This window comes from uncultured Lutibacter sp., assembly GCF_947493565.1.
In the GTDB taxonomy this organism is placed as follows: domain Bacteria; phylum Bacteroidota; class Bacteroidia; order Flavobacteriales; family Flavobacteriaceae; genus Lutibacter; species Lutibacter aestuarii.
The window spans coordinates 115,344-172,395 of sequence record NZ_CANLRG010000006.1 but is presented as its reverse complement, the minus strand read 5'-3'; the positions used below and the strand labels follow the sequence as shown (position 1 = coordinate 172,395).

Annotated in this window: 68 protein-coding genes (2 of these 68 only partly in view); 23 read left to right on the top strand and 45 right to left on the bottom strand. The window is 31.0% G+C overall.

Annotated features, from left to right (window positions below):
* Together Q0714_RS09295 and Q0714_RS09290 are read right to left on the bottom strand one after the other, a co-directional pair.
* A protein-coding gene (locus tag Q0714_RS09295) for a PNGase F N-terminal domain-containing protein (protein WP_298264440.1) crosses the window boundary here: on the bottom strand, positions 1-1,265 show its 5' portion. The gene continues 424 nt to the left of window position 1, outside the view; only the first 1,265 of its 1,689 coding nucleotides appear in the window; its start codon is at positions 1,263-1,265; its stop codon lies off the left edge, out of view.
* A 14-nt stretch (positions 1,266-1,279) separates the two neighbouring features.
* Positions 1,280-2,071: a S1/P1 nuclease gene (locus Q0714_RS09290; protein WP_298264439.1), complete on the bottom strand. Its 792-nt coding sequence runs from the start codon at positions 2,069-2,071 to the stop codon at positions 1,280-1,282.
* 111 nt (positions 2,072-2,182) lie between these two features.
* Here Q0714_RS09290 and Q0714_RS09285 point away from each other — a divergent pair, with 111 nt between their 5' ends.
* The 7 genes from Q0714_RS09285 (at position 2,183) to Q0714_RS09255 (ending at position 5,982) form a co-directional block, all read left to right on the top strand.
* Entirely contained in the window at positions 2,183-3,043 is an 861-nt protein-coding gene (locus Q0714_RS09285; RefSeq protein ID WP_298264438.1) for an SPFH domain-containing protein, read from the top strand.
* 80 nt (positions 3,044-3,123) lie between these two features.
* On the top strand, positions 3,124-3,294 hold the full coding sequence (locus Q0714_RS09280) for a DUF4177 domain-containing protein (RefSeq protein WP_298264437.1): 171 nt from the start codon (positions 3,124-3,126) through the stop codon (positions 3,292-3,294).
* Positions 3,294-3,437, top strand: coding sequence for a hypothetical protein (locus tag Q0714_RS09275; protein WP_298264436.1), 144 nt, complete (start codon positions 3,294-3,296; stop codon positions 3,435-3,437). Before Q0714_RS09280 ends, Q0714_RS09275 begins: the two co-directional genes overlap by 1 nt.
* Before the next feature lie 3 nt (positions 3,438-3,440).
* Positions 3,441-3,938, top strand: a complete 498-nt coding sequence (locus tag Q0714_RS09270; protein ID WP_298264435.1) for a hypothetical protein — start codon at positions 3,441-3,443, stop codon at positions 3,936-3,938.
* On the top strand, positions 3,931-4,875 hold the full coding sequence (locus Q0714_RS09265; protein WP_298264434.1) for an alpha/beta hydrolase: 945 nt from the start codon (positions 3,931-3,933) through the stop codon (positions 4,873-4,875). The genes Q0714_RS09270 and Q0714_RS09265 overlap by 8 nt, the downstream gene beginning before the upstream one ends.
* Positions 4,876-4,886: 11 nt before the next feature.
* Positions 4,887-5,072, top strand: coding sequence for an Arc family DNA binding domain-containing protein (locus Q0714_RS09260; protein WP_298264433.1), 186 nt, complete (start codon positions 4,887-4,889; stop codon positions 5,070-5,072).
* Positions 5,056-5,982: an aldose 1-epimerase gene (locus Q0714_RS09255; RefSeq protein ID WP_298264431.1), complete on the top strand. Its 927-nt coding sequence runs from the start codon at positions 5,056-5,058 to the stop codon at positions 5,980-5,982. Before Q0714_RS09260 ends, Q0714_RS09255 begins: the two co-directional genes overlap by 17 nt.
* A gap of 73 nt (positions 5,983-6,055) precedes the next feature.
* Here Q0714_RS09255 and Q0714_RS09250 read toward each other — a convergent pair whose 3' ends face one another.
* Positions 6,056-8,233: a S46 family peptidase gene (locus Q0714_RS09250; protein ID WP_298264430.1), complete on the bottom strand. Its 2,178-nt coding sequence runs from the start codon at positions 8,231-8,233 to the stop codon at positions 6,056-6,058.
* Between the two features lie 17 nt (positions 8,234-8,250).
* A complete protein-coding gene (locus tag Q0714_RS09245; RefSeq protein ID WP_298264429.1) occupies positions 8,251-10,455 on the bottom strand; it encodes a S46 family peptidase in 2,205 nt (734 codons plus the stop codon).
* A gap of 153 nt (positions 10,456-10,608) precedes the next feature.
* Between Q0714_RS09245 and Q0714_RS09240 the strand changes: the two genes are divergently transcribed.
* The 4 genes from Q0714_RS09240 to Q0714_RS09225 all read left to right on the top strand — a co-directional run bounded on the left by Q0714_RS09240 (position 10,609) and on the right by Q0714_RS09225 (position 13,911).
* Entirely contained in the window at positions 10,609-11,919 is a 1,311-nt protein-coding gene (locus Q0714_RS09240) for a DUF819 family protein (protein ID WP_298264428.1), read from the top strand.
* A gap of 42 nt (positions 11,920-11,961) precedes the next feature.
* Positions 11,962-12,660, top strand: coding sequence for a DUF4369 domain-containing protein (locus Q0714_RS09235; protein ID WP_298264426.1), 699 nt, complete (start codon positions 11,962-11,964; stop codon positions 12,658-12,660).
* A 115-nt stretch (positions 12,661-12,775) separates the two neighbouring features.
* Complete coding sequence (locus tag Q0714_RS09230) at positions 12,776-13,270, top strand: sigma-70 family RNA polymerase sigma factor (RefSeq protein WP_298264424.1); 495 nt, start codon at positions 12,776-12,778, stop codon at positions 13,268-13,270.
* Between the two features lie 2 nt (positions 13,271-13,272).
* Complete coding sequence (locus Q0714_RS09225) at positions 13,273-13,911, top strand: hypothetical protein (RefSeq protein ID WP_298264423.1); 639 nt, start codon at positions 13,273-13,275, stop codon at positions 13,909-13,911.
* Between the two features lie 33 nt (positions 13,912-13,944).
* Here Q0714_RS09225 and Q0714_RS09220 read toward each other — a convergent pair whose 3' ends face one another.
* Positions 13,945-14,745 (bottom strand): TIGR00266 family protein, encoded by an 801-nt coding sequence (locus tag Q0714_RS09220; protein ID WP_298264422.1) that lies wholly within the window; start codon positions 14,743-14,745, stop codon positions 13,945-13,947.
* 34 nt (positions 14,746-14,779) lie between these two features.
* On the bottom strand, positions 14,780-15,250 hold the full coding sequence (locus Q0714_RS09215) for a DUF4442 domain-containing protein (protein ID WP_298264421.1): 471 nt from the start codon (positions 15,248-15,250) through the stop codon (positions 14,780-14,782).
* A 156-nt stretch (positions 15,251-15,406) separates the two neighbouring features.
* Between Q0714_RS09215 and Q0714_RS09210 the strand changes: the two genes are divergently transcribed.
* From Q0714_RS09210 to Q0714_RS09185, 6 genes are all read left to right on the top strand, one after another.
* Complete coding sequence (locus Q0714_RS09210; RefSeq protein WP_298264420.1) at positions 15,407-15,784, top strand: DUF4870 domain-containing protein; 378 nt, start codon at positions 15,407-15,409, stop codon at positions 15,782-15,784.
* A 33-nt stretch (positions 15,785-15,817) separates the two neighbouring features.
* The gene (locus tag Q0714_RS09205; RefSeq protein ID WP_298264419.1) at positions 15,818-16,159 is read left to right on the top strand and encodes a PadR family transcriptional regulator; all 342 of its coding nucleotides are present in this window, start codon (positions 15,818-15,820) and stop codon (positions 16,157-16,159) included.
* Entirely contained in the window at positions 16,156-17,904 is a 1,749-nt protein-coding gene (locus Q0714_RS09200; protein ID WP_298264418.1) for a PspC domain-containing protein, read from the top strand. The genes Q0714_RS09205 and Q0714_RS09200 overlap by 4 nt, the downstream gene beginning before the upstream one ends.
* 95 nt (positions 17,905-17,999) lie before the next feature.
* A complete protein-coding gene (locus Q0714_RS09195) occupies positions 18,000-18,722 on the top strand; it encodes a head GIN domain-containing protein (RefSeq protein WP_298264416.1) in 723 nt (240 codons plus the stop codon).
* 179 nt (positions 18,723-18,901) lie between these two features.
* Positions 18,902-20,698 carry a hypothetical protein gene (locus Q0714_RS09190; protein WP_298264415.1) on the top strand — a complete coding sequence of 599 codons (1,797 nt, stop codon included), beginning with the start codon at positions 18,902-18,904 and terminating at the stop codon, positions 20,696-20,698.
* A 390-nt stretch (positions 20,699-21,088) separates the two neighbouring features.
* Positions 21,089-21,280: a hypothetical protein gene (locus Q0714_RS09185; RefSeq protein WP_298264414.1), complete on the top strand. Its 192-nt coding sequence runs from the start codon at positions 21,089-21,091 to the stop codon at positions 21,278-21,280.
* A gap of 83 nt (positions 21,281-21,363) precedes the next feature.
* On the opposite strand, the gene Q0714_RS09180 is transcribed toward Q0714_RS09185, so the two are convergent.
* The 38 genes from Q0714_RS09180 to rpsL all read right to left on the bottom strand — a co-directional run bounded on the left by Q0714_RS09180 (position 21,364) and on the right by rpsL (position 44,899).
* The gene (locus tag Q0714_RS09180; protein WP_298264413.1) at positions 21,364-21,780 is read right to left on the bottom strand and encodes an Rrf2 family transcriptional regulator; all 417 of its coding nucleotides are present in this window, start codon (positions 21,778-21,780) and stop codon (positions 21,364-21,366) included.
* A 26-nt stretch (positions 21,781-21,806) separates the two neighbouring features.
* On the bottom strand, positions 21,807-22,745 hold the full coding sequence (gene ctlX / locus Q0714_RS09175) for a citrulline utilization hydrolase CtlX (RefSeq protein WP_298264412.1): 939 nt from the start codon (positions 22,743-22,745) through the stop codon (positions 21,807-21,809).
* Between the two features lie 3 nt (positions 22,746-22,748).
* On the bottom strand, positions 22,749-23,663 hold the full coding sequence (locus Q0714_RS09170) for a dimethylarginine dimethylaminohydrolase family protein (RefSeq protein ID WP_298264411.1): 915 nt from the start codon (positions 23,661-23,663) through the stop codon (positions 22,749-22,751).
* 89 nt (positions 23,664-23,752) lie between these two features.
* Positions 23,753-25,039, bottom strand: a complete 1,287-nt coding sequence (locus Q0714_RS09165) for a citrate synthase (RefSeq protein WP_298264410.1) — start codon at positions 25,037-25,039, stop codon at positions 23,753-23,755.
* Positions 25,040-25,220: 181 nt separating this feature from the next.
* The gene (gene eno, locus Q0714_RS09160) at positions 25,221-26,507 is read right to left on the bottom strand and encodes a phosphopyruvate hydratase (protein ID WP_298264408.1); all 1,287 of its coding nucleotides are present in this window, start codon (positions 26,505-26,507) and stop codon (positions 25,221-25,223) included.
* Positions 26,508-26,655: 148 nt separating this feature from the next.
* Positions 26,656-27,762 carry a glutamine-hydrolyzing carbamoyl-phosphate synthase small subunit gene (carA, locus tag Q0714_RS09155; RefSeq protein ID WP_298264407.1) on the bottom strand — a complete coding sequence of 369 codons (1,107 nt, stop codon included), beginning with the start codon at positions 27,760-27,762 and terminating at the stop codon, positions 26,656-26,658.
* A 155-nt stretch (positions 27,763-27,917) separates the two neighbouring features.
* A complete protein-coding gene (rplQ, locus tag Q0714_RS09150; protein ID WP_298264405.1) occupies positions 27,918-28,394 on the bottom strand; it encodes a 50S ribosomal protein L17 in 477 nt (158 codons plus the stop codon).
* A 36-nt stretch (positions 28,395-28,430) separates the two neighbouring features.
* The gene (locus Q0714_RS09145) at positions 28,431-29,423 is read right to left on the bottom strand and encodes a DNA-directed RNA polymerase subunit alpha (RefSeq protein ID WP_298264404.1); all 993 of its coding nucleotides are present in this window, start codon (positions 29,421-29,423) and stop codon (positions 28,431-28,433) included.
* 22 nt (positions 29,424-29,445) lie between these two features.
* Positions 29,446-30,051 (bottom strand): 30S ribosomal protein S4, encoded by a 606-nt coding sequence (rpsD, locus tag Q0714_RS09140; RefSeq protein ID WP_298264402.1) that lies wholly within the window; start codon positions 30,049-30,051, stop codon positions 29,446-29,448.
* Positions 30,052-30,132: 81 nt separating this feature from the next.
* Positions 30,133-30,516, bottom strand: coding sequence for a 30S ribosomal protein S11 (gene rpsK / locus Q0714_RS09135; protein WP_298264400.1), 384 nt, complete (start codon positions 30,514-30,516; stop codon positions 30,133-30,135).
* Between the two features lie 12 nt (positions 30,517-30,528).
* Positions 30,529-30,903, bottom strand: a complete 375-nt coding sequence (rpsM, locus tag Q0714_RS09130) for a 30S ribosomal protein S13 (RefSeq protein ID WP_298264398.1) — start codon at positions 30,901-30,903, stop codon at positions 30,529-30,531.
* 2 nt (positions 30,904-30,905) lie between these two features.
* Positions 30,906-31,022: a type B 50S ribosomal protein L36 gene (gene ykgO, locus Q0714_RS09125; RefSeq protein ID WP_073370549.1), complete on the bottom strand. Its 117-nt coding sequence runs from the start codon at positions 31,020-31,022 to the stop codon at positions 30,906-30,908.
* A 12-nt stretch (positions 31,023-31,034) separates the two neighbouring features.
* A complete protein-coding gene (gene infA, locus Q0714_RS09120; protein ID WP_068206835.1) occupies positions 31,035-31,250 on the bottom strand; it encodes a translation initiation factor IF-1 in 216 nt (71 codons plus the stop codon).
* A complete protein-coding gene (secY, locus tag Q0714_RS09115; RefSeq protein ID WP_298264396.1) occupies positions 31,250-32,587 on the bottom strand; it encodes a preprotein translocase subunit SecY in 1,338 nt (445 codons plus the stop codon). Before secY ends, infA begins: the two co-directional genes overlap by 1 nt.
* 11 nt (positions 32,588-32,598) lie before the next feature.
* Positions 32,599-33,051 (bottom strand): 50S ribosomal protein L15, encoded by a 453-nt coding sequence (gene rplO / locus Q0714_RS09110; protein WP_298264394.1) that lies wholly within the window; start codon positions 33,049-33,051, stop codon positions 32,599-32,601.
* Positions 33,052-33,065: 14 nt separating this feature from the next.
* Positions 33,066-33,248 (bottom strand): 50S ribosomal protein L30, encoded by a 183-nt coding sequence (gene rpmD / locus Q0714_RS09105; RefSeq protein ID WP_298264393.1) that lies wholly within the window; start codon positions 33,246-33,248, stop codon positions 33,066-33,068.
* A gap of 14 nt (positions 33,249-33,262) precedes the next feature.
* Positions 33,263-33,787 carry a 30S ribosomal protein S5 gene (rpsE, locus tag Q0714_RS09100; protein WP_298264391.1) on the bottom strand — a complete coding sequence of 175 codons (525 nt, stop codon included), beginning with the start codon at positions 33,785-33,787 and terminating at the stop codon, positions 33,263-33,265.
* 6 nt (positions 33,788-33,793) lie between these two features.
* Positions 33,794-34,147, bottom strand: a complete 354-nt coding sequence (gene rplR, locus Q0714_RS09095; protein WP_298264389.1) for a 50S ribosomal protein L18 — start codon at positions 34,145-34,147, stop codon at positions 33,794-33,796.
* 13 nt (positions 34,148-34,160) lie between these two features.
* A complete protein-coding gene (rplF, locus tag Q0714_RS09090) occupies positions 34,161-34,706 on the bottom strand; it encodes a 50S ribosomal protein L6 (RefSeq protein ID WP_298264388.1) in 546 nt (181 codons plus the stop codon).
* Positions 34,707-34,723: 17 nt separating this feature from the next.
* On the bottom strand, positions 34,724-35,122 hold the full coding sequence (gene rpsH, locus Q0714_RS09085; RefSeq protein WP_298264386.1) for a 30S ribosomal protein S8: 399 nt from the start codon (positions 35,120-35,122) through the stop codon (positions 34,724-34,726).
* A 61-nt stretch (positions 35,123-35,183) separates the two neighbouring features.
* Positions 35,184-35,453: a 30S ribosomal protein S14 gene (gene rpsN / locus Q0714_RS09080; protein ID WP_090122290.1), complete on the bottom strand. Its 270-nt coding sequence runs from the start codon at positions 35,451-35,453 to the stop codon at positions 35,184-35,186.
* A gap of 3 nt (positions 35,454-35,456) precedes the next feature.
* Positions 35,457-36,008 carry a 50S ribosomal protein L5 gene (gene rplE / locus Q0714_RS09075; protein ID WP_298264384.1) on the bottom strand — a complete coding sequence of 184 codons (552 nt, stop codon included), beginning with the start codon at positions 36,006-36,008 and terminating at the stop codon, positions 35,457-35,459.
* A gap of 2 nt (positions 36,009-36,010) precedes the next feature.
* Positions 36,011-36,319, bottom strand: a complete 309-nt coding sequence (gene rplX, locus Q0714_RS09070) for a 50S ribosomal protein L24 (RefSeq protein WP_298264577.1) — start codon at positions 36,317-36,319, stop codon at positions 36,011-36,013.
* Between the two features lie 12 nt (positions 36,320-36,331).
* On the bottom strand, positions 36,332-36,700 hold the full coding sequence (gene rplN / locus Q0714_RS09065) for a 50S ribosomal protein L14 (RefSeq protein ID WP_298264382.1): 369 nt from the start codon (positions 36,698-36,700) through the stop codon (positions 36,332-36,334).
* Between the two features lies 1 nt (position 36,701).
* Entirely contained in the window at positions 36,702-36,959 is a 258-nt protein-coding gene (rpsQ, locus tag Q0714_RS09060; protein WP_298264381.1) for a 30S ribosomal protein S17, read from the bottom strand.
* A 13-nt stretch (positions 36,960-36,972) separates the two neighbouring features.
* Complete coding sequence (gene rpmC, locus Q0714_RS09055) at positions 36,973-37,164, bottom strand: 50S ribosomal protein L29 (protein ID WP_298264380.1); 192 nt, start codon at positions 37,162-37,164, stop codon at positions 36,973-36,975.
* Positions 37,165-37,179: 15 nt separating this feature from the next.
* Complete coding sequence (gene rplP / locus Q0714_RS09050) at positions 37,180-37,608, bottom strand: 50S ribosomal protein L16 (RefSeq protein WP_298264379.1); 429 nt, start codon at positions 37,606-37,608, stop codon at positions 37,180-37,182.
* Between the two features lie 24 nt (positions 37,609-37,632).
* Positions 37,633-38,352 carry a 30S ribosomal protein S3 gene (gene rpsC, locus Q0714_RS09045; RefSeq protein ID WP_298264378.1) on the bottom strand — a complete coding sequence of 240 codons (720 nt, stop codon included), beginning with the start codon at positions 38,350-38,352 and terminating at the stop codon, positions 37,633-37,635.
* A 12-nt stretch (positions 38,353-38,364) separates the two neighbouring features.
* The gene (gene rplV / locus Q0714_RS09040) at positions 38,365-38,769 is read right to left on the bottom strand and encodes a 50S ribosomal protein L22 (RefSeq protein WP_298264376.1); all 405 of its coding nucleotides are present in this window, start codon (positions 38,767-38,769) and stop codon (positions 38,365-38,367) included.
* 10 nt (positions 38,770-38,779) lie between these two features.
* Entirely contained in the window at positions 38,780-39,058 is a 279-nt protein-coding gene (rpsS, locus tag Q0714_RS09035) for a 30S ribosomal protein S19 (protein ID WP_298264374.1), read from the bottom strand.
* Between the two features lie 7 nt (positions 39,059-39,065).
* Positions 39,066-39,890, bottom strand: coding sequence for a 50S ribosomal protein L2 (gene rplB / locus Q0714_RS09030; RefSeq protein WP_298264373.1), 825 nt, complete (start codon positions 39,888-39,890; stop codon positions 39,066-39,068).
* Positions 39,891-39,902: 12 nt separating this feature from the next.
* A complete protein-coding gene (rplW, locus tag Q0714_RS09025) occupies positions 39,903-40,193 on the bottom strand; it encodes a 50S ribosomal protein L23 (protein WP_298264371.1) in 291 nt (96 codons plus the stop codon).
* A 10-nt stretch (positions 40,194-40,203) separates the two neighbouring features.
* A complete protein-coding gene (gene rplD, locus Q0714_RS09020) occupies positions 40,204-40,833 on the bottom strand; it encodes a 50S ribosomal protein L4 (protein WP_298264370.1) in 630 nt (209 codons plus the stop codon).
* Positions 40,833-41,450, bottom strand: a complete 618-nt coding sequence (gene rplC, locus Q0714_RS09015; RefSeq protein WP_298264368.1) for a 50S ribosomal protein L3 — start codon at positions 41,448-41,450, stop codon at positions 40,833-40,835. The genes rplD and rplC overlap by 1 nt, the downstream gene beginning before the upstream one ends.
* Positions 41,451-41,591: 141 nt before the next feature.
* Complete coding sequence (gene rpsJ, locus Q0714_RS09010; protein ID WP_070237956.1) at positions 41,592-41,897, bottom strand: 30S ribosomal protein S10; 306 nt, start codon at positions 41,895-41,897, stop codon at positions 41,592-41,594.
* Between the two features lie 17 nt (positions 41,898-41,914).
* A complete protein-coding gene (fusA, locus tag Q0714_RS09005; protein ID WP_298264366.1) occupies positions 41,915-44,008 on the bottom strand; it encodes an elongation factor G in 2,094 nt (697 codons plus the stop codon).
* Between the two features lie 14 nt (positions 44,009-44,022).
* On the bottom strand, positions 44,023-44,499 hold the full coding sequence (gene rpsG, locus Q0714_RS09000) for a 30S ribosomal protein S7 (RefSeq protein ID WP_298264364.1): 477 nt from the start codon (positions 44,497-44,499) through the stop codon (positions 44,023-44,025).
* Positions 44,500-44,524: 25 nt separating this feature from the next.
* Positions 44,525-44,899, bottom strand: a complete 375-nt coding sequence (rpsL, locus tag Q0714_RS08995; RefSeq protein ID WP_068206887.1) for a 30S ribosomal protein S12 — start codon at positions 44,897-44,899, stop codon at positions 44,525-44,527.
* Between the two features lie 518 nt (positions 44,900-45,417).
* Here rpsL and Q0714_RS08990 point away from each other — a divergent pair.
* From Q0714_RS08990 to rlmB, 5 genes are all read left to right on the top strand, one after another.
* Entirely contained in the window at positions 45,418-48,627 is a 3,210-nt protein-coding gene (locus tag Q0714_RS08990) for a SusC/RagA family TonB-linked outer membrane protein (protein ID WP_298264359.1), read from the top strand.
* 11 nt (positions 48,628-48,638) lie between these two features.
* Positions 48,639-50,075: a SusD/RagB family nutrient-binding outer membrane lipoprotein gene (locus Q0714_RS08985; protein WP_298264358.1), complete on the top strand. Its 1,437-nt coding sequence runs from the start codon at positions 48,639-48,641 to the stop codon at positions 50,073-50,075.
* Positions 50,076-50,344: 269 nt separating this feature from the next.
* A complete protein-coding gene (locus Q0714_RS08980) occupies positions 50,345-53,458 on the top strand; it encodes a TonB-dependent receptor (protein ID WP_298264357.1) in 3,114 nt (1,037 codons plus the stop codon).
* A 15-nt stretch (positions 53,459-53,473) separates the two neighbouring features.
* Positions 53,474-54,898, top strand: coding sequence for a RagB/SusD family nutrient uptake outer membrane protein (locus Q0714_RS08975; RefSeq protein WP_298264355.1), 1,425 nt, complete (start codon positions 53,474-53,476; stop codon positions 54,896-54,898).
* A gap of 68 nt (positions 54,899-54,966) precedes the next feature.
* Positions 54,967-55,713: a 23S rRNA (guanosine(2251)-2'-O)-methyltransferase RlmB gene (gene rlmB / locus Q0714_RS08970; RefSeq protein ID WP_298264354.1), complete on the top strand. Its 747-nt coding sequence runs from the start codon at positions 54,967-54,969 to the stop codon at positions 55,711-55,713.
* A gap of 21 nt (positions 55,714-55,734) precedes the next feature.
* Here the strand turns inward: rlmB and Q0714_RS08965 are convergent, their stop codons facing one another.
* Complete coding sequence (locus tag Q0714_RS08965) at positions 55,735-56,400, bottom strand: rhomboid family intramembrane serine protease (protein WP_298264352.1); 666 nt, start codon at positions 56,398-56,400, stop codon at positions 55,735-55,737.
* 125 nt (positions 56,401-56,525) lie between these two features.
* Between Q0714_RS08965 and Q0714_RS08960 the strand changes: the two genes are divergently transcribed.
* Positions 56,526-57,052 carry the 5' end (the start) of a replication-associated recombination protein A gene (locus tag Q0714_RS08960; RefSeq protein ID WP_298264350.1) on the top strand. The gene runs 748 nt beyond the window's last position, so only the first 527 of its 1,275 coding nucleotides appear in the window; it begins with the start codon at positions 56,526-56,528; its stop codon lies off the right edge, out of view.

Below are 57,052 nucleotides of genomic sequence, written 5' to 3'. Positions count from 1 at the left end.
AACAAACGTCCATAATTTTGACCAGACATTTCCATAACATTTAAGGTGCTAAATGCTGGTTGAATCCATCTTTTAATTTCTTTATTTTCTTCCCAAGAAGGATAATAATTAAATTCTAAGCTAACCTTATGGCCTCCTTTATCATAATTACCAATAAAAACTCCCACCCAAATTTCTTCTTGATCTGTTGGAATTAAAGTGGTGATATCTTGTTTGTAAGTTACAGAATTTTTCCAAGGGTAATTATTAATAACTCTTAAATTATTAAAGTGTCCTACTCCAAAAGAAGTAAAAAATCTCATAATTTCAATAGGTGTGTCATAAGCTTCATCACTAACTATTCCTTGATACTCTTTTTTGTCATTATCAAAATATTTTGGCAATTTATCAATACCTGAGACTAAGCCATCTAATAATGTTTTTTTTATTTGTTTTACTGGAAGAATAAAAACGGTTCCTGTTCTGTCATAAGCATCTCCATTAGAAATATTTGTTAGCTTAGCATACACCTGTGCATTTTTTTTAACCTCTTTTGGAAACTTAATTTTTTTTAAAATTACTGTCCCATTTGAAAATCGCAACGTTTTACCATCATCAGCTCCATCAACTGAAGTTGTTTTAATTGAAGGGTCAAAATTTATCGTTTCATTCTCAAATATTGGAAAGGTTACATATCGAGATTTTATTTTGTATTCTTCAAATTCAGCCTGTGTAATTTCCTTAGCATCATTTATTGGAAAATTAAGTTTCTGTTGCTCCTTTAATTCTTTAATTTCATTTACTCTTAGCTCTCTATTTCCATTTATTACTATTTTTAAAACAAAAGCATTTTTACTAGGTAAATAGTTTTTATATGGAGATCCTTTTATTGGACTTTCTTCTGTATACCAAACTTCAATTTTATTTGAAAAAGCTGAAAATAGCGCTTTTTTACATTTATATCCTTCAATAGTTTCTTCTTCATTTAAAAATTTTGGTTTACCAAGTTTATCAAAAGAAGTTATTGTTTTATATAATGATTCATTATATTTCATTATATCAACATTTTGCCCATTTTCAAAATCGATATAACTACGTACCTTATCATTTGAAGCTGATAAATAAACTACATTATCCATATAAATAAACGAAACACTAGATTTTTCATTTATTTTACCATTATTGTACTGTTTATAACTAACTTTAGTTGCATGATTTTTATTCTTAATTTGTGTAAAACTTATTTGAAAGACTAAAAAAAATCCAATCAATAAAAAAATTCTCATACTTCAATCCTCTTTTATTTAAATAAATCATTTAACACTTTAGCCAATCTAATTCCTCCTTTTTGTAATTGACTTCTTGTTAATTCAAAGTGATCATACATATATCTATAGCCTAACTTTTCTCCAACTTCAGTAGAATTATAAACCTCAACAGCATATTTTTGAGTTTCATTTACCCAATCTACAATAGTTCCTTTTTGTAAAAATTTCACCTGCTCTTTTGAAATTTTTGGGGAATTTTTAGCCAATTCCGTATAAGTCATATTAAAATGATTGATCATTTTCGAATCCCAAACCGAATGTAAATTTGTACCATCATTAAACCAACGAACTTGTAAAGTATTTCCTCCTTTATCTTCTTTTCTTCCAACATGCATAGGTTGATGAAGATCGCCTATTAAATGCACTAACATTTTTAAATAAAAAACTTTATCATCTTTAGTAGTATTTTTATCTAAAATATTTTTTTTACAAGTAGTAATTCCCACCACTAAATCTCCATAAGGATTTTTTTCTGAGTCTTCATAATTAACCCCAATAGGCTTGTTTACATAATGCCAAGAAGAAAATTTTCTATAACGCTCATCGGATTTAATATCATCACCAAAAGTTGATATCAAAGCTAAACTTTGACCATTTAACAAATCGGCAATTTTTCTCTTGGTTTTACTTGTTAAATAATCTTCTGCAATTTTTCCTACTGTTCTATGACCTGTTGCTCCCCAATCAGGATAATTAGTTGCATTTAGTGTGAAAAATGTAATTGTAAATGCTAAGAAAATATAGAGTTGTCTTAATGTTTTCATTATAAATTATTTTTGGCTAAGATAAAAAATAAAGTTGGTGAAATATTTGCAAATACTAAAAATAATTTTATATCTTTATGATATCATTTTAACATCAAATAAAATTACATCATGACACAAGAAAAAATAATAAAAGTTTCAAATGGCTATTTTATGTTATTCCTTTTTTTGGCTTTCATCGCAGGAATTATCACAGGTATTATTAATGGAAATATATGGATAATATTACCCTCTATTTTTTTAACAATACTTACATTACCCGGATTCTTTTTAGTAAATCCAAATACTTCAAAAGTCATACTCCTTTTTGGTAAATATATAGGTACTGTAAAAGAAAATGGATTTTATTGGGCAAATCCATTGTACAAAAAAAGAAGCGTTTCTTTAAGAGCTAGTAATTTTGATAGCGAACGTGTAAAAGTGAACGACAAGCTAGGAAATCCAATAATGATAAGTACCATACTTGTTTGGAAAGTAAAAGACACTTTTAAAGCTGCATTTGATGTAGATAATTATGAAAACTTTGTTAGAGTTCAATCTGATGCAGCTGTAAGAAAGCTAGCAAGTTTATATCCTTATGATAATTTTGAAGATGATGGAAAAGATGAAGAAATTACTTTAAGAGCTAGTGTTAATGAAGTGAGTGAAGCCCTAGAAGAAGAACTTGCCGAACGTTTAGATATGGCTGGAATTGAAGTTTTAGAAGCTCGCATTGGATATTTAGCTTATGCACAAGAAATTGCAAACGCAATGTTAAAACGTCAACAAGCAACTGCAATAATTGCGGCAAGACATAAAATTGTTGAAGGTGCAGTTGGTATGGTAGAAATGGCTATTGAAAAATTAAGTGAACATGAAATTGTGGATTTAGATGAAGAACGCAAAGCAGCAATGGTTAGTAATTTAATGGTGGTATTATGTTCTGATAAAGACACTACTCCAATTGTTAATACAGGGACTTTAAACCATTAAAACCATGATTATTTTATTAATTCAACTTTTAATTTATATTACAAGCTCCTTAGCTTTATTATTGAACTAAACAAAAACTTATGAAAGAATATAAAATAATTAAACCCAAAAGTATTTGGTCCTACAAAGATAAAACCTTTGAAGATTTATTTAACAAATATGCGTCTCAAGGCTGGCATGTTATTAGTGTAGGGTATGGACAAACTGGAAATATTGCTAAGGCAGTATTAGAACGAGATAAAAATAGGTAATGAAAAAAATTACAAAATCCTCTAAAGGAATTGCTATTGGAGTTGCCATTGGAACAGCTTTAGGAATTGCTTTAAATAATATTGCATTAGGTATTGGTGTTGGAATTGTTTTTGCGGCAGCTTATATTACAAAGAACAAATAAGGCATGAAAGTTTTCATTGAAGAACAAAAATTTACACAACCTCTAGTTATTATAGGTTTAGCTATTGCTGTAATTGGAGCTATTGTTTCAGTTATTGTTAGGCTAGAAACTATATCACAAAGTAACCTAACAGAAAAATTAACAGCTCTAAGCGGGGTAATTATAGTGCTTTTAGTAATACTGCTTTTTCTAAATTTAAAATTAAAAACAAGAATTGATGAACATGGAATCTTTTATCCATTTCATAGATCATTTAAAGTGATTCCTTGGAATACAATTTCCAATTTATACATTAGACGTTATGATGCTATTTTTGAATTTGGAGGTTGGGGAATGAAATCAATTTTACGTAAAAATAAAGGGAAATCTTATACAACAAAAGGGAATATTGGACTTCAATTAGAGTTAAATAATGGTGATAAAATTTTAATTGGCACTCAAAAAAAAGAGGAACTTCAACGAGTTTTAAATACTTATAATAAAAAAGCAGCTTATGATTAAAAATAATGTGATACTACTATTTCTAATTTTAATTTCATCTTTAAGCTTTGCTCAAGATAAAAATTACACTGAAACTGAATTGAATATTTTAACAAATTCAGCAACCATCAATGGAACATTATTACTTCCAAATTCAAAAAATAAGAAAGTATTAATTATTTTAATTCCTGGATCTGGACCTACTGATAGAAATGGCAATAATTCAGTGATGAAAAATAATTCTTTAAAGTTTTTAGCGGAGGAATTGACTAAAGAAAATATTGCAACTTATAGATATGATAAAAGTGTACTATCTTTTACCAAAGGCGACAAAGAAAAAATTGATTCATTATCCTTTGAAACTTTTATTGAAGAAGCAAAAAGTGTTATCGACTACTTTAAAAATTCCAATACTTATGCTAAAATAATAGTTGCTGGACATAGTCAAGGCAGCCTCGTAGGAATGGTAGCTTCTAAAAATAAAGCCGATGCTTTTATTTCTTTAGAAGGAGCTGGAAGGCCTTTAGATGAAATTTTGGTTGAACAAATTGAGCTACAAGCTCCTTATTTAAAAGAAGAAACTCAAAAAATTGTAACTGAATTAAAAAAAGGAAATACTGTAGAAAAATTCAATCCTATGTTAACTTCGCTTTTCAACAAGCAAGTACAGCCTTTTTTAATTTCCTGGTTACAATACCACCCACAAAAAGAAATTGAAAAGCTAACAATTCCTACATTAATTATTAATGGTTCAAAAGATATTCAAGTTAAAAATATAGATGCTGAATTATTACACAAAGCTGCTAAAAATTCTGAGTTACATTTAATTGATAATATGAATCATCTCTTTAAAGAAATTAAAGGAGATATTAATGAAAATATGCTTTCATACTCGAATCCAGAACTCCCTGTTATGAAAAAACTAATTGATACAATTTTAATATTTATAAAAAAATAGAAAAGTAAATAATGTCAAAGAAAAAAGCATTTGCATTAAGAATAAATGAAGATATGTTAAAAGCCATTGAAAAGTGGGCTGCTGATGAGTTTAGGTCTACTAACGGACAGTTAGAGTGGATGCTAAACAAATGTCTTAAAGATGCTAAACGCTTACCAAAATCCTCTAACAAAAAAAACAATGTATCAGATAACTAATATTAAACATAAAAATCCTCTATTAAATCAACTAATAATTACCAATACCGCATTAAAATTTAAAGCTATCATTTATCCTAATTTAGGAGCTTCACTGCAAAAATTATCCAGTAATGAAATAGATTTAATTGACGGTATTTCAAACAGTGAGAAAGGGTTAAACGATTACAAATCTACATACAAATCATCTATCTTATTTCCATTTCCAAATAGAATCCATAATGGAATCTATGAATTTAAAGGGAAAAAGCACAAATTAAACATTAATGAAACTTCACTAAATAACAGCTTACATGGTTGCATTTATAACACACATTTTACGCTAAAAAATGATAACGTTAGCAATGATAAAGCTTCCGTTACTTTACACTATTCTAATAAAGGTACCACTTTAGGCTTTCCATTTTCCTATAATTTTGAAATAAACTACATTTTCACTCGTTATAAAATGAGTTTGAATTTTGCTGTGTTAAATAGCGGCAATGAAGCCTTTCCTTTTGGTATAGGTTGGCATCCTTATTTTAAAACCAATAATATTACTGAAAGCGTGTTAGATTTTAATGCAACACATCAATATCTCTTTAATGAACAAATGATTCCTAGTTCTAAAACTCCTTTAAAACATCAAACTCCATTAAAGATAGGAACAACTTTTTTAGATGATTGCTTTATTATTAATAAACCTGCAACAAATTTTAAAACTTTAGAGTATGATTTCAATTTAGAATTTTCTTCAAAAGAAAAGGAAAGTTACTTACAAGTATATACACCGCCACATAGAAAAAGTATAGCTATAGAACCTATGACTTGTGCCCCAAATAGCTTTAACAATAAAGATGGACTGTTAACTTTACAACCTAATGAAAAATTTGATTGGGAAATTCAATTAAGTTATCAACCAAAATATTAGACTAAAGTTTAATTTTAAACAAAAAAAACTCCAAGCAAAAGTTTGGAGTTTTTTATTAAAATCTAGTTTGACTTTATTTTTTTGGATGAACTAAAGTCATTTCTTCAATTAGGTTTTTAGCCCCTGCATACTTATCAACAATAAATAATACATAACGAATATCAACCATGATACTTCTTACTATATCAGCATCAAAATAAAGATCACTCATCGTTCCTTCCCAAGTAGTATCAAAAGCCAAACCTATTAAATTACCATGAGCATCTACAATTGGACTTCCAGAATTTCCACCTGTCATATGATTTGTAGATAAAATATTTACAGGTATTTTACCATTTTCAGCATATGGTCCATAATCTTTTGTTTTATATAAATCTTGTAATTTTTGAGGTACATCAAACTCATAATCTCCTGGTACATATTTCTCCATCACACCTTCTAAATAGGTTTTAGCAGTATAATAAACTCCATCTTTAGGCTCATAACCTTGTACCATTCCATAATTAACTCTTAACGTACTGTTAGCATCAGGAAAAAATCTTTTATTTGGAAACACTTCCATTAAAGCTTTCATATATTCTTTTTGAACTGCTTCAATTTGAAGATTTAATTGTTGAAACTTAGGCTCTAATTTGGTGTAAAAAATAGTGTGTAATTCTTTTCCAAAAGTATAAGCTTTGTCTGCATTTAGTTTTTTAATTACCTCATCTGAGCTTCCAGATAATAATTCTGTAGCCCCTTCTAACGAAGTTAATTTAGTACTTGCATAAATTTCATTTGTAATTTCTGAAAAGTTAACCCCAACCATATTTGATGGCAAGTATTCTTTTGGTGACTTTTCGGCATATAAAGCCGTTAATTTTTCAAAAACTGGTTTATCTACAACCGGACTATAATTTTTGTAGGTACCTTCTAGTCTACTTAAAATACTTTTTCTTGCATTTTCAAAACCTTGTTCACCTCCTCTTAAATAGGCCTGTTCAATTTGAAATGCTCTAAAGGTAATTCCTAAAAGTTCTACATTTCTATAAGCTATTTCTATCCAATAATCACGTGCTAAAGAAACATTTTCTATTTCTTTATAAAGCTTTTCAAAATCTGATAGTAAAGTTTGGTAACCATTTAAATCTTTTTCTGCTACTATTTTAGAAAACTCCTTTTCTAAATCAAGCTTATGCTGAATCGCCTTTGTTTGATGAATTCCTTGATTTTCACCTATCCATTTTTTCCAATAATTAGCTGTTGAAGCATATTTTGATGCATATTTAATTTTAATATCAGCATCTTTACGCATAAATGTATTTACTATTTTTAAAGCATTGTCTCTTACTTCAATTTTAGCAGGATTTAGCACATTTACAATTTGATCTACAGCTACTGCAGGTAAATACTCATTTGTTCTTCCAGGAAAACCAAACACCAAGGTAAAATCATTTTCTTCTACACCATCTAAAGAAATTGGTAAATAGTGATTTGGTTTATAAGGAACATTATCTTTAGAGTATGTAGCAGGGCGATTGTTAGCATCAGCATACACTCTAAACATTGAAAAATCTCCTGTATGACGTGGCCACATCCAGTTATCGGTATCTGCTCCAAACTTACCAATTGATGATGGAGGAGCTCCAACTAAACGAACATCTTTAAAAACTTCTGTAACAAATAGTAAATATTGATTTCCTTTATAAAAAGATCTCACATAAGAATCTTGCCACTCTTCTTTTTCTACTTCTTTATTAACTTTTAAAATATTTTGATTGATGATCTTCATTTTTGCAGCTTCGTCCATATCATCAGTTACGCCAGCAAAAACAGCTTCGGTAACATCGTCAATTCTTTTAATAAAAGTAGCCGTTAGACTTTCGTTTGGTAATTCTTCTTCATAACTCATTGCCCAAAAACCATCTTTTAGATAGTCATGTTCAACAGATGAATGTGACTGAATTACTCCATAACCACAATGGTGATTGGTAAGTAACAACCCATTAGGCGAAATAATTTCTGAGGTACAACCTCCTCCAAAATGTGCAATAGCGTCTTTTAAGCTAGAATTATTTACATCGTAAATATCTTTGGCAGTCATTTTACTACCTAACAATTTCATTTCTTGTTCATTCATTCCTTCTAATAAGGAAGGAATCCACATACCTCCTTGAATTTTACGCGTATCTACTTTTTGTGATACTTGTGCAATTGAATTTAACGATATAAACGCTATCGCTAATAAAACATAAAATTTAATATTTCTCATTATTTAATTGATTGAATTTATTTTTTTGGATGAACTAAAGTCATCTCATCTATTAGATTTTTTGCACCTGCATATTTATCAACAATAAATAACACATAACGAATGTCTACCATTATATTTCTACAAATATCAGGATCGTAATTCATATCACTCATAGTTCCTTCCCAAACACGGTCAAAGTTTAAACCAATTAAATTTCCATGTGCATCAATTGCAGGGCTACCTGAGTTTCCACCAGTAGTATGATTGGTTCCAATAAAACAAACTGGCATTTTACCATTTTCACCATATGGACCATAATCTTTTGTTTTATATAATTCTTGTAACTTTTGAGGAACATCAAATTCATAATCTCCAGGCACATATTTCTCCATCACTCCTTTTAAATATGTTGTGGTATTATAATAAACCCCATCTTTTGGTTTATAACCACTTACCTGACCATAAGTTACACGCAATGTACTATTGGCATCTGGAAAAAATCTTTTATTTGGAAACACTTCCATTAAAGCTTTCATATATTTTTTTTGAACTGCTTCAATTTGAAGGTTTAATTGTTGAAACTTAGGCTCTAATTTGGTGTAAAAAATAGTGTGCAATTCTTTTCCAAACAAATATCCTTTATCTGCATTTAACTTTTTAATAACCTCTTCACCTGTTCCCTCTAATAATTCTTTGGCACCTTCTAACGAAGTTAATTTACTAGTTGCATAAATTTCTTTTGCAATTTCTGAAAAGTCAACGTCAACCATTGTTGATGGCAAATACTCTTTTGGAGATTTTTCTGCATATAATTGCGTTAATTTTTCAAAAACTAGCTTATCTACAACTGGACTATAATTTTTATAAGTACCTTCCAATCTATTTATACCTGAAGCTCTTAAATTTTCAAATGCTTGCTCTCCACCTCTTAAATAAGCTTGCTCCAATTGAAATGCTCTAAAAGTAATGCCTAACAATTCTACGTTTCTATAAGCAACTTCAATCCAATAATCGCGTGCTAAAGAAACTTTTTCTATTTCTTTATATAGATTCTCAAAATCTGAAAGTAGTGTTTGGTAGCCTACCAAATCCTTTTCTTTAACAATGTTGGTAAACTCAACTTCAAGTTCTCGCTTTTTTGCAATTGCATTCGATTTTTCAATTCCTTGATTTTCTCCAATCCATTTTTTCCAGTAATTTGCTGTTGAAGCATATTTTGATGCGTATTGAATTTTTATTGCAGGATCTTTACGCATATAAGAATCAATAATTTTTAACGCATTTTCACGTACTTCAATTTTAGCCGGATTTAGCACATTAACTATTTGATCTACTGCAACAGCAGGTAAATATTCATTTGTTCTTCCAGGAAAGCCAAATACTAAAGTAAAATCACCTTCTTCAACTCCATCCAAAGATATTGGTAAGTAATGATTTGGTTTATACGGCACGTTATCTTTAGAGTATGCAGCTGGACGATTGTTAGCATCTGCATAAATTCTAAACATTGAAAAATCACCAGTATGACGTGGCCACATCCAGTTATCGGTATCGGCTCCATATTTACCAATAGATGAAGGCGGAGCTCCAACTAAACGAACATCTTTAAAAACTTCTGTAACAAATAGTAAATATTGATTGCCTTTATAAAATGATTTGACATTTGCATCTTGCCAAGTTTCTTTTTGTGCAGCCTTAGCAACTTTCAAAATATTTTGATTGATGATTTTCATTTTAGCAGCTTCGTCCATATCTTCGGTCACTCCTTCTAAAACTTCAGTAGTAACATCATCAATTCTTTTAATAAAAGTAACTGACATACTTGGGTTAGCCAACTCCTCATCATAACTTTTAGCCCAAAAACCATCTTTTAAATAATCGTGCTCAACAGATGAGTGTGATTGAATTGCTCCATATCCACAATGATGATTAGTTAATAATAGTCCATTTGGAGAAATAATTTCCGAAGTACATCCTCCATTAAAATGTACAATAGCATCTTTTAAACTGGAATTATTTACATCATAAATATCTTTGGCAGTCATTTTACTCCCCAAAAGTTTCATTTCTTGCTCATTCATTCCTTCTAATAAAGAAGGAATCCACATACCTCCTTGAATTTCTCTGGTATCTGGAACTGTTGTAACTTCATTAATTTGTGCTACTGCTCCATTGTTTTGAACTGTTTTACAGGAAACTACAAATAATGCTAATAATAAATAAAGTTGTATACGTTTCATTTGAATTTAATTGATTGTTTTATTAAATGAAAATCAAAAAAAAATCTCCATTTTATTTTTAAAAATTTCCAACAAATATAAGCATCCAAAAGCACATTTTTTACCTAAAAAATTCATAAAAAATGTTAAATTAGCCAAAACTTAAAATTTTACATGGATACGACACCCTTTTTTACTCAAGACACTATTGTTTTCGGAATTTTAATGCTAACCTTAGGATTCGTTTTTTATACTTCTACAAGTGAAACCAAATTCTGGAAAAAATTCTACAAATATATTCCCGCACTATTAATGGCTTATATGATGCCAGCCTTTTTTACCACCACAGGAATTATTTCTCCAGAATGGCAAACTGTAAATGAAGCTGGTGAAATTACAAAGCATAAATCTCAATTATACTATGTGGCTAGTCGATTTTTATTACCTGCAGCATTGGTTCTAATGACTTTAAGTATTGACTTAAAAGCGGTATTTAATTTAGGACCAAAAGCATTAATTATGTTTTTAACCGGAACTGCAGGCATTATTATTGGTGGGCCTATTGCCATTTTATTGGTTTCTTTGGTTTCTCCAGAAACAGTTGGAGGTGCTGGTCCCGATGCTGTTTGGAGAGGTTTGTCAACATTGGCAGGCAGTTGGATTGGCGGTGGAGCCAATCAAGCAGCGATGTTAGAAATTTATCAATTTAATACTAAAAATTATGCAAGCTTTGTAATTGTTGACATTGTGGTTGCTAATATTTGGATGGCTATTTTACTGTTAGGTATTGGAAAATCTGAAAAAATTGACAAATGGTTGAAAGCTGATACTTCAGCCATTGAAACTTTAAAAGAAAAAGTTTCTAGTTATGCTTCTAAAATAAGTAGAAATCCAACTTTAGCTGACTTTATGGTAATCTTAGGAATTGCGTTTGTAGTTGTAGGTGTCTCACATTGGGGGTCCAATACTATTTCAAACTTTTTAATTGCTAATTTTGAAGCTGTTAGTGATAAAACATCTGTATTATCTTCATTTGGTTCACAATTTTTCTGGATGATTACCATCGCTACTATTTTAGGAATATTACTTTCATTCACTAAATTAAAAGAATATGAAGGTGCAGGTGCAAGTAAAATTGGGAGCGTATTTATTTACATTTTAGTAGCCACTATAGGTATGAAAATGGATTTGACTAAAATTTTAGACAATCCTGGATTAATTGTAGTAGGTTTAATATGGATGGCTATTCATGTTTTAATATTAATTATCGTTGCTAAATTAATTAAAGCTCCTTATTTCTTCTTAGCCGTAGGAAGTAAAGCCAATATTGGTGGTGCCGCTTCAGCTCCTGTTGTTGCAGCTGCATTTCACCCTTCACTTGCAACTGTTGGTGTATTATTAGCCGTTTTTGGGTACGTAGTTGGAACCTATGGAGCCATGCTTACTGCAGAGTTAATGAGAATTGTAGCTCCAACCGTTAGTTAAATCATAAAATATAAATATATTAGCGCGCTTAAAAATTTAAAGATGAAAAAATTACTTAGTTACCTTATCATTGGGTTATTTCTTTTTTCTTGTACTACAAAAAAAGAAGGAAGTTTAATTGTTAAAGGGAACATTGCTGGTTTAAAAAAAGGAACGTTGTACTTACAAAAATACGTTGATACCTTATTGGTTGCTGTAGATTCTGTTCAATTAAATGGAAATGAAAATTTTATTCTTACTGATGAAATAGAACATCCAGAAATTTATTTTATTTCTTTAGATAAAATAACTGATGAAAGAATTTCTTTTTTTGCTGAAAAAGGTGAAATTACAGTAACATCAAAATTGTCAAAATTTACGTTAGGTGCTAAAATTACCGGTTCTAAAACTCAAGATTTATTAGAAGAATACAAAGCTATGATTCAAAAATTTAATGGAAAGCAACTAGATTTAATTAAAGAAAATTTTGAAGCAAGCAAAAACAATGACACTGCCAAACTAGCTGAAATTGATGTCCAAAACAACAACTTATTAAAACGTAAATACTATTTTACAACTAATTTTGCAGTAAGCCACGGAGAAAGTGAAGTAGCTCCTTATATTGCATTAACTGAACTATATAACGCAAATATAAAATTACTGGATACCATCAATAATTCTTTATCTAATAAAGTAAAAAAATCAAAATATGGTTTAGAGCTTAATGAATTTATAAAGAATATTAAAAAAACAGAGCAATAGTTGAAACTATTTATCTTTTAAAAGCAACTCATAATGAGTTGCTTTTTTTATTTTTATCAAAATTTGTAACAAACTTTATCAATTGTATACTTATTAGTTGAACCAAACAAAACCTGTGACTAAAGAACTAGAACATAAATTTATTTCTGAATTTCAGAAACATCAGAATATCATTCATAAAGTATGTAGAATTTATACTAACAATCAAGAAGCTCACAATGATTTGTTTCAAGAAATTACTATTCAACTATGGAAAGCATATCCAAAGTTTAGAGGAGATTCAAAGTTAACAACTTGGATGTATAGAATTGGTTTAAATACGGCCATTACGCTTTATAGAAAATCTAAAAGAAGCATCCAAACTCAAGATTTTGACACAGTATTGCATAAAATTGAATCCACAAAATATGATGATACTGAAGAAGAACAATTGAAATTAATGTACAAAGCAATTCATCAACTATCTGATATTGATAAAGCATTAATATTCTTGTATTTAGAAGATAAGAGCTATAAAGAAATTTCAGATACCATTGGTATTTCTGAAGTGAATGCACGAGTGAAAATGAATAGAATTAAAACGCGCTTAAGAACAATTTTAAATCCTTAAAAATGGATGAGTTAGATTTATTAAAAAAAGACTGGAAAAAGCAGGAGAGCTCCTATCCAAAATTATCATATAACGAGATTTATAAAATAATCCATAAAAAATCATCTTCAATTGTAAAGTGGATTTTTGTTATTTGTATTGCCGAATTTTTATTTTGGGGATTTATAAATTTATTAATTCCTGAAAGCTTTTTTACAATTTATGAAAAATTGCATGTAAAAGCATTTTTAAAAATATCTAATATTTTACATTATGCAGTTGTTGTCGTTTTTATTTATTTGTTTTATAAAAACTATAATTCTATTTGCGTTATAGATTCTACGAGTTTATTAATGAAAAAAATTATTAAAACTCGTAAAACCGTCAATTACTATGTATATTACAATATTATAATGACTGTTATTTTATCAATCATTGTCAACATTATTATGTTTTCTGATTCGACTCTTTTAAATGAAGTTATGAACCCAAAACATCTAGAAATTAATGAAACTAAATTTTTCTACATTATGTTGATTGCTCAAATTGTAGGTTTGTTAATTATGATAGGTTTATTATGGTTGTATTACAAATTTGTTTATGGAATTTTGCTAAGGAAATTAAATAAAAACTATAAAGAGTTAGAAACTTTAGAAGTTTAAAAAAAAAACCGAAGCCTAGGCTTCGGTTTTTTTTTAAATTCTATTATCTCCATCTAATATATTTCCAATTCCACCTAATAAACTACCTTCTCCCCTAGTTTTTCCACCAGTTTGAGGTGCTAAAGCTAAAACTCTTCCAGCCAACCTACTAAAAGGTAACGATTGTATGTAAACAGTCCCTGGCCCTTTTAAAGTAGCAAAAAATAAACCTTCACCCCCAAAAACTGTATTTTTAATTCCACCAACAAATTCTATATCATAATCTACATCCTTTGTAAATCCAACCACACAACCTGTATCTACTTTTAAAATTTCACCTGATTGAAGTATTTTTTTACTCATATTTCCACCTGCATGAACAAAAGTCATTCCATCACCTTCCAATTTTTGCATAATAAATCCTTCTCCTCCAAATAAACCTCTGCCCAATCTTTTTGAAAATTCAATGCCTACCGAAACACCTTTTGCAGCGCATAAAAATGAATCTTTTTGGCAAATAAACTTACCACCTAATTCACTTAAATCTATGGGTATTATTTGACCTGGATATGGAGCTGCGAAAGACACTTTTTTCTTCCCAATACCAACATTAGAAAAAACGATCATAAATAAACTTTCTCCAGTAAGCAACCTTTTCCCTGCTGAAAATAATTTACCTAAAACTCCTTCATTTTGATTAGAGCCATCCCCAAAAATAGTATCCATTTTTACACTATCACCCATCATCATAAAACTACCTGATTCTGCCACCACTCCTTCTTGTGGATCTAACTCTATTTCTACATATTGCATTTCTTCTCCATGAATATGATAATCTATTTCATGTGCATTCATTATAGTATGTTTTTAATTATTTAAATATAGATCTTTATTTGTTTAAACTTTTTTGTTTAAGCTTTACACTCCACTCAAATTCATATAATGAAACTTGTTCTCCACTTTCATCAATGCCAATTGATTTCATTAAAATAGTTTGCCCTTCACCTGTTTCAATAGTTTTCGTTAAAGCTTTTTCAATTGCCTCTCCATCCATACAAGTAAATGTAATTTTCCCAACGGCTTTTTTTGTAAATTTTCCTGAATGATTAGTAACCAACATAGATATTGGCTTTCCACTTTCTCTTATTTTTTTAATTACTAAAGCTCCTGTAGAAAGTTCAGCAGCCATTGATTGCACTGCAAAATACATAGATTTAAATGGGTTTTGGTTAATCCACCTATAAGTAACAGTTACAACTGCTTTTGTTAATTCTAATTCTTTAAGTTTAACTCCACATAAAAAAGCTGAAGGGAGTTTAAACATTAAAAATCTATTCATTTTTTTTACAGTTACTTCCATTTACATGTACTATTAATTTTTGAACAAGTTAACTAAAATTAATAAACTTAAAAATTATTTATTTTGTTAAAAAAAAGTTAAAATACAGTACTATGTTTTGCATAATACTATTTTTTATCCATATATTTGCATAAGAAACTAAACGATTACACAATTATGAACTCAAAAAATGAAAGTAGCAGTGCATTTTTAATTCACATTTCAGCATTTGCAAGTTATTTTTTTCCATTAGGAGGCGTTATTGCACCTTTAATTTTTTGGCAAGTTAAAAAAGATGAAAGTGCATATTTAGATGAACAAGGAAGAGAAGCCGTAAATTTTAATTTAAGCTTTTTACTATACACATTTATTTTAGGCTTAAGTATATTCTCTACCTCATTTTTCCATTTTCCAAATTTTTTCGGAATTTTTGGTGGCATTTCGGTAGTCGTAATATTAGGTATTGTAAGATTTGTTTTAATTATTCAAGCAGCTTTAAAAGTAAATAACAATGAATATTATAAATATCCCTTAACTATTCAATTTATAAAATAGTTCGATATTCACCCAATAAAAAAATCTCAACTTATGAAGATAGAAAACACAAAAGCACAAATGCGAAAAGGGGTTTTAGAATTCTGTATACTTTCCATTTTACAACATGGAGACGCTTATACTTCTGAAATTTTATCGCAGCTAAAAGATGCAAAATTACTAGTTGTTGAGGGAACTGTGTACCCATTATTAACTAGATTAAAAAATGCTGGTTTACTCGGCTATCGCTGGGAGGAATCAACATCAGGACCCCCAAGAAAATATTATGCCTTAACAGAAACAGGTAAATTATTTTTAAAAGAATTAAATACAACTTGGAGTGAACTTGTAGAAGCAGTAAACTTAGTAACTACCAATAAACCAACAGAAAAATGAACAAAACAATAAATATAAATTTAGGAGGCATCTTTTTTCATATTGATGAACTAGCTTATCAAAAACTGAAACTGTATTTAGATGCAATAAGAAGATCTTTAAGTGACGATCCTCAAGGTAGAGATGAAATTTTAAATGACATTGAGCATAGAATTGGAGAATTGCTTTCTGAAAGAGTAAAAGACGAGCGTCAAGTTGTTAATGAAAACGACATTGACGAGATTACTAAAATAATGGGGAAACCTGAAGATTATTTAGTAGACGAAGAAATTTTTGAGGATGAACCAACATATAGACCAAGAAAATCGAACAAAAAACTATTTAGAGATGGAGATGATAAATTTTTAGGTGGTGTTTGTTCTGGTTTAGCGCATTATATTGGAATGGAAGCCATTTGGATGCGTATTATATGGCTGGTTTTAGCTTTCGGGTTTGGTGTAGGATTTTTAGTGTATTTCTTATTATGGATTTTAATTCCAGTAGCCGAAACCACAGCAGAAAAACTTCAAATGAAAGGTGAACCAGTAAACATAAGCAATATTGAAAAAAAAATTAGAGAAGAATTTCAAGATGTTTCTTCAAAAGTAAAAGAAGGAGTTAATCAAGCTACTGAAAAGGTTAAAAGTTCTGAATTTAAAAAAAACGTAGAAAGCAAAGCCAAATCTGGTTTTAATGAAATAGTAGATACTATTGGAAAAATTATAGTCGCTATTTTTAATATTTTCGGAAAATTTATTGGTGCTTTATTAATCTTTATTGCGGCATCCACATTAATTGGATTAATTATTGGAGCATTTTCTATTGGAAGTTTTGAAATACTAGGGTTTGGTAATGATTATGTGAACTATCCTCCTTTCTTTTTCGATTCTGTAATACCATCTTGGTTATTAATACTTTTTACTTTTATAGCCATTGGAATTCCATTTGTAGTATTATTTATGCTAGGCTTAAAAATACTTTCTAGCAATGTTAAATCTTTTAGTACTACCACAAAGCTTTCTTTATTAGGTATATGGATTATTTCACTTTTAGGACTTGGTTTTGCAGGAATTAACTTTGCAACACAAACTGCTTTTGAAGGTGTACATAGGCAAACAGAAGAACTAACAATTGTTGAAAACGATACCCTTAAAATTAAAATGGTTGGTGATGAAAATTTATCTAATAGAAGTGAATTGAGAAGAAGATATGATGTAGAAACTGTTTACGATAATGATGTTCAAAAACTATATTCAACCAGAATTAATTTAGACATTAAAGCAACTGATAAACTAAATGCCTTTGTTAAAATTAGAAAAGAATCTGAAGGAAAAAATAGGTTAAATGCCAACAATGATGCTGAAGCTATTGAGTATCAATTCAATTTAAATGATAAAAATTTATTGCTAAATGGTTACTTTTTATCTAACATGAAAAATAGATTTAAAGATCAGTTAATAAATATTGATGTGTATTTGCCTATAAACTCTGTAATATACTTAGATCACTCAACAAGAACTTATTTAGATGATGTTGATAATATTCAAAATGTTCATGATAGAGATATGCCAAAACACTTTTATAAAATGACAGAAGATGGTTTAGAATGTTTAGACTGTGATGAAAGTATTTTTGGAGATGATTATAAAAAAAATAACGAACATTTTAAATTAAATATCGACAATAATGGTGTAGAGCTTAAAATTAATGATGGTGAAAATGATGCAGAAGTAAATATCAATCAAAATGGAGTAATCATTAAATAATCACAATTCAAACTAAAAAAAATACAATTCATCCAATTCCTTTTTAGCTTTAAAACATTAAAAGATACTTTTGACACAACTTAAAAAACTATAATATGAAAACATTAACTAAACTTACAGCAATATTTATTCTTTTAATTACCACAACATCTTGCTTTATTGATGGATTTAATGGAATTAAAGGTAATGGAAATGTTCAGTCTGAAGATAGAAAAATAAGTTCTAATTTTGAAACTATAAAAGTTCAACAAGGCATCAATTTATATTTAACTCAAGGAAGTAAAACAGATTTATCTGTAGAAGCTGATGAAAACATTATAGATTTATTAATTACAGAAGTTAAAAACAATGAATTAAAAGTTTATTTTGAAAAAAATGTGTACAGAGCAAAAGCACGTAATGTATACTTAACTGCCAAACAAATTTCAGGAATATACACCTCCAGCGGAGCTTCAGTTAAATCTGAAAACACTTTAAACGTTCAAACATTAGATTTAGACTCTAGCAGTGGTAGCTCTATAAAAATTCATGTAAATGCAGATGATGTTACTAGTGAAACCTCAAGTGGAGCAAATATGGATTTATTTGGTAAAACAAATACTTTTTCAGCAAGAGCAAGTAGTGGAAGCTCCATAGATGCTGATGAATTAGTTGCAGAAGTTGCCTACGCAAATGCTAGCAGTGGAGCCAACATTGATATTAATGTAACTGAAAAACTTACAGCAAAAGCAAGTAGCGGTGGAGACATTGATTATGAAGGAAATCCTACCGATATTAATAAAAACACCTCTTCAGGTGGAAGTGTATCAAGAAGCTAACTCCAGTTTATATATTAAATTGGGAAGCCAGTTCAACTTGTGTGAGCTGGCTTTTTTTATTCAAAAACTTATGTTAAAACTTTAAGCAAAGTTTGCAAAATGACTTAAAATATGACAACCGTCATACTTAATAAATCTAAGTTCTATACTTTTGCCAGTTAACGTAAAAACATAATAACATGCAACATAAAAACAATCCTCATACATTTCATATACCAGTAATGGGGCTTGCTTTTACAATAGACAGTCCTATTAAAATTGCAAAATATGGTATTTCATCAGTTATTTCAATTGTAGATGATGTAATTATTGAAAAAATGAATGAATACTATTCTAAAAAATTTGAAATTCCTTATAAAGAAATTTCAATGAAAGTAGAAGATTATAGAGCTAAGAGAATTACCTCTTACTTAAATACTGTTGATACTATTGTAAAACATAAGTTTGAAAACCTTAAAAACACTTATGAGGAAAAAAGTAGTGAGCTAGAAAAGTATATAGAAATGCTTCCTGATTTTTCTGAAATAAAGAAAAGCTTTTTTAAAACTATTAAAAATAATACGGTTAAAGAAGATGTACAAAATTGGATTCACAACAATTTAAAGCCTGGAAGTATAGATGTTAACATTATGACGAAGTTGGATAAACCAAATTATCATAAAAATGAACAGCTTCCAATTGAGTTTAATGATGCTCATGCTGCTTTAAGAGGGTTTGCGAATAGTAATTTAGAATCCTCAATTGTATTGTCTGCAGGAATGAACCCAAGACTTTATAGCTATATTGAAAATTTTAAAGACTTTTTCCCTTCTGAAGAAGGATCAATTAGGAAAAAAATTATTTTAAAAGTTAGTGATTATAGATCTGCTTTAATTCAAGGAAAGTTTTTAGCTAAAAAAGGACTATGGGTTTCAGAATATAGAATTGAGTCTGGGCTAAATTGTGGAGGTCATGCTTTTGCTTCAGAAGGATATTTAATGGGACCCATTTTGGAGGAGTTTAAAAATAATAAAAAAGCATTAGCACAAGATATTTACACCGTTTTAGTTGAAGCTTTAAAAAGTAAAAACAAAACAATTCCAAATACAGCCTTGCAACTTAACATTACAGTTCAAGGAGGAGTTGGAACTTCTGAAGAACATGAGTTTTTATTAGAAAATTATAACGTAGACTCTGTTGGTTGGGGATCTCCATTTCTTTTAGTACCAGAAGCAACAACCGTGGATAAGGAAACCATTAAAACCTTAGAAAAAGCTACAGAAAAAGAGTTGTATTTAAGCAATATTTCTCCATTAGGAGTTCCCTTTAATAGTTTAAAAGGAAATACCAATGAAATTCTTAAAAATGAACGAATTGCTAAAAATAAACCTGGTAGCTCTTGCCCTAAAAAGTTTTTAGCTTCAAACATGGAGTACAGTAAAAAACCAATTTGTACCGCTTCAAAAAAATATCAAAATATAAAGTTAGAAGAATTAAAAACTCAAAATTTAAGCAATCTAGAGTACAAAAAAAAGAGCGATGCAATTACAACTAAAGCATGTTTATGTGAAGGCTTATCCAATGCGGCTTTAATTGAATATGATATGGAGCAAAAAGGAGAAGCGCAAGGTGTTGCAATTTGTCCAGGGCCAAATATGGCTTATTTTTCAAAAGAAGTTACCTTAAAAGAAATGGTACATCATATTTATGGTAAAGCAAATATTATTACCACCAACAATAGACCACATATGTTTATAAAAGAACTTGCAATGTATGTCAATTATTTTTCAAACAAAGTGGAAGAGTTTAAAGATTCATTTACGTTAAAAAATGAAAAATATTTGAAAACATTTCAACATAACTTGCATAATGGTATCAATTATTACCATCAATTATTTTCAAAATTTTCAGAAAACAAACATGCCTTATTAGAAGATTTAGAGCATTTAAAAAATGAACTTTTTGAAATAAAAATCCCTATTTTAGAAAAGGTATAATTTACAAAGAGGCTGTTTTTACAGCCTCTTCTTTTTTTCAGTTAAGCCCCCTACTTTATGTTTATTTTTTTGCATTGAAATTTGAGCTTTAACAAACTCAACATCTTAAAATTGGTTATTCTCCAAAATTCTTGTAAATTTGCAATATGATATATTATCACTACGAACAAAAAAATCAACGAATTTTCTCTTTTAATTTTTTAGTTTTCAGAACACAATCAGAGAAGTTTATTCCTCCTGGATTGTTCTAACTTTTTAGTTAAGTTAATCTTCATTAGCTTAAATCCAAAAACATTTCAAACATAACATCTTATCTTATTTATTCAAGAGTATTTTTATCAATCTATGAATATTATAATATAAATATTCAAAAATTACATTTAAAAAATTATGAAACTATTATATATTAAAAGAACGAGTAAAACAGAAAACAGATATTCTAAAAAAATGGGAAGGCTAACTACTAAAGTTACTTACATTAAAAAACACCTATTAGGTTTACCTATACAAACTTTACATAAATATAGAGAAACTTATTACGGTAAAATTAAGAGTTGCGAAGACTGCAATTTGTTTATTTAAAGCTTAAAATAAGGGATGTTTTTACTAAGTAAAACATCCCTTATTTTTCTATTAGGTAGTTATAAAAGCTATAAACTAAAGTGTTAAGACCCACAATGAAAGTCTGCTAAAGTCTTGTTTTCTAAAATTTTTAAAGTACTATCTCTTACATCAGCCATTAACCTATTTAAACTACATTTTTCCTCACTAGTACAATCATCACAACGTTCATAGTAGTTTAAACTAACACAAGGTAACATAGCAATAGGGCCTTCTAAAACTCTAATAACCGTTGAAATTTTAATCTCGGTAGGTTTCTTTAATAAATAATAGCCTCCTCCTTTACCTTTTTTGGAAGCCAAGATTCCGTTTTTTTTGAGAGTTAATAATATACTTTCCAAAAACTTTCTTGAAATATTTTCTGAAGTAGAAATATCAGATATTAAAATAGGTTCATTTTGCTCTTGCTTTGCCAAGTAACTTAATGCCTTTAATCCATATTTTGTTTTTTTTGAAAGCATTCTTAAAATTAATAATTTTTGATGAATTAGTTCTGTTTAGGTAAAAAAACTTCCGCCATCATACATCTGGCACTTCCTCCTCCACAAGCTTCAATAGTATCTAATGAACTGTATAATAATTTACCATGTTTTTCAAGTTGAGTTATTTGCTGTTTGTTTAAACTTTGATAGGCTGAATTTGACATAACTACATAGCGCTCATCGTTATTCCCTATAACTTGCAACATATTTCCAGCAAAATTATTTACCTGATCTTCAGAAATAGTAATAATATCTTTGCCATCTTCTTTTAAATGCTTAATTACATTTTTACGTTCTTTCTTATCATCAATACTATCTAAACATATTACCGAAAAGCTTTCTCCCAAACACATCACTACATTTGTATGGTAAATTGGTAGACGTTTATTATTTACTGTTTGATAAGAAGTAAAAAGTACTGGTGTAAATTCAAAATCCTCACAAAATTCAATTAATAAATCTTCATCAGCTCGTGGCGACAATGCACAATAAGCTTTTCCATTTATTCTATCTAATAATAAACTTCCTGTACCTTCTAAAAAAAGATGTTCTTCTTCAGCAGCTGTATAATCCACTACATTTTCAATAATAAACCCTAACTCTTCAAGCTTTACAAAGATATCTTCTCTCCTTTCTAACCTTCTATTTTCAGCAAACATAGGATATAAAGCTACATCTCCGCTTTCATGAAATGAAACCCAATTGTTTGGAAAAATAGAGTCTGGAGTATCAGGTTCTTTTTCATCTTGTACAACCACTACTTGTACACCGATGGATCTTAATTTTCCAACAAAATCATCAAACTCTTTTAAAGCTTTAGCTTGAACCGTTTCAGGGGTGATACTTTCTAATACTTTTTGATAATAATTATTAACTGCTGTTTGCTCGTTCATACGGAATGAAACTGGGCGAACCATTAAAATGGTATTTGTAATTTGTTTCATGGTTTATTCTCTAATTAAAGGCATTGTGGAGCATCTTAATAAACCCTCTTGCTTGGCTATTTCGGTATATGGAATTTTTTCAACTATAAAACCTTGATTTTCTAACCAAGTGTTTAATCTTGTAAAGTTTTGTTCAGTTACAATTACTTCATCAGAAATTGAAAAAACATTAGAGAACATTTGATACATTTCATCTTTAGTAATATGAAATAAGTTTTCTTTCCCAAATAGTTTCACTAAATAATTATAATCTTCTTCATTTCTAAAGCCTTCTTTGTGTATAATAGCCTTATCTTTTCCCACAGGCTGAAAGCAGCAATCTAAATGCAATGCATTTTCTTTGGCATTGGTATTAGACTTTACTAAATCAAATTCTTTTACAATTTTATTTGGAAAGTGATCTTTTATAAATTGCACTCCTTTCATATTTGTACGGGCTGTAATATAATTTTTATAATCAGCGCCTTTATAAGTGCCTATAAAAATGTGGTTATTCCATAACATTACGTCACCGCCTTCAAAATGAATATCATCAGATGCTTCAATTATTTTGCTTGGATCTATTTGATTTAAAACATACTTAATTGCTTCTATTTCTTGTTCTCTATCTGGCAAAATGTTAGAAACAACTATTTTATCATCAATTACAAAAGCGATATCTCTTGAAAAAATTTGATTGTAATTATTAATCACATTAGGTCTGTAAACTTTTACATTGTATTTTTCGAGTACTTTATTAAATGCTTCCATTTCTGAAATCATATCTTGTTCTGTAGGGTAAGTACCAGCCTTTATATGTTCTATTGATTTAGGATCGTAAGCTTCTTCAAGTTTAGGTGTAGGACCATTACTTTTTGCTGTTCCTAAAACTACAGCTCTAAGACGTGAGGTTTCATCTTGAACATTAAGTTTTATCATATTTATAATATTTTTGTGTAAAAATAATAAAACCCCATAAATTAATATGAGGTTTTGGCAATATTTTAAAATATTATAATTAACGTATTTTACCTTTCTTCAAAAGATTTGAAAGGTCTTAAAGTTTCTCCAATATATAATTGTCTTGGTCTACTAATTGGTTCTTTTCTTAATCTCATTTCTTTCCATTGAGCAATCCAACCAGGTAGCCTTCCTAATGCAAACATTGCTGTAAACATTGGTACAGGTATTCCTAACGCTCTGTAAATAATTCCAGAATAAAAATCTACATTTGGGTATAAGTTACGAGATTTAAAATACTCATCACTTAGTGCTTCTTTTGCCAAACCTCGTGCGATATCTAAAACTGGATCATCAATTCCTAAATCTGCTAAAACTTCTTCGGCAGCAACTTTGATAATGTTTGCACGTGGGTCGAAGTTTTTATAAACTCTATGACCAAATCCCATTAAACGGAAAGGATCATTTTTATCTTTAGCTTTTGCGATGTATTTTTGATAATCACCTCCATCTTCTTTAATTGCCTCTAACATTTCAATTACCGCTTGGTTAGCACCTCCATGTAAAGGGCCCCATAATGCAGAAATACCTGCAGAGATTGAAGCAAATAAACCTGCATGAGATGAACCAACAACTCTTACTGTAGATGTAGAACAGTTTTGTTCGTGATCTGCATGTAAAATTAACAACTTATCTAAAGCATCAACAACCACTGGGTTCATTTTATATTCTTCATTAGGAAGTTCAAACATCATTTTAATGAAATTTTCAACGTATCCTAATGAATTATCTCCATAAGCTAATGGAAGCCCTTCTTCCTTTCTATATGCCCAGGCCACTAAAACAGGAAATTTGCCTAAAATTTTACATATTGCTCGGTACATATCTTCTTCAGATTCAACATTAACACTTTTTGGGTTAAAAGCTGTTAAAGCACTTGTTAATGCTGATAGTACCCCCATTGGATGTGCTGATTTAGGGAATCCATCTAAAATTTTCTTAATATCTTCATCAACTAATGATGTTTTTTGAATATCTCTATGAAATTTTAGTTTTTGCTCCTCTGTTGGAAGTTCTCCAAAAATTAATAAATAAGCTACTTCTAAAAAATCAGATTTATCTGCTAATTCTTCAATAGAATAGCCTCTGTAACGCAAAATTCCTTTTTCACCATCTAAAAAAGTAATAGCGCTCTCACAAGAACTTGTATTTTTAAATCCTGGATCTAAAGTGGTTATGCCGTTGGTAACACCTCTTAATGCTTTTATGTCTATGGCAATTTCATTTTCAGTTCCTATTAAAACTGGAAACTCATATCTCTTACCATCTACTTCTAAAATCGCTTTTTTTGACATAGCTTATATATGTATATTATATGTTATTAATCTATTATTTTTCTTGTAGCGAATTTAACGATTTTTAAGCGATTTTGAAAGAAATTACAGTAATCATTTGCTAATTATGTATATATTGTTACAAACGCAAAAAAGTCGAGAAAAATCTCGACTTTTTTTAATTATTTAGGTAGTTTAATTACTAAACCTTAAAAGCATTTTCTTGAGGATAATATGCTACACTCCCTAACTCTTCTTCAATTCTTAATAATTGATTGTATTTTGCCATTCTATCGGAACGTGAAGCTGAACCAGTTTTAATTTGGCCAGTATTTAATGCTACTGCTAAATCTGCAATGGTGTTGTCTTCTGTTTCTCCAGAACGATGTGACATTACAGAGGTATAACCTGCATTATGAGCCATATTTACAGCGGCTATCGTTTCTGTTAAAGTTCCTATTTGGTTTACTTTAATTAAAATTGAATTTGCAATTCCATTTTTAATTCCACGAGACAATCTTTCAACATTAGTAACAAATAAATCATCACCAACTAATTGAACCTTATCTCCAATTTTCTCAGTTAAATACTTCCATCCTTCCCAATCGTTTTCATCCATACCATCCTCAATAGAAATAATTGGGTACTTAGAAGCTAATTCAGCTAAATAGTCTGCTTGTTCTTCAGAAGTTCTAATTACACCTTTATCTCCTTCAAATTTTGTGTAATCATACTTACCATCAACATAAAATTCGGCAGAAGCACAATCCAATGCTAATTTAACTTCAGATCCTGGTTTGTATCCTGCATTTTCAATTGCTTTTAATACTGTTTCAATGGCATCTTCCGTTCCATCAAAAGTTGGAGCAAAACCACCTTCGTCACCTACTGCAGTACTTAAACCTCTATCGTGAATTAATTTTTTTAAATTGTGGAAAATTTCACTACCCATTTTGATTGCTTCTGTAAAGTCTTTAGCTTTTACAGGCATAATCATAAATTCTTGGAATGCAATTGGAGCATCAGAATGTGAACCACCATTAATAATATTCATCATTGGAACTGGCAATGTGTTTGCGCTTACACCGCCAACATAACGATATAAAGGCATTTCTAATTCATTTGCTGCCGCTTTAGCAACTGCTAATGAAACTCCTAGAATTGCGTTTGCACCTAGCTTAGATTTATTATGAGTACCATCTAATTGAATCATTGTATTGTCAATTAAATTTTGTTCAAATACAGAAATTCCTAAAAGTTCTTCAGCAATAACCTGATTTACATTTTTTACAGCGTTAAGAACACCTTTTCCCATATAATCTTTACCTCCATCTCTTAATTCAACTGCTTCATGTTCTCCTGTTGAAGCTCCCGAAGGCACAGCTGCTCTTCCCAAAACTCCATTTTCAGTAACTACATCTACTTCTACTGTAGGATTTCCTCTTGAATCAAATATTTGACGTGCATGAACACTTATAATTATACTCATTTTATTGTTTTTTATTAGGTTATTTTTCTTAGTCAAAGTTACGAATTTAAGGCTAAAAAGTATTTTATATTTATACTTTTATACGATAACGTTTTCGTTTTTACCGTATTAAAAAAGCCAATAATTAAATAATTATTGGCTTTTATTTTTATTTTTTTGAGTTTTGAATATTTTCAATAAACTGATCAAATAAGTACGATGAATCATGAGGCCCAGGGCTTGCTTCTGGATGGTATTGTACTGAAAAACAGTTCTTATCTTTCATACGCATTCCTGCTAGCGTATCATCATTTAAATGGATATGTGTTACTTCAAAATCTTTATGATTTTCAACATCTTCTCTTTTAACAACAAAACCATGGTTTTGAGATGTTATTTCTCCTTTGCCTGTAATTAAATTTTTTACTGGATGATTAATCCCTCTATGCCCATTATGCATTTTGTAGGTAGAAATACCATTTGCCAATGCAATTACTTGGTGACCTAAACAAATTCCGAATAAAGGAAGGTCATTTTTAATAATTTCTTTTGCTAAGTTTTGTGCCTCTACTAAAGGTTCTGGATCTCCAGGTCCATTAGATAAAAAGTAACCATCAGGTTGAAATGCATTCATTTCTTCAAAAGTTGAATTATAAGGAAATACCTTAATATAACAACCTCTATTAGCAAGATTTCTTAAAATATTTTTTTTAATTCCAATATCCAAAGCTGAAATCTTTAATGGTGCATTTTCATCTCCAAAGAAGTAAGGTTCTTTGGTTGAAACTTTAGATGCTAACTCCAGCCCATTCATGTCAGGAATAGCCTTTAATTTCTCTTTTAGCACTCCTAGATCAGTTTCTGTCGAAATAACAGCATTCATCGCTCCTTTATCTCTAATATACCTTACAACTGCACGCGTGTCAATATCAGAAATAGCCAATAAATTTTGTTTGATAAAATAATTTTCTAGAGAATCTTGTGCATTGTCTCTTGAATAATTAAAACTAAAATTTTTACAAACTAAACCTGAAATTTTAATGGAATCTGATTCAATTTCATTTTCATTTACTCCATAATTCCCTATATGAGCATTTGTAGTTAACATTAATTGCCCAAAATAAGAAGGGTCAGTAAATATTTCTTGATACCCAGTCATTCCAGTATTGTAACAAATTTCACCAAATGCAGTACCATCTATACCTATTGATTTTCCTTCAAAAATAGTCCCATCTGCTAAAAGTAAGATTGCTTTTTTTCGCTGTGTGTATTTCATTTATAGTTTGTTTTGAAATGATTTTTTGCAAAAATAATATAAAAAATAAATATTATTATTTAGTTATTAGTAAAATATTAAGTTTCTATAAGCATATAAAAAAAGGATAAACTATTTTGTAGTTTATCCTTTTCGATATTTTTAATGAATGTACATTAATTATCTTCTTTTTTATCTTCAGTTGATTCAACCGTATCAACAACCGCTTCAGCCTTTTTAGCTTTACCTCTACGTGTTGTTTTCTTCTTTTTCTTACTGTTAGGGTTATACGTTGTATTGTAATCAACCAGTTCAACCATTGCCATAGGTGCATTATCACCTTGACGATTTCCTAATTTAATAATACGAACATATCCTCCTGGTCTATCAGCTACTTTTACAGAAACTTCTTTAAACAATTCAGTAACTGCATATTTGTTTCTTAAATAACTAAATACAACTCTACGGTTATGTGTTGTGTCTCCTTTAGATTTTGTAATTAAAGGTTCTACAAATTGACGTAAAGCTTTAGCTTTAGCAACAGTAGTATTTATACGCTTATGCTCAATTAATGAACAAGCCATATTAGCTAACATAGCTTTTCTATGCGCTGTTTGTCTTCCTAAGTGATTAAATTTCTTTCCGTGTCTCATCTCTTATCTTATCTTATTTAAAACAAAAGTTTTAAATTAATCTTTATCTAATTTATATTTACTCAAATCCATTCCAAAGTTTAAACCTTTATTATGAACTAATTCGTCTAATTCTGTTAAAGATTTTTTACCGAAATTACGGAACTTCATTAAATCGTTTTTATTAAATGATACTAAATCACCTAAAGTATCAACCTCTGCTGCTTTTAAACAATTTAGTGCTCTAACAGATAAATCCATATCCACTAATTTTGTTTTTAATAACTGACGCATATGCAATGATTCTTCATCATAAGTTTCAGTTTGTGCAATTTCATCAGCTTCTAAAGTAATACGCTCATCAGAGAATAACATAAAGTGATGAATTAATATTTTTGCAGCTTCAGTTAAGGCATCTTTTGGAGCAATTGATCCATCAGTAGTAATATCAAAAACTAATTTTTCATAATCTGTTTTTTGCTCAACACGGAAATTTTCAACAGCGTATTTTACATTTTTAATTGGTGTAAAAATAGAGTCTGTAAAAATTGTACCTAAAGCTACTCCCGATTTTTTATTTTCTTCAGCTGGTACAAATCCTCTTCCTTTTTCAATAGTTATTTCGAAATCTAAGTTCACAGACTTCTCCATATTGCATATAACTAAATCGTGATTTAATATTTGAAAACCAGAAATGTATTTTTGTAAATCACCAGCAGTTAATTGCTCTTGATTTGAAATTGAAATATTAACAGTTTCTCTGTCAGAATCTTCAATTTGCTTTTTAAAACGAACTTGTTTTAGGTTTAAAATAATTTCTGTTACATCTTCAACAACACCTTTAATTGTTGAAAATTCATGTTCAATACCTTCAATACGAAGTGATGTTATTGCAAAACCTTCTAACGAAGATAAAAGCACTCTTCTTAAAGCATTACCAATAGTTAAACCAAAACCTGGTTCTAATGGTCTGAATTCGAATCTACCATTAAAATCGGTAGAATCGATCATTATTACTTTATCGGGCTTTTGAAAATTTAAAATTGCCATAATTGAATTGGTATCTTTAAAATTATTTAGAGTATAACTCTACGATTAATTGTTCCTTAATGTTTTCTGGAATTTGAATTCTTTCAGGTACACTTACAAAGTTTCCTTGTTTAGTATCTGAATTCCAAGTAAGCCATTCGTAAACATCACTTCTGTTAGCTAAAGAATCTTCAATAGCAACTAATGATTTAGATTTTTCTCTTACTGCTACAACATCACCAGGTCTTAAAGTATATGATGGTATGCTAACTAAATCACCATTAACTGTGATGTGTCTGTGTGATACTAATTGACGAGCAGCACTTCGGCTTGGGGCAATTCCTAATCTATAAACAACATTATCTAAACGTGATTCACATAATTGAAGTAAAATTTCACCTGTTACTCCAGTTGAAGCAGAAGCTTTTTTGAAGATGTTAGAGAATTGTTTTTCTAATATACCATAAGTATATTTAGCTTTTTGCTTTTCTGCTAATTGAATTGCGTATTCAGATTTTTTTCCTCTACGTCTATTATTTCCATGTTGTCCTGGAGGATAGTTTCTTTTTTCAAAAGATTTATCTTCTCCAAAAATTGCTTCACCAAATTTACGAGCAATTTTAGTTTTTGGTCCTGTATATCTTGCCATTTTTTATAGTTAATGATAGGGATTATGAATTAAGGCTAATCCTTCGATAATCTAAAATCCTATCGGTTAAAATTTAATTAATTATACTCTTCTTCTTTTTGGAGGTCTACAACCATTGTGTGGCATAGGTGTAACATCGATGATTTCTGAAACTTCAATTCCTAAATTATGAATTGATCTAATTGCAGATTCTCTACCGTTACCTGGTCCTTTCACATACACTTTAACTTTTCTCATTCCTGCTTCATGAGCAACACGTGCACAATCTTCAGCAGCTAATTGAGCAGCATATGGTGTATTCTTTTTTGAACCTCTAAATCCCATTTTCCCAGCTGATGACCAAGAAATAACATCTCCTCTTTTATTTGTAAGTGAGATGATAATATTGTTGAATGAAGCTGTGATGTGTGCTTCACCAACTGCCTCAACAATAACTTTACGTTTTTTTGAACTTGCTTTCGCCATAATATTTAGTTATTATTTAGTTGCTTTTTTCTTATTAGCTACAGTTTTACGCTTACCTTTTCTAGTTCTAGAATTATTTTTGGTTCTTTGACCTCGTAAAGGTAATCCTGTTCTATGACGAATTCCTCTGTAACAACCAATATCCATTAAACGTTTAATACTCAATTGGATTTCAGAGCGTAATTCACCTTCAATTGTTAACTCACCTACAGCCTCACGAATATCATGAATTTCTTGATCAGTCCAATCTTGAACTTTTGTATTTTCGTCAACTTTTGCTGTTGCTAAAATTTCTTTAGCTTTACTTTTACCTATTCCAAAAATATATGTTAATGCAATAACACCTCTTTTGTTTTTTGGAATATCAATACCTGCTATTCTTGCCATAACTATCCTTGTCTTTGTTTAAATCTAGGATTCTTTTTATTGATTACATATAATCTGCCTTTTCTACGCACAATTTTGCACTCGGCACTTCTCTTTTTTACTGATGCTCTAACTTTCATCGGATTTTACCTTTAATATCTGTAAGTAATTCTTGCTTTTGTTAAATCGTACGGACTCATTTCTAACTTCACTTTATCTCCTGGTAATAATTTAATATAATGCATACGCATTTTACCTGAAATATGAGCTGTTACAATGTGTCCATTTTCCAACTCTACACGAAACATCGCGTTAGATAACGCTTCTGTAATAGTTCCGTCTTGTTGTATTGCTGGTTGTTTTGCCATTATGCTACTGATTTTCTTTTAGTTCCTTTTTTCATTAAACCATCATAGTGACGATTTAATAAATGAGAGTTAATCTGTTGAATGGTATCAATTGCAACTCCTACCATAATTAACAATGATGTTCCTCCATAAAATAAAGCCCAAGAGTGTGTTAAACCAAATTTAACAACTATAGCAGGTAGTATGGCTACTACAGCTAAAAATAATGATCCTGGGAATGTTATTAAAGATAAAACTCTATCTAACATTTCAGCTGTATCTTTTCCTGGTCTAATTCCAGGGATAAAACCACCGCTTCTCTTTAAGTCATCAGCCATTTTATTGGTTGGTATTGTAATTGCAGTGTAAAAATAACTAAATATTATAATTAACAAAGCAAATAAAACATTATACCATAAACCAAACATATTAGAAAATTCAATTCCAATAGACTTAATCATATCATTTTCTGATCTTGCTAATAATGCTGGCGCAAACATAATAGCTTGTGCAAATATAATTGGCATTACACCAGATGAATTTAATTTTAATGGAATGTAATCTCTTGCACCAGAAGCAACATTTTTTATGTTACCTGCTACTGTTTTTCTTGCATATTGTACAGCAATTCTTCGAACTGCAGTTACTAAATACACACAAACAAGTATTACTAAAAACCACATTATTACTTCAATCAAAATCATAATCAAACCACCGTTAGAAGCTGTAATTTTTGAAACTGCTTCTTGAATAAAAGAACTTGGGAAACGTGCAATAATACCAATCATAATTAACAATGAAATACCATTTCCAATTCCTTTATCAGTAATTTTTTCACCTAACCACATTGCAAATATAGTTCCAGCTGTTAAAATTACCATTGATGATATCCAAAACATACTTCCACTAATGTAGAACGCTGAAGAAGGAATTAATTGGTAAATATTTGTAATATAAGCTGGTCCTTGAACCATCGTAATAGCAATAGTTAACCAACGTGTAATTTGATTGATTTTTTTCCTTCCACTTTCACCATCTTTTTGTAATTTTTGCAAATATGGAACAGCAATTCCCATTAGCTGAACAACAATAGAAGCAGATATGTAAGGCATAATACCTAAAGCTACTACAGATGCTTGAGCAAAAGCTCCTCCTGTAAACATATCTAACAATCCTAAAATTCCACCACCACTTGTTTGATTTTGTAATGCAGCTTGAGCAACAGTAATATCAATACCAGGTAATGGTACTTGTGCAGCAAAACGATAAATTGTCATAAATCCAAGTGTCAATAAAATCTTATTTCTAAGTTCTTCTATTGTCCAAATGTCTTTAAGGGTTTGAATAAATTTTTTCATCTATAATTATATTATAACGTTTCAGCTGTTCCACCAGCTTTTTCAATTGCAGCTTTTGCTGTAGCTGTAAATTTATGAACAGTTACATTCAATTTAGCTTTTAGCTCTCCATTACCTAATATTTTCACTAGGTCACTTCTACGTGCTAAACGGTTTTCTACTAAAACATCTAATGTTACAGTATCTTCAATTTTTTTGTTATCAACTAACTCTTGAAGTTTATGTAAATTTACACCTACATATTCCTTACGGTTAATATTTGTAAAACCAAATTTAGGAACACGTCTTTGTAAAGGCATTTGGCCTCCTTCGAATCCTACTTTTTTAGAGTATCCAGAACGAGATTTTGCTCCTTTATGACCTCTTGTAGCGGTTCCTCCTTTACCAGAACCTTGTCCTCTACCAACACGTTTGCCTTGATTTTTAACTGATCCTTCTGCAGGTTGTAAGTTATTTAATGTCATTACTTTATAAAATGTTATTTAATTTCTTCAAAAGAAACTAAGTGTTTAACTTTATTTACCATTCCAAGGATAGTTGGAGTCGCCTCATGCTCAACTACTTGTCCCATCTTACGTAAACCTAGTGCCTCCAAAGTTCTTTTTTGATTTTGAGGACGTCTAATTTTACTTTTAACTTGTGTTACTTTTATTTTTGCCATCGTACTCCTTGTTTTTATCCTTTAAATACTTTTTCTAAAGAAATTCCTCTTTCTTGAGCAATCATACTAGCACTACGTAATTGCAATAAAGCATCAAAAGTTGCTTTTACAACATTATGTGGATTTGATGAACCTTGTGACTTTGAAAGTACATCGTGTACTCCCACAGACTCAAGTACCGCACGTACCGCACCACCAGCTATAACTCCTGTACCGTGTGAAGCTGGTTTTAAATATACTCTAGCTCCTCCAAACTTACCTTTTTGTTCATGAGGTAGTGTTTGGTTAATAATTGGAATTCTAACTAAATTTTTCTTTGCATCTTCAATTGCTTTTGCAATTGCTGAAGCGACATCTTTAGATTTACCTAATCCATGGCCAACAACTCCATTACCATCTCCAACTACAACAATAGCTGAAAAACCAAAGGCTCTACCTCCTTTAGTTACTTTAGTAACTCTTTGTACACCAACTAAATGATCTTGTAGTTCTAACCCACTAGGTTTTACTCTTTCTACGTTTTTGTATTTTTGATACATAATTTACTAAAATTTTAAACCTGCTTCTCTTGCAGCGTCTGCTAGAGCTTTTACTCTACCGTGATACAAAAATCCATTTCTATCAAATGAAACTGACTCTACACCATTTTTAATTGCTTTTTCTGCAATAGATTTACCTACAGCTTTTGCAATATCTGATTTTGAACCTGTTGATTCGATATCTTTATCTCTTGATGATACTGATACAATTGTAGTACCTTTTGTATCATCTACTAATTGAGCATAAATTTCTTTGTTGCTTCTAAACACAGATAATCTAGGTTTAGTAGTTGTACCAAATACAATTTTTCTAATTCTATGCTTAATTCTAATTCTTCTTTCAAGCTTTGATAATGCCATAATATCTTAATTATTATGCAGATTTACCTGCTTTTCTTCTTAATATTTCTCCTACAAACTTAACTCCTTTTCCTTTGTATGGTTCTGGTTTACGGAAAGATCTAATCTTAGCCGCAACCGCTCCAACTAATTGCTTATCGAATGAAGTTAGTTTAACTAACGGATTTTTTCCTTTTTCTGATACAGTTTCAACTTTAACTTCTGGAGCTATATCTATAACTATATTATGTGAAAAACCTAAGGCTAAATCTAATACTTGACCTTGGTTACTTGCTCTATATCCAACACCAACAAGTTCCAACTCTTTAGTCCATCCTTTAGAAACACCTATAATCATATTGCTTAGTAAAGATCTGTATAAACCATGTTTAGCCTTATGATTTTTACTATCTGATGGGCGTTCAACAACTAATGTTCCGTCTTCAGTTTTAACTGTAATATCGTCTGTAATTTCTTGAGTTAACTCTCCCAATTTACCTTTAATGGTCACTACATTATCTTTTACTTCAAATGTAACACCTTCTGGTAAAGTTATTGGGTTATTTCCTATTCTTGACATCTTTCTTTAGTTCTTTATTAATATACGTAACATAAAACTTCACCACCCACGTGTTCAGCACGAGCTTGTTTGTTTGTCATAACTCCTTTAGATGTAGATATTATAGCAATACCTAATCCATTTAATACGCGAGGCATTTCATCTGCACCTACGTATTTACGTAAACCAGGTGTACTTACACGTTGTAGTTTCTTAATAACTGAAGATTTTGAAACTTTATCATACTTTAAAGCAATCTTAATTGTTCCTTGAACAGTGTTGTCTTCAAACTTGTAACTTAAAATATAACCTTGATCAAATAAAATCTTAGTTATTTCTTTTTTAATGTTAGATGCTGGAATTTCAACAACTCTGTGATTTGCCATAATAGCATTTCTAACTCTTGTTAGATAATCTGCGATTGGATCTGTAATCATTTTTTAATAATTTACGGTTTTGGTTTTCAATAAGTATTGAACCTAAAACCAATTTATAATTCTACCAACTAGCTTTTTTAACTCCTGGTATTAATCCTTGGTTTGCCATTTCTCGGAAAGTAACACGTGAAATACCAAATTGTCTCATATACCCTTTTGGTCTTCCAGTTAATTTACAACGGTTGTGTAAACGTACTGGTGATGCATTTTTTGGTAGCTTTTGTAATGCCTCGTAATCTCCAGCTTCTTTTAAAGCTTTGCGCTTTTCAGCATACTTATCTACTAATTTTTGTCTTTTAACCTCACGGGCTTTCATTGATTCTTTAGCCATTCCTTAATTCTTTTTAAATGGTAAACCTAATTCCGTTAATAATGATTTTGCTTCTTTATCAGTAGGAGCAGAAGTTACAAAAGTAATATCCATACCACTAATTTTGTTTACTTTGTCGATATCAATTTCAGGGAAAATGATTTGCTCAGTAATACCTAAATTATAGTTTCCTCTACCATCAAAACCATTTGCCTTGATTCCGTTAAAATCTCTTACACGTGGTAAAGATGCAGTTACCAATCTATCTAAAAATTCGTACATTTTTTCACCTCTTAAAGTTACTTTAGCACCAATTGGCATTCCTTTACGTAATTTAAAGGTTGCAACGTCTTTTTTAGATATAGTTGATACAGCTTTTTGACCAGAAATTTTAGTCAACTCTTCAACGGCATAATCAATTAATTTTTTATCAGCTACAGCTGCTCCAACTCCTTTACTAATTACAATTTTTTGTAATTTAGGAACTTGCATTACATTTTTGTAACTGTATTCTTCAGTAAGAGCTTTAATTACTCTATTAGTATACTCTTCTTTAAGTCTTGGTATATAAGCCATAACTAAATTGCTTTATCAGTTTTTTTAGAAAACCTAACTTTTTTATCACCTTCCATTCTATAACCAACTTTTGTTACTTCTCCACCTTCTAGTAACATTAAATTAGATATATGAATTGAAGCTTCTTTCTTCACAATTCCTCCTTGTGGGTTTTGTGCACTAGGTTTTGTATGTTTTGATATCATATTGACACCTTCTACAATTGCACGGTTTTTAGATTGAAAAACTTCAACAACTTTCCCTTCTTCCCCTTTATGGTCACCTGCCATTACTCTAACAGTATCTCCTGATTTTATCTTTAACTTCATAATCTTATAAGTTTATTAAAGCACTTCAGGTGCTAATGATACAATTTTCATAAATTGTTTTTCACGAAGCTCTCTTGCAACAGGCCCAAATACACGTGTTCCTTTCATTTGCTCAGAAGCATCTAACAATACACAAGCATTGTCATCAAAACGAATGTAAGACCCGTCTTTTCTTCTAATTTCTTTCTTCGTTCTAACTACAACAGCTCTAGAAACTTGTCCTTTCTTTACTGATCCGTTTGGTGTAGCATCTTTAATAGTTACTACAATTTTATCTCCAATTGACGCATAACGTTTTTTGGTTCCTCCTAAAACGCGGATTACTAAAACTTCTTTAGCTCCAGTATTATCTGCTACTCGTAATCTTGATTCTGTTTGTAACATATTATTTTGCTCTTTCTAGGATTTCTACTAACCTCCAACGTTTTGATTTACTCATTGGACGTGTCTCCATTATTCTAACAGTATCTCCAATATTGCAATCATTTTTCTCATCGTGAGCAACATATTTCTTTGTGCTTAACACGAATTTACCGTACATAGGGTGTTTCATTTTTTTAACTTCAGAAACAACAATAGATTTCTCCATTTTGTTACTTGAAACTACACCTATTCTCTCTTTTCTAAGATTTCTTTTTTCCATCTTTTGAATACAATTATTGTAATTCTCTTTTAGTTAATTCAGTAGCCACACGTGCCACAGTTCTTCTAAGCGCTCTCAATTGCATTGGAGTTTCCAATGGCGAAATTGCATGAGCCATTTTTAGATCTGTATAGCTCTTCTTTAAACTTCCAAGTTTCTCTTGTAACTCTTCAGTTGATAATTCTATAATTTCAGATTGTTTCATTTTCTTAATCGGTTATTAAGCGTTATCAAAATCTCTAGCTACAACAAACTTAGTTTTCACAGGAAGTTTTTGTGCTGCTAAACGTAAAGCTTCTTTTGCAACATCAATAGGCACACCACCTACTTCAAACATAATTCTACCAGGTTTAACTACGGCTACAAAATATTCTGGAGCACCTTTACCCTTACCCATACGTACTTCTAATGGTTTTTTAGTAATTGGCTTATCTGGAAATATTTTAATCCATAATTGACCTTCTCTTTTCATATAACGAGTAGCTGCAATACGAGCTGCTTCTATTTGACGAGATGTAAGTAAATTTTGTTCCAAAGCTTTGATACCAAACATTCCATTTGAAAGTTGATGTCCTCTTTGGGAATTACCTGACATATTTCCCTTAGCCTTCTGTACTTTACGATATTTTACTCTCTTTGGCTGTAACATTTTTACCTTCTAAATTTTAAAAATTTATTTTCTTTTACGAGCTTGTGATCTTTTAGAGTTACCTCTATCGCTCTTTCCTTGTTTTTTAGAAAGACCAACTAGCGGTGATAATTCTCTTTTACCATAAACCTCGCCTTTCATAATCCATACTTTAACACCTAATCGGCCGTAGGTAGTATGAGCTTCAACAAGTGCATAATCAATATCAGCTCTAAAGGTAGAAAGAGGAATTCTTCCTTCTTTATAATGCTCTGAACGTGCCATTTCAGCACCATTTAAACGACCTGAAATCTGAACTTTGATTCCTTCAGCATTCATACGCATAGTAGCAGCAATTGCCATTTTAATTGCTCTACGGTAAGAGATTCTATTCTCAATTTGACGAGCAATACTAGCAGCTACTAAACGTGCATCTAATTCTGGACGTTTAATTTCAAAAATATTAATTTGAACTTCTTTACCTGTAATTTTTTTAAGCTCTTCTTTTAACTTGTCTACCTCTTGACCTCCTTTACCAATAATAATACCTGGTCTAGCAGTAGTGATAGTAACGGTTACAAGTTTAAGTGTACGCTCAATAATTACAGTTGAAACACTTGCTTTAGATAAGCGGGCATGTACATACCTTCTTATCTTATCATCTTCAGCTAATTTATCACCGTAGTTTCTTCCTCCATACCAGTTAGAATCCCATCCTCTGATAATTCCTAAACGATTTCCTATTGGATTTGTTTTTTGTCCCATTTCTACTTATGATTAATTGCTAACATTTTTACTTCCTAAGATTAAAGTCACATGATTAGATCTTTTTCTAATTCTGTGTGCACGACCTTGTGGTGCTGGTCTTAATCTTTTTAACATTCCTGCGCTATCTACAAATATTTCCTTTACGAAAAGACCTGCATCTTCAATACTTGCATCTTCATTTTTTGCTTGCCAGTTTGCAATGGCACTTAACAATAATTTTTCAAGATTGATTGAAGCTTCTTTTGAATTGAATTTTAAGATTTGAAGTGCTTTTTCAACTTCAACTCCTCTAACTAAATCCGCAACCAAACGCATTTTTCTTGGTGATGTAGGACAACCAGTAAGCTTTGCGAAAGCCATCTGCTTCTTCTCCTCTTTTATCTGCTGTGCTCTTAATTTTTTACGAACTCCCATGATTACCTACTTATTTTTTTCCTTTATTTTTTGCACCTGCATGTCCTCTATATGAACGTGTTGGTGAAAATTCTCCTAATTTATGACCTACCATATTTTCAGTTACATAAACTGGTACAAACTGGCGTCCGTTATGAACAGCTATAGTTTGACCAACAAAATCTGGAGTAATCATAGAGGCTCTAGACCATGTTTTGATTACTGATTTTTTTCCTGATTCTAAATTTTCATTTACTTTTTTCTCAAGCTTATGAAAAACGTAAGGTCCTTTTTTTAATGAACGTGCCATATCTCAATTATTTTTTTCTACGTTCTAAAATATACTTATTACTCGCCTTAGTCTTAGATCTTGTTTTGTAACCTTTTGCAGGTATACCGTTTCTAGATCTTGGATGACCTCCAGATGAACGTCCTTCTCCACCACCCATTGGATGATCTACAGGGTTCATTACTACTGGTCTAGTTCTTGGTCTTCTACCTAACCAACGAGTTCTACCAGCTTTACCAGAAACTAATAATTGATGATCTGAATTAGACACTACACCAATTGTTGCCATACATGTTAACAAAATCATTCTTGTTTCACCTGAAGGCAATTTAACTGTTGCATATTTCCCATCTCTTGCCATTAATTGAGCAAATGATCCAGCACTACGAGCCATAACAGCCCCTTGACCTGGATGTAACTCAATACAAGAAATTGTAGTTCCTAATGGAATATCACTTAACAACATAGTATTTCCAACATCAGGAGTAGCTCCTTCACCAGAAATTACTGTTTGACCAACTTTTAAACCACTTTGAGCGATTATGTATCTTTTTTCACCATCTGCATATGCTACTAGCGCAATAAACGCGGTACGGTTTGGATCATACTCAATCGATTTAATAGTTGCTGGGACACCGCTTTTATTTCTTTTGAAATCAATAATACGATATTGTTTTTTATGACCACCACCTATATAGCGCATGGTCATTTTCCCTTTACTGTTTCGACCTCCAGATCTTTTTTTCGGAGCTAATAAACTTTTCTCCGGCTTATCAGTAGTTATGGTGTCGAACCCATTTACTACTCTAAAACGCTGACCTGGTGTTATTGGTTTTAATTTTCTAACTGACATTTTTATCTTTTCTTAGATATTGCTGTAAAAATCAATACTTTCTCCTTCGGCTAACTGCACAATTGCTTTTTTATAAGCTCCAGATTTTGCTTCAACCATACCACTTTTAGTGTATTTAGTTTTACGCTGAACTGGATAATTCATAGTTCTTACACTCTCAATTGCAACACCGTAAGCTTGTTCTACAGCATTTTTAATTTCAAGTTTGTTAGCTTTTTTATTTACAACAAAAGCATAACGATTAAATAATTCGCTATCGTTTGTTGCTTTTTCCGTTATAATAGGTTTAATTAAAATCTTCATATCTACTTACCTATTTACTTAAATTAGATTCAATTCCTTCTAAAGAAGCTTCAGAAAGAACTACTTTATTTGCATTTAACAATTCGTAAGTACTTAAACCTGAATTAGTTATCGTTTTTGAACGTTTTAAATTGCGCGATGACAAATATACATTATTATTTTGTTCAGCCAACACAAATAAAGATTTTTTGTTTTCGATTCCTAAAGCAGTTAATACAGCAGTAAAGTTTTTCGTTTTTGGAGAGTCAAAATTAAAATCTTCAACAACGATAATATTGTTCTCTTTTGCTTGAATGCTTAATGCTGATTTACGAGCTAATCTTTTTAAGTTTTTATTCAATTTAAATGAATAATCTTTTGGTCTTGGACCAAATATTCTTCCTCCACCTCTAAACACAGGAGATTTAATACTACCTGCACGAGCTGTACCTGTACCTTTTTGCTTTTTAATTTTGCGAGTACTACCAGCAATTTCAGCTCTCTCTTTAGATTTGTGAGTTCCTTGTCTTTTGTTAGCCAAAAATTGCTTTACATCTAAGTATACTGCATGTTTATTTGGCTCAATTCCATATACAGCATCAGAAAGTTCAACTTTTCTTCCTGTATCTTTTCCTTGTATGTCTAAAACTGATACTTTCATTATTTCTGAATAATTACATAAGCGTTTTTATGACCAGGAACTGCTCCTTTAACCACTAGTAAGTTCTTTTCTGGAACTACTTTTAAAACTCTTAAATTTTGAACTGTTACTTTATCTCCTCCCATTCTTCCTGCCATACGCATTCCTTTGAATACTCTTGCAGGATAAGATGCAGCACCGATAGAACCTGGAGCTCTTAAACGGTTATGCTGACCGTGAGTAGCTTGACCAACACCACCAAAACCGTGACGTTTTACTACCCCTTGAAAACCTTTTCCTTTAGAAGTTCCTGAAACATCCACAAACTCACCTTCTGAAAAAAGTTCAACTGTTATTTGATCACCTAAATTGTGCTCCTCCTCAAAACCTTGAAATTCGATAACTTGTTTTTTGGCAGTGGTTCCAGCTTTTTTAAAGTGACCATCTAAAGCTTTATTAGAGCTTTTTGCCTTTTTGTCATCGAAACCTAATTGAAGGGCTTTGTACCCATCAACTTCTTCAGTTCTGACTTGGGTAACTACGCATGGACCTGCTTCAATAACAGTACAAGGAATATTCTTCCCATTCTCGTCAAATAAGCTGGTCATTCCGATTTTTCTTCCTATTAACCCAGACATTTTAATTTAATTTAATTATTATTTATTTTTATTTCAAAAAAACAGGGTCAAAATACTTCAACCCTGAATGTATTTTTCCGTTTTTCCTTCGTCAATCGCTCCGGACATGTCATCGAGATTGTTATCTCGATATTAAAGTACTTAAACTTTAATTTCTACCTCAACTCCACTTGGAAGTTCTAATTTCATTAAAGCATCAATAGTTTTTGATGATGAACTATAAATGTCTAATAATCTTTTATAAGAACTTAATTGGAATTGCTCTCTAGATTTTTTGTTTACGTGTGGTGAACGTAATACTGTAAAAATCTTTTTATGAGTTGGTAATGGTATTGGTCCGTTTACAACTGCACCAGTATTTTTTACCGTTTTTACGATTTTCTCAGCAGATTTATCTACTAAATTGTAATCGTACGATTTTAATTTTATTCTAATTTTTTGACTCATCGTTTATAATTTAGAGATTAACCTTTTGCTTTAGCTATTACTTCTTCAGCAATATTTGATGGACATTGATCGTAATGTGAAAATTCCATTGAAGATGTAGCTCTACCTGAAGATAATGTTCTTAAAGTAGTTACATAGCCAAACATTTCAGATAATGGAACATTTGCTTTTACAACTTTAGCTCCAGATCTATCACTCATTGAGTTTACTTGACCTCTTCTTCTATTTAAATCTCCAACAACGTCACCCATATTTTCTTCTGGAGTAACAACTTCTAACTTCATAATTGGCTCTAAAATTACAGCTTTAGCTGCTTTTGAAGCTGCTTTATAACCCATTTTAGCTGCTAATTCGAAAGATAATTGATCAGAATCTACTGCGTGGAAAGATCCATCATATAAGGTTATTTTCATGCTATCCATTTCGTATCCAGCTAAAGGACCGTTTTTCATAGCTTCTTTGAAACCTTTTTCAACAGAAGGAATATATTCTTTAGGTACATTACCACCTTTAATTTCATTAACAAAAACTAACCCAGCTTTAGTAGTGTCTTCAACTGGCTCCATAATAAATTTGATATCAGCAAATTTACCACGTCCACCTGATTGTTTTTTATACACTTCACGGTGATCAGCTTTAGCTGTAATAGCTTCTTTATATTCTACCTGAGGTTGTCCTTCATTTACTTCTACCTTAAACTCACGTTTTAAACGATCAACAATAATTTCTAAGTGAAGTTCACCCATTCCTGAAATAATTGTTTGTCCCGAAGCTTCATCAGTTTTTACTTGGAAAGTAGGATCTTCCTCCGCTAATTTACCTAAAGCCATTCCTAATTTATCAACATCAGCTTTAGTTTTAGGCTCAACTGCAATACCAATTACAGGTTCTGGGAAAGACATAGACTCTAGTACAATTGGGTGCTTTTCATCACAAATTGTATCTCCAGTTTTTAAATCTTTAAATCCTACAGCAGCACCAATATCTCCTGCTTCAATTCTTGTTATTGGTTCTTGTTTATTCGCATGCATTTGATAAATACGTGAAATACGCTCTTTTTTTCCTGAACGAGTATTTAACACGTATGAGCCAGCATCTAAAGCACCAGAATAGGCACGGAAGAAAGCTAAACGCCCAACAAATGGATCTGTAGCAATTTTAAATGCTAATGCAGAAAAAGGTTCTTTTACACTTGGTTTTCTAAATGCAGGTTCATCAGTATTTGGTTTTACACCTTCAATAGCTTCAACATCTAAAGGAGAAGGTAAAAATCTCATAACTGCATCTAACATTGCTTGAACTCCTTTATTTTTAAAGGCAGAACCACACATCATTGGAATAATAGACATATCACAAGTTGCAGCGCGTAAGGCAGCAATTATTTCGTCTTCAGAAATTGAATCTTCGTCTTCAAAGAATTTTTCTAACAATTCTTCATCGTATTCTGCAACGGCTTCAACTAACTGAGCTCTATACATTTCTACATCATCAGCTAATTCTTCAGGGATTTCGATTTCTTCATAAGTCATCCCCATATCATGTTCATTCCAAACAATTGCTTTCTTAGAAATTAAATCTACAACTCCTTTAAAATCTATCTCATCTCCAATAGGAACTTGTAATGGAACAGGGTTACCACCTAACATTTCTCTAACTTGTTTACACACATTAAAGAAATCAGCTCCTTGGCGATCCATTTTATTTACAAATCCTAAACGAGGAACTTTATATTTATCAGCTTGTCTCCAAACAGTTTCTGATTGAGGTTCAACACCATCAACCGCACTAAATAAAGCAACAACACCATCTAAAACACGAAGTGAACGCTCCACCTCCACTGTAAAGTCAACGTGACCTGGAGTGTCAATGATATTCACTGCATATTTTTGATCTCTATACAACCATTCACAATGTGTAGCTGCTGATGTAATTGTAATACCTCTTTCTTGTTCTTGTTCCATCCAATCCATAGTTGCAGCACCATCATGTACCTCTCCTAATTTATGTGAAACACCCGTATAATAAAGAATACGCTCTGTACATGTAGTTTTACCTGCATCAATATGAGCAGCTATCCCTATATTTCTTGTATATTTTAAATCTCTTGCCATTTTCTAACTACTTATTAAAATCTTAGGTGAGAGAATGCTTTATTAGCATCAGCCATTTTATGAACATCAATTCTTTTCTTAACAGCAGCTCCTTCTTCTTTAGCAGCGGCTAAAACTTCTGCAGCTAAACGCTGAGCCATTGATTTTTCATTACGCTTTCTTGAATAAGAAATCAACCATTTAATTGCAATAGATACCTTTCGGTCAGGTCTAATTTGCGATGGAATTTGAAAAGTAGCACCCCCAACTCTTCGGCTACGAACCTCAACTTGTGGCATAACATTACTTAATGCATCTTTCCAGATCTCTAACGCTGATTTTTCTTCATCTTGTTTTTTTTGTTCTACAATGTCTAATGCATCATAGAATACTTTAAAAGCTACAGATTTTTTACCATCCCACATTAAGTTATTTACAAAACGTGTTACTAATTGATCGTTAAACTTTGGATCTGGTAAAAGAACTCTTTTTTTCGCTCTTCTTTTTCTCATGTCTTTACATTAAAGTTTTTTAAAATTACTTTTTAGGTGCTTTTGTACCATATTTAGAGCGACGTTGAGTTCTTCCATCAACACCAGCAGTATCTAATGCTCCACGAACAATATGATACCTAACTCCTGGTAAATCTTTAACCCTTCCACCTCTAACTAATACTATCGAGTGCTCTTGTAAATTATGTCCTTCCCCAGGAATGTATGCATTTACCTCGTTACCATTTGTTAACCTTACCCTTGCAACTTTACGCATTGCTGAATTAGGTTTTTTTGGTGTTGTAGTATAAACACGTGTACATACCCCTCTACGTTGAGGACATGAATTTAAAGCAGCCGATTTACTCTTCTTAGTTATTTTGGTTCTTCCTTTTCGTACTAATTGCGAAATTGTTGGCATACTAGAATTTTGTTATTGTTTTTACTTTTATATTTATTAGCTCTTTTCAAAGAGTTTGCAAATGTACAAATAATTTCTTGTTAATCAAATACGTAGATATTTATTTTTTTGAGTTTAAATTCAAACTCAAAAAAGCTTCCCTCTATACCATATATATGTTATTAATCAAAATGCAGCTTTCCTTTTATTGTAAATAGCTCAAATCATCTACAAAAATATTCATAAGAGTTAACAACTAAACAGTATTAATTTCAAATTATGAAAAAATCATTTTACTAAAATTAATGATTTTTAAAATTCAAAAGCTGGTTCAAATTTTATAGAATAAAAAGCAGCATATTATCAATAGAATTACATTTTTAATAATTCTTAAGTCGTGAATTTATTGCACTCTTTATGTTAATAAAAAGTAATGTTTTTAACTTTTTTTAACATATTTTAAGAGTTTAACACGAAAAAGTTTGTTTTATTAACAAATAATTAAGATTTTTGAAACAATTAATTCAAATAATTATATAATGAAAACAAAGTTTAATGGTTTTTTAACGCTTATTTTAGCGTTTATGGTGCAAATTTCATTTGCACAAGAAAAAACTGTTACTGGTAAAGTTTCCGATGCAAGCGGACCTCTACCTGGTGTAACAGTTCTAGTTAAAGGTGCCACAGTAGGTACCCAAACAGATTTTGATGGTAATTATTCAATTAAAGCAGCAGTTGGCTCTGTATTACAGTTTAGCTATATTGGTATGCAAACAGTTGAAAGAACCATTGGAGATTCAAATGTAATTAACGTTACTCTTACTGAAAGTGCGGAAGCTCTAGAAGAAGTTGTTGTTACAGCTTTAGGTATTAAACGTGAAAAACAAAGTTTAGGTTATTCTACTCAAGAAGTTAAAGGTGATGCCGTTAATACGGTTAAAGACCCTAACTTCGTTAACTCCTTATCTGGTAAAATAGCAGGTATTGATGTTAAAAGTAGTGGAACTATGGGAGGATCAACCAACGTTGTTATTCGTGGTTATTCATCACTTTATGGATCTAACCAAGCACTTTTTGTTATTGATGGTGTACCAATAAGTAACTTAAACAACAACAGTTCAGATCAAACAACTGGTAGAGCTGGTTATGACTACGGAAATGCTGCCCAAGATGTAAATCCTGATGATATTGAATCTATAAACATCTTAAAAGGTGGAGCAGCAACAGCGCTTTACGGATCAAGAGCAGCTAATGGTGTAGTAGTAATAACGACTAAGAAAGGAGCAACTCAGAAAGGGATTGGTGTTACTATAAATTCTTCCGTAACATTCAACAAATTTAATGAAGACACATTCGCTAAATACCAAGACCAATATGGTGCAGGTTATTATGATGGATTCCATCCTGGAGGCTTTTACTATGAAGATCAAAATAACGATGGAATAGACGAAGCATACACACTTTCAGATTGGGATGGTTCATTTGGAACAGTTCCTTTTGATCCCAACTTAATGGTTTATCAATGGGATTCATGGTATCCTCAGTTAGACACCTATGGACAAGCTTCTCCTTGGGTTGCAGGTAAAAATGGTCCAGCTTCAGTTTTTGAAACTGGTGCTTCTATTTTTAATAGTGTTGCACTTGATGGTTCAAATGAAAAAGGAACATTTAGACTTGCTTATACAAAACTGAACCAGACCGGTATTATGCCTAATAGTGAAATCAAAAGAGACAATGTTGATTTTGGAGCTAGCTATAAATTAACTGATAAATTAACAGCTAATGCCAAAGTTACTTATGTTAAAACTAAAGGTAAAGGACGCTATGGAACTGGATACGACTCCCAAAACTTTATGCAAACAGCCAAACAATGGTGGCAAACAAATGTTGATGTTCAACAACAAAAAGAAGCTTATTTTGCAACACGAGATAACATCACTTGGAATACTTCTTATATCAATCATGATTTACACGCTATTTATCATGACAACGTATATTTTATGAGATATGAAAATTATGAAACAGATTTAAGAAATCGTGTCTTCGGAAATGTTTCATTAAATTACGAGATAAATGATTGGTTATCTATATTAGCAAGAGCTTCTTTAGATACTTATGCAGGAAATCAAGAAGAACGTATTAATAACAACAGTACTGCAGTTTCAAATTACAGTATCTTTAATGAGTCATTTACAGAAAATAATTATGACTTTATGTTTAACATTAATAAAGATCTTAATGAAGATATTAATTTAGCAGCTGTAATAGGAACAAACATAATGAGACAAAAATACTCAACTTTATTTGCTTCTACTAATGGAGGAATCAATGTTGATGGTTTATACTCTTTGAGTAACTCCGCAAATGCTATTTTAGCACCAACTCAAAGAGAGTTCTTAAAAGGTGTAGATGGATATTATGTAAACCTTTCTTTAGGTTATAAAAGTTTATTATTTGTTGAAGGTTCATACAGAAGAGATATTGCATCCACTTTACCTCAAAATGATAACGAATATGATTACTATGGAATATCAGGTAGTTTAGTATTTTCTAAATTATTAAATGCTAATTTTATATCTTTTGGTAAATTAAGAGTAGGTTATGCTAAGACCGGTAATGCTGCACAAGCTTTATCAGTATATAACACTTACGATTTAAACACTCCTGTAGGAGGAAACGCATCTGCATCTTTACCTTCAACAAACAACAACTCTAATTTAACTAATGAGGAATCAAATGAAGCGGAGATAGGTTTAGAGATGAAATTTGCAAACAATAGATTAGGATTTGATGTATCTTTTTATGATAAAAAATCTACTGATTTATTAACCCCTGTTTCTGTAACACCTGCTATTGGTTATACAGGACAATGGTTAAATGCTGGTGAAATTCAAAATAAAGGTATCGAATTAGCATTATCAGGTTCTCCAATTAAAAACAACAATTTCGAATGGAGAGTAAATGTAAATTGGGGTAAAAATAAGAGTGAAGTACTTTCTTTAGCTTCTGGACTTGACAATCTTCAATTAGCATCTTTACAAGGAGGTGTGTCAATAAATGCAACTGTAGGTGAACCTTATGGTATGATTAAAGGTACAAATTATGTTTTCCATGAAAATGGAGGAAAAATTGTTGGAGATAACGGAGCATATGTAAAATCTGGTCCTAATGAAGACTTAGGATCTTTCCAAGCAGACTGGAAAGGTGGTATTAGTAACAGCTTTAAATATAAAGACTTCTCTTTTAGTTTCTTAATTGATATGCAAAAAGGAGGTCATGTATTTTCATTAGATACTTGGTATGGTATGGGTACAGGTTTATATCCTGAAACTGCTGGAAATAACGAATTAGGAAACCCTATGCGTCTTCCTATATCAGAAGGAGGAGGAATCTTATTAGATGGTGTTAATGCTGATGGTAGTCCTAATACAACAAGAGCTAGAATGGACTATTATGCACATGCACTTGGATGGTCAAAAGCTGTAAATGCTCAACATGTATATGATGCTGGATTTGTAAAGCTAAGAGAAGTATCATTAGCTTACACTCTTCCTAAAAAATACCTAAGCAATAGTTTTATCCAAAATTTAACATTTACTGCAATTGGGAGAAACTTATGGATTATTGACAAATCTTTACCTTATGGAGATCCTGAAGCTGGTTTAAGCTCTGGTAATGTTCAAGGTTATCAGTCAGGTGCATATCCATCTACTAAAGATTATGGATTTAGTGTTAAATTAGAATTTTAAAAATAGAAAAAATGAAAAAAATATTTATAATAGCCTTTCTTATAGGCATCACATTTTCTTCATGTGAGGATTTTGAAGGATGGAACGTGGATGATAAGAATCCAAGTGAAGTTCCTGCTGGGTATTTAATAACCAGCTCTCAAAGAGACCTTGCTTTAAGAATGACAAGCACCAGTGTAAACTACAATATCTTTAAGTTATTTGCTCAATATTGGACAGAAACTCAATATACTGACGAAGTAAATTACGACCTTACAGGTAGAGATATTGGAGGTAATTTTTTCCTATATTTATATAGAGATGTTTTAATGGACATTAATGAAGCAAAAAGAATCATAAATGAAGATCAATTTATTGATGCAACTACAAAAACTAATCAGTTAGCTGTTGCAGAAATAATGCAAGTTTTTGTTTGGCATATTTTGGTAGATACTTATGGTGATATTCCATATTCTGAAGCTTTACAAGGAGTAGATAATTTATTACCTGTCTATGATGATGATGTAGCAATATATGCCGATTTATTTGCCCGTTTAGATGCTGCACTTTCTCAATTAAGTTCTGGAGATTCATTTGGTACCGCTGATTTACTTTATAATGGAGATATTTCACAATGGAAAAAATTTGGAAACTCTATAAAATTAAGAATGGCTGTTCGTACTGCAGATTTTGATTCTTCAAGATCTTCACAGCTAGCTAGCCAAGCTGTTGCTGCAGGTGTCTTTACTTCTTCAAGTGACAATGCTGCATTCCCTTTTGAAGTAAGCCCACCAAATACTAACCCAGTATGGACAAGTTTAGTTCAATCTGGACGTAATGACTTTATACTTGCAAATACTTTTGTAGATATCATTACACCTTTAAATGATCCTAGAGCTTCTGTATTTATGGCAGATAATAAAGATCCTTATATTGGAGCTACTTATGGCGTTGGGTCTTCTTACACAGATTATACTCATATTGGTGACTTATGGCATACCCCTGATTTAGAGGGTATTTTAATGAGCTACGATGAAGTGCAATTTTTATTAGCTGAAGCGGTTGAAAGAAACTTAATTTCTGGTGATGCTGAAATGTACTATAATGAAGGTGTAAAAGCTTCAATTATCTATTGGGGAGGATCAGAAGGAGACGCTGATACTTATATAGCACAAACAAGCGTTGCATATAATACAGCAGGATCAAGCTGGAAAGAAGTGATAGGTAACCAAAAATACATTGCTTTATACGGAAGAGGATTTGAAGCGTGGAGTTCATGGAGAATGCTAGATTATCCAAACACGATGACAAGACCTGCTATCTCTGGAGAACCAGTTCCAAGAAGATACATTTATGGAAATGATGATGCTGATGTGAATGGTGCAAATTATGAAGCTGCAAGCGCTGCAATGGGAGGTGATTTAAAATCTTCAAGAGTCTTTTGGGACATTGTTGGTGTAGGAAACTAGAATTTTTAATAATTTAAACTATAAAAACCTATGAGTTTCACTCATAGGTTTTTTTTGTCTTAAAATCAACGTTTAAAGTATATATTATACAAAATAGTTTTACCGATTAATTTCTATGTTAAACTTAACGCAACCCTTTTTAAAAATTAACATCTACTAAATAATATCTCATAAAAAATAACATTTTCTTATGTTAATTTTAACAATTAATTAGGTATTATGATTATAATTTATGATTTTTGACAAAAATTAATTCAAACAATTTTACAATGAAAACAAAGTTTAATGGAATTTTAACGCTTCTATTAGCGTTAATGGTGCAAATTTCTTTTGCCCAAGAAAAAACGATTTCAGGTACTGTTTCGGATGAAACAGGTCCTTTACCTGGAGTAAATGTTATTGTTAAAGGTACAACTAATGGTACTCAAACTGATTTTGATGGTAAGTTTACCTTAAAAGCTAGCGTTGGAGATGTAATCGTCTTCAGCTATGTAGGCATGAATACTGTTGAAAGAACAGTTGGTAATGCCAATACAATTAATGTGACACTAGAAGCAAATAACCTTCTTGAGGAAGTAGTTGTAGTTGCTTATGGTCAACAAACTAAAAAGTCAATTGTTGGTGCAGTAACTGTTGTTGATTCTGATGTAATTGAAAAACAACAAGTAACTTCTGTTACTAGCGCTTTACAAGGAAGTGTACCAGGTGTAAATATTATCAGTTCAGGTGGTCAACCTGGTGATAATGCTACAATTAGAATTCGTGGTATTGGTTCAATTAATGCTGAACAAGAACCGTTAATTGTAGTTGATGGTGCGGCTTTTAATGGTAACTTAAATACTATTAGTCCTGATCAAATTGAATCTTTAAATGTTTTAAAAGATGCTTCTTCAACGGCGTTATATGGTTCTAGAGGTGCTAATGGTGTAATTTTAATTACAACTAAAAAAGGTCGAATAGATTCACCTACAAAGATTAGTATTAAATCTTCTCTAGGTTTTGCTGACCAAGCAGTTGATTATCATGATTTATTAGATACAGATACTTACATGACGTATACTTGGGAAGCTATTAGAAACTCAAACCAATATGTTAGTGGTCAAACAGCTGCTCAAGCTGGTACAAATGCATCTAATGATTTAATTTCTGCTTTAGGCTATAACCCTTATGGTGTTGCTAATCCTGTTGATGCTAATGGTAATTTAGTGACTACAAATAAGTTATGGGATACAGACTGGGCTTCACATTTGTTTAATGATGCAGCTATTAGACATGAACATAGTTTATCAATTTCTGGTGGTAGTGCTAATACGTCCTATTATGTAGGTGCTAACTACCTAAATCAAGAAGGGTCTATTGAAACTTCTGAATTTGAACGTATTTCAACAAGGGTAAATGTTGATAGTAAATTAACAGATTGGTTAAATATAGGTTTTAATACATCATATACAACTTCTACACAAAATTACCCAACACAATCTGGTAGTTCATATCAAAGTGCAACTCAATGGATTTTTACAGTACCATCTGTTTATCCTTTATATAGAAGAGATGAAACTGGAGCTTTAATATATGATAATTTTGGAAAGCCAATTTTTGATTATGGTAATAATTTAGTGCAAGCTTTAAATGGATCAAGACCTGCTTTAAGTGGTGAAAATGCTGTTGGGGCCTTAACAAATTATGATGTTTTAAATAATCGTGATAATTTTACAGCAAATGGGTATGCCAAAATTCAATTTACAGATGAATTATCATTTAAAACTAACCTTTCTTATGAAAGATATTTATATGATGGATATAACTATGTTCACAATGAATTTGGTTATGCTGCAAACGTAGGAGGTAGAGTTTCTCAAGATAGAGATATTACAACAACCATTGTTTTACAAAACCAGTTAAATTATACAAAATCATTTGGTGACCATAACCTTAGCATTGATGCTATTCACGAATCTAATAAATTAAAAATAGATGCTTTAGGTGCACAAGGTGTTGGCTTTTTACCTAATGTAAAAGTTTTAAATGGTAGTACTACTCCTGAAAATGTTAGTGGATACCTTACTGAAGAACGATTAGAGAGTATTTTAGGAAGAGTTGCTTACAATTATCAAAATAAATACTATTTAGAAGGTACTTTTAGAACAGATGGTTCTTCAAGATTTGACGAGTCAGTACGCTGGGGTAATTTCTTCTCAGTTGGTGGATCTTGGGTAGTTTCTGATGAAGAATTTTTAGCAAATAATGAAGTAATTAGCTTCTTAAAATTAAAAGCTTCATATGGTGAATTAGGAAATAATAGAGGTATTGGTTATTTCCCTTATAAACAATTATTTAATACAGGTTGGAATCAATTAGACAACACTGGTGTATTATTAGGTGGTGTAGCAGACCCATTCCTAAAATGGGAAAAAACTGCATCCTCAAACTTTGGTGCTGATATTAGATTTTTAGATGATAAAATTTCTTTAGGAATTGATTATTACTCTAAAGAATCAGTAGATTTAATTTATGATAAACCTTTGGCTCCTTCTACTGGAAACGAAAGTATCAAGACTAATATTGGTTCTGTAAAAAACTATGGATGGGAGTTTTCTATAAATTCACGTAATATTCAAAAAGATAATTTTGAATGGACTACAAGTTTAAATTTCTCTTTTGACAAAAACGAAGTTACAGAACTTACTCAAGATGGCTTTATTAATGGAACAAAAAGATGGGAAGTTGGTAAATCTTTATACGAATTTTATATTCGTGAATATGCAGGTGTAAACCCAGATAATGGATATGCTATGTGGTACAAAGATGTATTAGATACTGAAGGAAACCCTACTGGAGAACAAACAACTACAGAGGTATATGCTGATGCGAGTAGAAACTATGTTGGAAAATCTTCATTACCTGACGTGATTGGTGGTTTAACAAACTATGTAAGAGTAGGTGACTTTGATTTAAATTTACTATTCAATTTTAGCTTTGGATCATATATCTATGATTCTACTTATGCTGGTTTAATGTCTGGTTTTGAGAGTCCTGGTAGATCTGCTTCGCCTGATTTAATTGATCGTTGGCAAAACCCTGGAGATGTAACTGATGTTCCATTACTCCTACAATCAAATAATGATTTTAATAGTACTTCTACAAGGTTTTTATTTAAGAACAACTATGTGAGATTAAAAGCTTTAAACTTTGGTTATAATATTCCTGAGAGTATAACAGGTAAAATTGGGGTTTCTAAGTTAAGAGTATTCTTCCAAGGAGACAATTTGTTAACTTTTGCGAGTCATAAAGGTATAGATCCTGAGCAAAGTATTTCTGGTACAACTAATGCTAGATCATACAATCAAAGAATTATGTCTTTTGGATTAAATTTAGAATTTTAAAAAAATTAAAGAATCATGAAAAAAACATTTATAAAATTATCAATTGTATTCTTTAGCACAATGTTCGTGGTAAGCTGTGGTAAAGATTATTTAAACGATCCTGCTCCAACAGATGCGGTAACATCAGATGTTATTTTTGGATCAAGAACTGGTGCTGAAGCATTTATTTCAGGCATGATGAGATTGTTAAGATCTCAATATACTGATAATGATTCTGCTGGATTAAACTCTATTTATTATGCGCGTTCCGTAAAAGGAAACGATATAATCCAAAGAGCAACGTGGTTTCTATATGATTATGCTAATGACAATAGAGAACCTACTTACAGAAGAACTAATTTTACTTGGAAATTTTGTTACGATGTAATTAATCAAACAAATACTCTTATTAATGGTGTAGCTGCTAGTGAATTATCAGATATCGACAAAAAAGAATTGATAGGTCAAGGTAAAGCTTTAAGAGCATTATTCTATTTTCAACTAGCAATGGAGTTTCAACACACATATTCTTATGATCCAACATTACCAGCACCTCCTATTTATACAGAATTATCTTTAGAAGGTAAACCAATGACAACACTACAAGAAATGTATGATCTTATTCTATCAGATTTAACAACAGCTGTTGCTGATCTACCTGAAACAAGATTAGGAAAATCTTACATAAATAAAGCTGTTGCAAATGGTATTTTGGCTAGAGTTTATCAAGTTCTTGGTAATTGGTCAGGTGCTGAAACTGCTGCTAGAGCTGCTTATGGTGGAAACCCTAGTAGTGTATTAGATGCGGCTAGTTATCAAAATGGATTTAATGATCTTGGTAATGTAGAATGGATATGGGGAAGCCCTCAAAGTACAGATCAATCAAATTATTATTGGGGTGCTCCACATTCACATGCTGATCATTATGTTTTATCATACCAAGGTACATTTTTCAATAATGATTTTGTAGCTCTATTTTCTCCAACAGATGTTAGAAATATGTTTGAGAATGGTTATGGTGTTCCTGAAAATGACTATAGACATAATATTACTACAAAATTTGCTTTTACTTTTGATGCTGATCACCCTATAATAAGAACAGCTGAAATGATTTTAGTTGAGGCTGAAGCAAAATACTACAATGGTGACCCTCAAGGAGCACATGATTTATTATGGGCTCTTCAATCAAACAGAGATATGAATGCTGTTAAATCTACAAATACAGGCGCTGATTTATTAGAAGAAATTTTAGTAGAAAGAAGAAAAGAATTATATGCTGAGATAGGTGTTGAATGGTTTGATGCTAAGCGTTATAGAAGAGGTATAACTCGTACTGGAAATCATAGAGTTGGCTCAGCTGCAAATTTACTTCCGGATGATAAAAAATTCTTCTTGAAGATCCCACAAGATGAAATTGATTCAAATGATTTTATTGATGAAAGCGTAAATGCCAACAGATAATTTTATTTATTTAAAATATAAAACCACCGCTATAGCGGTGGTTTTTTTATTTTACATACATTTGCATCATGGAAAATGAAATTTCAAAAATATTTGGCATTAGAGCAATTATTGAAGCAATAAATGCTGGTCAAACTATTAGTAAAATATATTTACAAAAAGGGTTAAGCGGTTCTTTATTTTCAGAATTAAACACGCTAATAAAAAGTAATAACATAGCAACAAGTTACGTGCCTATTGAAAAACTAAATAGATTATCAAAAAACAGTAATCACCAAGGCGTTATTGCACAAACTTCCCCAATTGATTTTGTAGAACTAGATAGTTTAATTTACCAAACTTTAGAGCATACTCCTACTCCTTTATTTTTACTTTTAGATCAATTATCCGATGTAAGAAATTTTGGAGCTATTATTAGAACCGCTGAGTGTACAGGAGTCAATGGTATTGTTATTCAAAAACAAGGAAACGCACCCATAAGTGCAGATACTATTAAAACCTCTGCTGGAGCTGCTTTTAAAATTCCTATTTGTAAGGTTGATCATATTAAAGATGCCATTTTTCAATTTCAAGCTGCAGATATACAAATTGTAGCTGCTACCGAGAAAACTGATCATTTAATTTATGATATAAATTTAACGAAACCTACAGCAATTATAATGGGTTCTGAAGATAGAGGTATTAATCCTTCAATTTTGAAAATTGTAGAACATAAAGCCAAATTACCTTTGCTAGGAGAAATTGAGTCTTTAAATGTTTCAGTAGCTTGTGGAGCTTTTTTGTACGAAGCCACTAGGCAACGCTTAAAAAAATAAGCAATTTTAATTAATTACTTTTTAAGCATTTTCATCAATTTCTTCGATTGGTGGATTGTAATTTCCATCTTCATCAAATAAGCTGTCAAACGATTCATCTTTAGTAAATTGATATTTTTCTGGTTTTGGTCCTATGTTTTTGAATATGAATGCAAAAACAAAGCCTGTTAAAAAACCTGATAAATGACCTTCCCAAGAAATCCTTTCCTCTACAGGGAAAATATACCAAACCATACTTCCATATAAAAAAACTACTGTTAAAGATACTGCTATCAGCCTGTAATATTTTCTAAAAATTCCACTAAAAAAAATAAAACTTACCAATAGATAAATAACTCCACTGGCTCCAATATGATACGAAGGTCTTGCTATTAACCACGTTAAAAAACCACTTATTAACATTCCTAATATAAGTACTTTATTTGCTACTTTAAAATAGAAATAATACAGACACCCTAACATTACTGCCAAAGGAATAGTGTTACTTGCTAAATGTTTTATATTACTATGAATAAATGGTGCAAAAATAATTCCTCTTAAACCTTTGATTGACTTTGGGTATACACCATATTTATTAAAATTATAACCAAACTTAATTTCAAAAATATATACCAACCAAATAAGTACAATAACAACTAACGGTATGGAAATAACCCTAGAATTGTATTTAAATTGATGTTCTGACATAAATCAAAAATACAATTATGAATCATAGTTAAAAAATATATTTATAATTTTAAATCTTAGTTGTTTCTAGTACAAATGTTAAACTTAAATCACTTTAAAATTATAATTATTAGTATTTTTACAGTATGAATGAACCTTTAGCTGAACGTATAAGACCTCAAAATTTAACGGACTATATTAGCCAACAGCATTTAGTAGGTGAAAAAGGTGCATTAACACTTCACATAAAACGAGGAATCATTCCATCGTTAATTTTATGGGGACCTCCTGGGATTGGAAAAACAACCCTTGCAAACATCATTGCTAAAGAATCTAAGCGACCTTTCTATACTTTGAGTGCTATCAGCTCTGGAGTAAAAGATGTTCGTGACGTTATTAACAAAGCCAAGCAAAGTGGAGGGCTTTTTACTGAAAAAAATCCTATTTTGTTTATTGATGAGATCCACAGATTTAGTAAATCACAACAAGATTCACTTTTGGGTGCAGTTGAAAAAGGCTGGGTAACACTAATTGGAGCAACTACTGAAAACCCAAGTTTTGAAGTAATTCCTGCGTTGCTTTCTCGTTGTCAAGTATATATTCTGAATTCGTTTAGTAAGGTTGATTTAGAAAATTTATTAGAACGTGCCTTAAAAAAAGACTCTTTTATTGC

Coding starts and splice junctions, on each gene's coding strand:
- Q0714_RS09290 (WP_298264439.1), bottom strand. CDS start 2,071: ATGAAAACATTAAGACAACTCTATATTTTCTTAGCATTTACAATTACA.
- Q0714_RS09285 (WP_298264438.1), top strand. CDS start 2,183: ATGACACAAGAAAAAATAATAAAAGTTTCAAATGGCTATTTTATGTTA.
- Q0714_RS09280 (WP_298264437.1), top strand. CDS start 3,124: ATGAAAGAATATAAAATAATTAAACCCAAAAGTATTTGGTCCTACAAA.
- Q0714_RS09275 (WP_298264436.1), top strand. CDS start 3,294: ATGAAAAAAATTACAAAATCCTCTAAAGGAATTGCTATTGGAGTTGCC.
- Q0714_RS09270 (WP_298264435.1), top strand. CDS start 3,441: ATGAAAGTTTTCATTGAAGAACAAAAATTTACACAACCTCTAGTTATT.
- Q0714_RS09265 (WP_298264434.1), top strand. CDS start 3,931: ATGATTAAAAATAATGTGATACTACTATTTCTAATTTTAATTTCATCT.
- Q0714_RS09260 (WP_298264433.1), top strand. CDS start 4,887: ATGTCAAAGAAAAAAGCATTTGCATTAAGAATAAATGAAGATATGTTA.
- Q0714_RS09255 (WP_298264431.1), top strand. CDS start 5,056: ATGTATCAGATAACTAATATTAAACATAAAAATCCTCTATTAAATCAA.
- Q0714_RS09250 (WP_298264430.1), bottom strand. CDS start 8,233: ATGAGAAATATTAAATTTTATGTTTTATTAGCGATAGCGTTTATATCG.
- Q0714_RS09245 (WP_298264429.1), bottom strand. CDS start 10,455: ATGAAACGTATACAACTTTATTTATTATTAGCATTATTTGTAGTTTCC.
- Q0714_RS09240 (WP_298264428.1), top strand. CDS start 10,609: ATGGATACGACACCCTTTTTTACTCAAGACACTATTGTTTTCGGAATT.
- Q0714_RS09235 (WP_298264426.1), top strand. CDS start 11,962: ATGAAAAAATTACTTAGTTACCTTATCATTGGGTTATTTCTTTTTTCT.
- Q0714_RS09225 (WP_298264423.1), top strand. CDS start 13,273: ATGGATGAGTTAGATTTATTAAAAAAAGACTGGAAAAAGCAGGAGAGC.
- Q0714_RS09220 (WP_298264422.1), bottom strand. CDS start 14,745: ATGAATGCACATGAAATAGATTATCATATTCATGGAGAAGAAATGCAA.
- Q0714_RS09215 (WP_298264421.1), bottom strand. CDS start 15,250: ATGGAAGTAACTGTAAAAAAAATGAATAGATTTTTAATGTTTAAACTC.
- Q0714_RS09210 (WP_298264420.1), top strand. CDS start 15,407: ATGAACTCAAAAAATGAAAGTAGCAGTGCATTTTTAATTCACATTTCA.
- Q0714_RS09205 (WP_298264419.1), top strand. CDS start 15,818: ATGAAGATAGAAAACACAAAAGCACAAATGCGAAAAGGGGTTTTAGAA.
- Q0714_RS09200 (WP_298264418.1), top strand. CDS start 16,156: ATGAACAAAACAATAAATATAAATTTAGGAGGCATCTTTTTTCATATT.
- Q0714_RS09195 (WP_298264416.1), top strand. CDS start 18,000: ATGAAAACATTAACTAAACTTACAGCAATATTTATTCTTTTAATTACC.
- Q0714_RS09190 (WP_298264415.1), top strand. CDS start 18,902: ATGCAACATAAAAACAATCCTCATACATTTCATATACCAGTAATGGGG.
- Q0714_RS09185 (WP_298264414.1), top strand. CDS start 21,089: ATGAAACTATTATATATTAAAAGAACGAGTAAAACAGAAAACAGATAT.
- Q0714_RS09180 (WP_298264413.1), bottom strand. CDS start 21,780: ATGCTTTCAAAAAAAACAAAATATGGATTAAAGGCATTAAGTTACTTG.
- ctlX (WP_298264412.1), bottom strand. CDS start 22,745: ATGAAACAAATTACAAATACCATTTTAATGGTTCGCCCAGTTTCATTC.
- Q0714_RS09170 (WP_298264411.1), bottom strand. CDS start 23,663: ATGATAAAACTTAATGTTCAAGATGAAACCTCACGTCTTAGAGCTGTA.
- Q0714_RS09165 (WP_298264410.1), bottom strand. CDS start 25,039: ATGTCAAAAAAAGCGATTTTAGAAGTAGATGGTAAGAGATATGAGTTT.
- eno (WP_298264408.1), bottom strand. CDS start 26,507: ATGAGTATAATTATAAGTGTTCATGCACGTCAAATATTTGATTCAAGA.
- carA (WP_298264407.1), bottom strand. CDS start 27,762: ATGAAATACACACAGCGAAAAAAAGCAATCTTACTTTTAGCAGATGGG.
- rplQ (WP_298264405.1), bottom strand. CDS start 28,394: ATGAGACACGGAAAGAAATTTAATCACTTAGGAAGACAAACAGCGCAT.
- Q0714_RS09145 (WP_298264404.1), bottom strand. CDS start 29,423: ATGGCAATTTTAAATTTTCAAAAGCCCGATAAAGTAATAATGATCGAT.
- rpsD (WP_298264402.1), bottom strand. CDS start 30,051: ATGGCAAGATATACAGGACCAAAAACTAAAATTGCTCGTAAATTTGGT.
- rpsK (WP_298264400.1), bottom strand. CDS start 30,516: ATGGCGAAAGCAAGTTCAAAAAAACGTAAAGTTATTGTTGAGGCAGTT.
- rpsM (WP_298264398.1), bottom strand. CDS start 30,903: ATGGCAAGAATAGCAGGTATTGATATTCCAAAAAACAAAAGAGGTGTT.
- ykgO (WP_073370549.1), bottom strand. CDS start 31,022: ATGAAAGTTAGAGCATCAGTAAAAAAGAGAAGTGCCGAGTGCAAAATT.
- infA (WP_068206835.1), bottom strand. CDS start 31,250: ATGGCAAAACAACCAGCAATACAACAAGACGGAACTATTACAGAAGCG.
- secY (WP_298264396.1), bottom strand. CDS start 32,587: ATGAAAAAATTTATTCAAACCCTTAAAGACATTTGGACAATAGAAGAA.
- rplO (WP_298264394.1), bottom strand. CDS start 33,051: ATGACATTAAATAACTTACAACCTGCAGAAGGATCAGTTAAAAATCAA.
- rpmD (WP_298264393.1), bottom strand. CDS start 33,248: ATGGCAAAAATAAAAGTAACACAAGTTAAAAGTAAAATTAGACGTCCT.
- rpsE (WP_298264391.1), bottom strand. CDS start 33,787: ATGTATCAAAAATACAAAAACGTAGAAAGAGTAAAACCTAGTGGGTTA.
- rplR (WP_298264389.1), bottom strand. CDS start 34,147: ATGGCATTATCAAAGCTTGAAAGAAGAATTAGAATTAAGCATAGAATT.
- rplF (WP_298264388.1), bottom strand. CDS start 34,706: ATGTCAAGAATAGGAAATAACCCAATAACTTTACCAGAAGGTGTTACA.
- rpsH (WP_298264386.1), bottom strand. CDS start 35,122: ATGATTACAGATCCAATCGCAGATTATCTAACAAGAGTTAGAAATGCT.
- rpsN (WP_090122290.1), bottom strand. CDS start 35,453: ATGGCTAAAGAATCAATGAAAGCCCGTGAGGTTAAAAGACAAAAATTA.
- rplE (WP_298264384.1), bottom strand. CDS start 36,008: ATGGCTTATATACCAAGACTTAAAGAAGAGTATACTAATAGAGTAATT.
- rplN (WP_298264382.1), bottom strand. CDS start 36,700: ATGTTACAAACAGAATCAAGATTACGAGTAGCAGATAATACTGGAGCT.
- rpsQ (WP_298264381.1), bottom strand. CDS start 36,959: ATGGAAAAAAGAAATCTTAGAAAAGAGAGAATAGGTGTAGTTTCAAGT.
- rpmC (WP_298264380.1), bottom strand. CDS start 37,164: ATGAAACAATCTGAAATTATAGAATTATCAACTGAAGAGTTACAAGAG.
- rplP (WP_298264379.1), bottom strand. CDS start 37,608: ATGTTACAGCCAAAGAGAGTAAAATATCGTAAAGTACAGAAGGCTAAG.
- rpsC (WP_298264378.1), bottom strand. CDS start 38,352: ATGGGACAAAAAACAAATCCAATAGGAAATCGTTTAGGAATTATCAGA.
- rplV (WP_298264376.1), bottom strand. CDS start 38,769: ATGGGAGTTCGTAAAAAATTAAGAGCACAGCAGATAAAAGAGGAGAAG.
- rpsS (WP_298264374.1), bottom strand. CDS start 39,058: ATGGCACGTTCATTAAAAAAAGGACCTTACGTTTTTCATAAGCTTGAG.
- rplB (WP_298264373.1), bottom strand. CDS start 39,890: ATGTCAGTTAGAAAATTAAAACCAATAACACCAGGTCAGCGTTTTAGA.
- rplW (WP_298264371.1), bottom strand. CDS start 40,193: ATGAAGATTTTAATTAAACCTATTATAACGGAAAAAGCAACAAACGAT.
- rplD (WP_298264370.1), bottom strand. CDS start 40,833: ATGAAAGTATCAGTTTTAGACATACAAGGAAAAGATACAGGAAGAAAA.
- rplC (WP_298264368.1), bottom strand. CDS start 41,450: ATGTCTGGGTTAATAGGAAGAAAAATCGGAATGACCAGCTTATTTGAC.
- rpsJ (WP_070237956.1), bottom strand. CDS start 41,897: ATGAGTCAAAAAATTAGAATAAAATTAAAATCGTACGATTACAATTTA.
- fusA (WP_298264366.1), bottom strand. CDS start 44,008: ATGGCAAGAGATTTAAAATATACAAGAAATATAGGGATAGCTGCTCAT.
- rpsG (WP_298264364.1), bottom strand. CDS start 44,499: ATGAGAAAAAGAAGAGCGAAAAAAAGAGTTCTTTTACCAGATCCAAAG.
- rpsL (WP_068206887.1), bottom strand. CDS start 44,899: ATGCCAACAATTTCGCAATTAGTACGAAAAGGAAGAACCAAAATAACT.
- Q0714_RS08990 (WP_298264359.1), top strand. CDS start 45,418: ATGAAAACAAAGTTTAATGGTTTTTTAACGCTTATTTTAGCGTTTATG.
- Q0714_RS08985 (WP_298264358.1), top strand. CDS start 48,639: ATGAAAAAAATATTTATAATAGCCTTTCTTATAGGCATCACATTTTCT.
- Q0714_RS08980 (WP_298264357.1), top strand. CDS start 50,345: ATGAAAACAAAGTTTAATGGAATTTTAACGCTTCTATTAGCGTTAATG.
- Q0714_RS08975 (WP_298264355.1), top strand. CDS start 53,474: ATGAAAAAAACATTTATAAAATTATCAATTGTATTCTTTAGCACAATG.
- rlmB (WP_298264354.1), top strand. CDS start 54,967: ATGGAAAATGAAATTTCAAAAATATTTGGCATTAGAGCAATTATTGAA.
- Q0714_RS08965 (WP_298264352.1), bottom strand. CDS start 56,400: ATGTCAGAACATCAATTTAAATACAATTCTAGGGTTATTTCCATACCG.